The following is a 46,951-nucleotide window of genomic DNA, read 5'->3' on the forward strand; positions in this document are numbered from 1 at the left end:
CCAAAGAAGCGCGCCCATGCCACGGGGTAAATTTCAATTGGCACTGGCTTAACAAGCACCCTGTTGAGTTCTCAAACAACCAACACACACCGCCGAGCTTCACCGTTTCCGGTGCAGCCCGCCCGGGGCGTTTCTTACCGTTCCAGTCTAGCAGGTCCGCTTTGCTGTGTCAAGTCCGTCTTGCGGTACTTTGTCCAGTTCAGCGCACACACAACAGCTCTTCCGGTTACCCGGTCGAGTGTCGTAGGGTGTCGGCAGGACGTCCGCTGCGGCTCACTTCCATGATCCGCGGTGCTCGTCCGTGTCCCTGCCGAGGAGCTACTTTACCCGCTCCGCGTCCGACATCCAAATCGCGGCTGTCGACCGTATTGCGGGCACGATCGTTTGCCGGTCACCCGGTTCGTGATCGCTTTGGCTTTGGCAGGACGACCGCCGCGGCGCGACTGGCGCTCCGCTATCTCGTCCGTTTCCCTGCCGACCTTCTACATTACCCGGCCTTCCGATCTCCACCAAATCGATCATCCTCTTTGGTGTTGACCGGCGCGCCGGGCGCCTGTAGCGAGGTGAGAAGCTACGCGGCGCCCGGCGCGAGAGTCAAATCGAGGGTCACACGGCGACGAGCTCGACCCCGGCGAACGTGCGCTTTCCCTTGCGCAGCACCAGAAGCCCGCCCGCGAGGGCCCGCTCCGCGGCCACGACCTCCTCGGCGTCGGCGACGCGCTCGTTGTTCACGTACGCCCCACCCTCCGACACCGTGCGCCGCGCCTCGTTGCGGCTGGCGGCCAGCCCGGCCGCGATGAACAGGTCGGCGACCGTCGAGCCGGGCGCCGCCTGGACGAGGCCGGCCTCGCTCAGCGCGGCCCTCAGCGTCGAGGCCGAGAGTTCGCCCAGTGAACCGCGGCCGAACAGCGCCTGGCTCGCGGCGATCACCTGCGCGGTCTCCTCGGGCCCGTGCACGATCTTGGACATCTCCTCGGCGAGGCGCCGCTGCCCGAGCCGGGCGGCCGGGCGTTCGGCGGTCTCCTTCTCGATGGCCTCGATCTCCTCGCGCTCCAGGAACGTGAGCTTGCGCAGCAGGCTGCCGACGACGGCGTCCTCGAGGTTCACGAAGTACTGGTACAGCGCGTAGGGGCTGGTCAGCTCCGCATCCATCCAGAGGCTCCCGCCGCCGGTGGACTTGCCGAGCTTCTCCCCCGCCGAGTTCACCAGCAGCGGCGTGGCCAGGAGGTGTACCGAGTCACCCTCCACGCGATGGATCAGGTCGGTGCCCGCCGTGAGGTTGCCCCACTGGTCGCTGCCGCCGGTCTGCAGACGGCAGCCAAACCTGCGGTACAACTCCAGGAAGTCCATCCCCTGAAGGATCTGGTAACTGAACTCGGTGTAGCTGATCCCGGCATCGGAGTTGAGCCGTGCGCTCACCGCGTCCTTGGTGAGCATCTTGTTGACCCGGAAGTGTTTGCCGATCTCCCGGAGGAAGTCGATCGCCGACATGGACGCGGTCCAGTCGTAGTTGTTGACCATCCGGGCCGCGTTGCTGCCGGTGAAGTCCAGGAACGGCTCGATCTGCCCGCGCAGCTTGTCGACCCACTCCCCGACCTGGTCGCGCGAGTGCAGCTGCCGCTCCGAGGACGGGCGCGGGTCGCCGATCAGGCCGGTCGCGCCGCCGACGAGGGCGAGCGGCCGGTGCCCGGCCAGCTGCAGCCGTCGCACCGTGAGGACCTGGAACAGGTGGCCGATGTGCAGGCTCGGCGCCGTCGGGTCGAACCCGCAGTAATACGTGATCGGCCCCTTCGCCATCTCCTTGCGGAGTTCGTCGAGGTCGGTCGAGAGCGCGATCATGCCGCGCCACTGCAGGTCTTCGAGCACATCGGTCATGCGCGCGATTCTCCCACCAGTACTCGGGCCCGTCCCAACGCATTAGGCCCGGCGAGGGTGAAGGAGTTTTGTCGTACCCGGTCGCTAGGGTTGGGGCATGGCAGTCGTGAAGATCAACGCGATCGAGGTCCCCGAGGGCGCCGGCCCCGAGCTGGAGCGCCGCTTCGGCGCACGCCACGGTGCGGTCGAGGGCGCGCCCGGCTTCCTGGGCTTCGAGCTGCTCCGGCCGACGGCGGGCGAGACGCGCTACTTCGTCTACACCAAATGGGAGTCCGAGGAGCACTTCCAGGCCTGGTCCAACGGCCCGGCCCGCGAGGCGCACGCCGGCGAGCGGGCCCGCCCGGTCGCATCCGGCTCGAGCCTGCTGGAGTTCGAGGTCGTCCAGCACGCGGACCCGCAGGCCTGACCATGGCGCGCTTCGTCCTCTTCCCCGGCCGCCATCACCTGCTGACCCGCTTCCAAGCGGCCTATCTACGCGCCTTGGCGAAGAGCGAAGAGCAGAATTCCGGCTTCGGTACGTCACGAGCCTGCACGATCGTCTGGGCCGTCACCAGCGCCAACCACCAGAACACCAAGCGCAACCCCGTCTCGTACGATCGCCGCGAGGCCGCCATCGAGCGCTTCAGCGTCCAGGAGGGCCTGCGCTCCCTGGTCGTGCCGGTCTTCGACACCGCGCAGACCGACCGCTTCGCCGAGGTCACCCTGAAGAGCGTCGAGTCCGTCCTCGGCCGCCGCCCGACCCCCGCCGACACCGTGGTGGCCTGCTCCACGCCGGAGGTCGCCGCCCTGTATTCCGCCCTCGGCTTCACCATCGCCCCCGTCGAGGCCGACGCCGCCTTCCTGGACCCCGCACTCGAGCCCGACCTGGTCCGCGCCGCATCCGGCGACAACGGCCCCGCCGCCGCCATCTCGGCGCCCGGCGTCGAGGCCATCACCACCACGGCGCCCGGCTCTGGTGCCGTCAACGGGGTGGCGTCCAGCGTCGGAGCCCCGCCGGTCTCCGTCACCACCGCGGCGACAGGCCCCGGAGCCGGCACCACCGCGGCGACAGGCCCCGGAGCCGCCACGATCTCGGCACGCGGCGTCGAGTCCGCCACCTCCCACCTCGGCGCTGTCACTTCCGCGCCCGGCCCGGCCGGCACAGCGCCCGAGCGGCCGTGGGACGTGCTCCTCCGCCTCGCGACCGGCGACCCCTCCTGGCGCGAGCTGGCGCACCCGGCGACGGTGGACGTGTACGACCGCTACCGCCTCGACGAGCAGGTCGCCCTCGTGGTCAACGACCCCGTCGTCGGCGAGGAGGGCGGCCTGACCACGACCCGGGACTACCGCACCTACGCCGAGGCGTTCGAGGCGAGCGCCGAGCGCAAGTGGGACCTCGTGAAACGGCACGTACGCCCGGGCCGGATCGTCGACGTCGGCTGCGGCGCCGGCGCGGTGCTGGCCCTCGCCGACCGCGAGCCGGCCCTGCGCGAGAGCGACCTGATCGGCGTCGAGGTCGCCCGCCACCTCTTCGAGGAGTGCGTGCACCGCAAGGCCCAGGGCTGGTTCGCCAACCCCAACGTGTACTTCTACTGCCGCAACGTCCTCGGCGGCGCCGTCTTCCCGCCGCGCTCGATCGACACCACCCTGACGTTCGCCCTGACCCACGAGATCTGGTCCTACGGCGACCGCATGACATCGCTGCGCGCCTTCGCCGAGGCCATCTACGAACACACCGTCCCCGGCGGCGTCTGGATCAACTCCGATGTGTGCGGCCCGGACAACCGCGCCCGGCGCGTACGCCTGTCCCTCCAGGGCTCCCCGTCGACGCCCGCCCCGCTCGCCTCGCTGGACGGTCTCACCCGGGAAGAGATCGCGGCGCACGTCGAGGCCCTGCCGACCCGCGCACGGCTCGATCGCTTCGCGGCCGACTTCCACTTCCCCTTGCCGTACGCGGACCTCGCCGACCCGGCCGACCCCGGCGCCGTCGAGATCGCCCTGTCCGACGCCATGGAGTTCCTCACCCACAAGGACTACCCGGACAACTGGCTCTCGGAGGCTCACGAGCAGTTCTGCGGCCTCGAGTTCGCCGATTGGAAGGCCCTGCTGACGGACGTCGGCTTCGAGGTCGACCCGGCCTCGCACTCCTGGCGCAACGACTGGATCGTCGAGCACCGCATCCACCCCTACGCCCAACTGTCCACACTGGACGGCCGCCCGCTCGGCTGGCCCGACACCCACGTGCTGCTGGTCGCCCGCCGGCCGCTCAACACCTGACCGCCCGAAGCCACACTTCGAGGGAGCACATCGTGAAGGCGTTGCAGTACTCCGAGTACGGGCCGTCGAGCGTTCTGCACATCGTCGAACGGCCCCAGCCCGAGCCGCCCGCGGGACGGATCCGCATCGCGGTGCGCGCGGTGGGCGTGAACCCGTTCGACTGGAAGGTACGCAACGGCGCGTTCGGCGACACCACCCCGAGCCGCCTGCCGGCCATCCCCCACTCCGACGCGTCCGGCGTGGTCGACGCCGTCGGCGAGGGCGTCGAAGACGTCACAGTCGGCGACGAGGTCTTCGGCATCGCCGTGGGCGGAGCCGCCGCCGAGCACGCCATCCTGCGCGAGTGGATCCCGAAGCCCCCGGCCATGACCTTCGCCGAGGCCGCCGGCCTGCCGAACGTGGTGGAAACGGCCGGCCGCGCCCTCGACCTGCTCGGCCTGGACAAGCCCCAGCCGGCCGACGGCCTCACGGTGGTCGTCAACGGGGCGGCCGGCGGAGTCGGCATCGCGGCGGTGCAGATCGCCCGTGCCCGCGGCGCTAAGGTCATCGGCACGGCCAGCGAGCGCAACCACGAGTTCCTGCGCGAGCTCGGCGCCATCCCGGTGACGTACGGCCCGGGCCTCGCCGACCGCATCCGCGCCCTCGCCCCGAACGGCGTCGACCGGGCCCTGGACACCGCCGGCCGCGGCGCCGTCGCCGAGCTCGTCACGCTCACGCCGACCCCGGCCGACGTGGTGAGCATCGCCGACTTCGACGCCCCGCAGCACGGTGCGCGGGTGACCGACGGGTCGGAGGGCCGCGCGTACGGGACCTTGCGCGAGGCCGCCGTCCTCTACGCCCAGGGCCGCTTCACGATGCCCGTCGAGCGCACGTTCCCGCTGGAGGAGGCCGCGGCGGCGCACGACCTGAGCGAGTCCGGCCACGTCCGGGGCAAGATCGTCATCACCCTCTGACCGCACCCGAACGAGCGCCCGCCGCAGTGGCGGGGCGACGCAACGACCGGCGGCGCGGCCGAGACGTCGGCACGGCCGCACGGCGCCGCAACTGTCACGCGCGCCGAGAGCGCGGCAGGTCAAGAGCGCGGCCCGCCGAGAGCGCGGTGCGTCAGAAGAGCGCCCCGGCGCGAGCGCGGCCGGTCGAGCGCGCAGCCCGCCGAAAGCCCGGCCCGTCAAGAGCGCGGCCCGTCAAGAGCGCGGCCCCGCCGAAAGCACAGCCCGCTGAGCGCGCAGGCGCTGAGCGCGCAGCCCGTCGAAGCACGGCCCGCCGAAAGCGGAGCCCGCCGAAAGCGCGGCCCGCCAAACGCGCAGCCCGCCGAAAGCGCGGCCCGCCAAACGCACGGCGCGGCGGGGTCAGGCCTCCAGCTCGACCGGGGTCGGGGTGGCCCGCTTGCACTCGCGGTTGTCGCCCGAGCTGCGGCCCAGCAGGTGGCGGCCCGCCCACGGGAGCATGTGGCGGCGTATCCAGGCCAGCTCGGCCGTGATCGACTGGTGGCGCGGGCGGCGGACCGGGGGCGGGAGGGACTTGTTCCAGGAGTCGTCGAAGCCGGGGAGGCCCAGGGCGTAGGCGAGGGCGTGGCCGATGCGCTCGTGGCCGGCGCTGTTCGCGTGCAGGCGGTCGTCGCTCCAGAGGCGGGGGTCGGACGCCACCGGGTACGCGCCCAGGTCGAGCAGGATCGCGCCGCTGTCCGCCGTTGTCTTGCGGATCGCCTCGTTCAGGGCCAGGACCCGGCCGCGCAGGGGCTTGGCGATCGGCATCACCGGGGCCGGGTCCGGGAGGGTGAAGGTCAGGACCGTCGTGCCGGACGCGACCAGGGCCTCCTGCATGGCTTGGATGTCGGCCGCGACCGCCGCGACGTCGAAGGAGCCCCGCATGATGTCGTTCATCCCGGCCACGACCGTGGCCAGGTCCGGCTCCAGGGCCAGGGCCGGCGCCAGCTGCTCGGCGCGGATCTTCGGGGCGGTGCGGCCCCGGATGGCCAGGTTCGCGTACTCCAGGGAGTGGCCGGGCTGGGCCCGGGCCACGTGCTCGGCGAAGCGGTCGGCCCAGCCGCGGTAGCCGCCGCGGCCGTCCGGGTCGTCCATGCCCTCCGTGGTGCTGTCGCCTACGGCCACGTAGCGGCGGTACACCCTCGTCATGCCGTGCGCCGCGCGTAGTCGGAGCGGGCCGACTCCAGGGCCGGCAGGTGCTCGGCCGCCCAGGTCCGGCAGGCGTCCATCGCCGGGAAGAGGGTCCGGCCCAGGTCGGTGATGATGTACTCGACGCGGGGCGGGATCTCGTCGTAGGCGGTACGGGTGATCAGGCCGTCGCGCTCCAGGGCGCGCAGGGTCTCCGACAGTACCTTCGACGACACCCGGCGCAGGGGCACGCGCAGCTCGTTGAAGCGGCGGGGCTGGCCGTCGCGCAGGCAGGTCAGGAGCATGCCCGCCCACTTGTCGCCGATCTGGAACGGCGTCGCGGACGAGGGGCAGGCCGGGTCGAACAGGTCCGGCGGCAGCGGTGCGCGCATCCGGATACGGTAACGCGCGCCGCGGTTACGTTGCAGTTACCGAGGTCTCCCGTTCTACGGTCCTGGTCATGACCGATGTAGTGGTGTTCGGAGCGGGTGGGCGGGCCGGTCGTGCGGTCCTGGCGGAGGCGCGGCGGCGCGGGCTGAGCGCCACCGCGGTGGTGCGGGACCCGGCGAAGTACCCGGACCTGGAGAACGCGGTGGCCGGGGACGCCACCGACGCGGAGCTCGTGGCGCGCGCGGCGAAGGGGCACGCAACGGCGATCGTGGCGGTGTACAGCGCGGAGCAGAGCGAGTACGCGAAGGCGACCGGGCGGCTCCTCGAAGGGCTGGAGCGGGCGCGGGTCGGGCGGCTGCTGCTCGTCGGGCTGGCCACCACGCTGGGACCGGTCCCGGACGACTTCCCGGCGGCGTGGCGGCCCTTCGTGGAGGGGCGCGGCGAGGAGCTGGCGGTGCTGGGGCGCTACGACGGGCCGGTCGACTGGGTGGTCCTCACGCCGCCGATGGAGCTGGTGGAGGGGCCCGGCACGCGGTACCGAACCCAGACCCTCGGCGATCCGCTGACCTATGCGGCGCTGGCGGCGGCGCTGCTCGACGAGGCCGCCGAAAACCGCCACCACCGCCGCCAGATCGCAATCTCCGGAGAGGGCTAGACCGAGCGCTGGTAGGCCTTGAAGGTCCGCGTGGACAGCCACAGGAGGACCAGGGCCAGGGCCAGCAGCCCGCCGCCGTACGTCAGGGTGCGGGGCCAGTCCACCGAGCCGGCGAGCGCCGACCGGCAGGTCTGCAGGGCCCAGTTCACCGGGTTGCCCCGCGCCACCGCCTGCATCCACGACGGCATCAGCGCCGGCGTCATGAAGGACGAGGACAGGAACGTCAGCGGCAGCAACAGCAGCGTGTTGAGGCCGATGATGGTCTCGCGCTGGCGGACCAGCATGCCCGCGATGTTGGACAGGGAGCTGAACACCACGCCGAGCAGGGCGCTCGCCGCGACGAGCAGCAGGACGCCGCCGAACGGGTACCGCGCGCCGGCGGCCAGGCCGAGCAGCACGATGGCCACGGCCTGGACGGTGACGCTCAGGGTCTGCTCGACGACCACGGCCTCGAGCACGGCGCCGCGGCGGGCGGGGGTGACGAGGAAGCGGTTCATGGTGCCGCGGTCGATCTCCTCCAGCACGCCCATGCCCGACCACATGCTCGCCGAGACCGCGGTCATGACCACGATGCCGGGCACGAGGTACTCGATGTAGCTGCCGCCGCCGAAGCCGGGCAGGTCCACGATCCGGCGGAACAGGTTGCCGAACAGGAACAGCCAGATCACCGGCTGGATGAGCGTGACGACCAGGAACGCCGGCTGCTGGACGAAGACCTTGAGGCGCCGCCCGGTCAGATATACGAGGTTCACGCCGCCACCTCCAGGCGACGGCCGGCGTGCTTGAGGTACACGTCGTCGAGGCTCGGGCGGGCGACGGTCACCGTGGCGACGGCGATCCCGCGGGCGTCGAGGGCCGCGAGCGCCGCCGGGACCGCGGCCGCCCCGTCGTCGGCGCGCGCGGAGAGGCGCTTGCCGTCCACCGTGAGCTCCCGCAGGCCGGGGAGAGCGCTCAGCGCGGCCGTCGGGAAATCCGAAAGCTCGATGTGTACCGCATCGCCGCGCAGCTCGCCCTTGAGCCGGTCCGGGGTCCCCTCGGCGACCACCCGCCCGCCGTCGACGATGACGAGCCGGTCGGCGAGGCGGTCGGCCTCGTCGAGGTAGTGGGTGGTGAGCAGGATCGCCATCCCGCGCAGCCCCTTGATCTCGCTCCACAGGGCGGCGCGGCCCTCCGGGTCCAGTCCGGTCGTCGGCTCGTCGAGAAAGAGCACCTCCGGCCGGTGTACCAGGCCCAGGGCGACGTCAAGCCGGCGCTGCATGCCACCGGACCAGTCGCGGGTGCGCCGGTCCGCCGCTTCCGTGAGGTCGAAACGCTCCAGCAGCTCGCCGACGCGGCGGCGCAGGTCCGGGCCGCGCAGGCCGAACAGGTGGCCCTGCAGGGTGAGGTTGTCGCGCCCGGACGCGGCCGGGTCGAGCCCGGAGCGCTGGGCGACGACGCCGATCGCGGCGCGGACCCGGCGCGGGTCGCGGGCCACGTCGTGCCCCATGACCTCGGCCTGGCCGGAGTCGGCGCGGGCGAGCGTGGTGAGGATCTTGACGGTGGTGGACTTGCCGGCGCCGTTGGGGCCGAGCAGGCCGACGATCTCGCCCGGCTCGACGGTGAGCGACAGGCGGTCGAGGGCGCGCACGCCCTTGGGGTAGGTCTTGACGAGGTCCCGGGCCAGGACGGCAGCGGGCATGACGGTCTCCCGTTCGGTAGGACCGGCCGCGCGGGTTCGCTATCCTGGCGTTGCAGACACCAAAGACCGGATTCGTTCCCGCGAGGTCGGTTGAGGTCGTTTCCCGGGTCGTGGTGTTCCAGCACCACGGCCCGGTCTTCTGTCAGTTCTCCTGGCGTTCCCGCGCCAGGCGTTCGTGCTCCCCGCGCCACATGTCCATGCCGGAGAGGGTGCCGCCTTCGATCTCGGCGACCAGGCCGCGGACCCACTCGGCCTCGGCCCGCAGCAGGACCAGGCCGAACTCGGCCTCGACGGTGAAGATCCGCGGGACGATGCCGTCGGAGGCCCGCAGCGACGCCTCCTCGGCGGCGATCTGGTGGCCGAGGATCTCCGCGCGCTTGCGCAGCAGGTAGGCGGCCTCGTCGGGCGGCAGCACGCCGAGCACGGACAGGGCCGCGCGCAGCTTCGGGTACTCCCGCTCGGGCACGCCGACCAGCTCGCGCATCCAGTTGACGCACTCGTCGCGGCCGGCCTCGGTGATCGAGTACACGGTCCGCTCCGGGCGCCGGCCCTCGCGGCTGGTTCCAGCCGCCGCGATGAAGCCGTGCTTCTCCAGGTTGCCGACCACGGTGTAGAGCGAGCCCCACTGGATCTTGAGGTCCTGCTCCTTGCCGCGGCCGCGCATCTCGGCGGCGATCTCGTACGGGTGCATGGGGCGCTCGTAGAGCGTCGTCAGCACGTGCAGGGCAAGCAGGTTGCCGACCTTGCGCCGCGCGGCCATGGTCCACCCCCGCTCTGCTCGCACACGGATACTCGCCGACGAGTATAGGCGAATACTCGTCGGCGAGTAAAGGGAGCTAGGCGAGCCGAGTGGGCGAATACAGGACAGCTACGACGACGCGGCGAACGCCTCGAACTGCTCGGCCACCCGGCCGAGGTCGTCCTGCTCGCTGGACGAGCCGTCCGTGGTCGAGACCCGCCAGCGCCGCTGGGCCGGCACGAAGGCGACCCGGATCGAGGCGCCGTCCTCCCGCCACAGTTCCGCGGTGGTGTTGTCCTCGTCGAGCCGGCCGATGAAGTCGCGGATGTCGTCGCCGGTGGGGTGATGGGCCAGCGAGCCGTCCTCCGTCGTCAGCCTCGGCACCGGTACGCGCAGCAGCCGCCGCGGCTGCCACAGCGCCGCGGGCTGATGGCGCCCGGGCCGCTGGAAACACAGCAGCTCGCACTCGTCGGCCAGCTTGTGGATGAAGTGCAGGGTCTCGGCGGGCGCGTCGGCGGGCAGCGTCAGCAGCACGTGCGTGCTCGCGCCGACGACCGGCTCCGCCCACTGCGCCGGATCGACGCCCTCGCGCACCTCACGGTCGAAGCGCTCGATGCCGGGATCGACGATCGCCCATTCCGAGTCGCCCCGCCGCAACGCCTCGTACCGGTCGACGCCCTGCTCAACCGTGATCGGTCGGGCTTCATACCAGACACCAGCCTCGATCAACTCCGCCATGGAAGACCAACCTACGGAACCCGTAGAAACCGGCGCAACTCCGCCACGCTGCGTGCCGAATCCATCACCTGTTCATCGTTTTACCCTTGGTGATCGTCACCGTGCGCTATGTGCCGCTCGGCCACCATCTCGACCAGCCCGCCGGCCGCGTGCGTGGTGATGACGAGCGGCCCGCCCGTATCGCCTGGCAGTTCGAGGGTCACCGCGGTGAGCGGGAGCACGGCGACCCGCCCGTGGCTGGTCAGCCGTCCGGCGGGCTCGGCCCGCGCGGCCGCGATGTCGGACCAGAGGACCGTCACGGACGGGTGACGCCGGGGCGAGAGCCGGCGCGGGCGCAGCGTGAGACCGTCGTCACCAGCGGTGACGACGACCGGCATACCGCCACCGAGCAGCAGCGCGAACCCGGTGCCGAGCTCCCAGATGAGGACCGCGCGCTCCAGCGGGATTCGACCCGACCACCATTGCGCGCCCGACGCGTGCGCGGCGCGCTGCCGCTCCCGCGCCCACCACTGGGCGAGGAGCACGGGTCCGATCGCGGCCGCGGCGAGGCCCGCGAAGGCCAACGCGGCGGGCCAGCGCCCGAGGAGGGGCAGCCCCACCGGTACCGCGGCGGCGAGCCCGAGCCACCAGCCGCGTCGCCGCACCGAGTCAACGCTACGCGTGAGTCTGGGCCGATGACCGGGCATGATGGGGCATGCCCTCAGCGCGCCCGCTCCGGCTGCTCCTCGTGGCCGCGATCGCCGCCCTCACCCTCGCCGCCGCCGGCTGCGGCGACAAGGCGGACCCGCCGACCGGGTCGGCACAGTTCGCCGCGGCGTCGGCGGCCGCGTCCGCCGCCCCGCCGCCGTCCAGCGCCCCCGCGGCCGCGCCCACGAGCGCCGGCCCGGTCGCGATCCCGGCCGGCGTCACCGCGGGCATCGTGATCTACGACCGGCAGGCCAAGGCGTACGTGCTGCAGCAGAAGGCGAGCTGGCGGTTCCGCTCGGCCTCGCTGGTCAAGCTGCTCATCGCGCTGGACTACTTCTGGAACAAGGGCCCGTCCTACACGGTGCCGGCCGCCGACCAGCCCCAGCTCCAGGTGATGCTGCGCAGCAGCGACGACGCCGCCGCGACCGGGCTGTGGAAGGCCAACGGCCAGCGGGAGATCGTCGAGCGCATGGTCCAGCGGCTCGGCCTGCAGGACACGGCGCCCCCGCCGGTGAGCCAGCCCGGGTTCTGGGGCTACACGGCGGTCAGCGCGGGCGACCTGGTGCGGGTGTACCAGTACATCCTGGACAAGGCGCCCCAGCCGGTGCGCGAGTTCATCATGGGCAACCTGCACCAGACCACGAAGTGCGGTACCGACCACTACGACCAGTCGTTCGGCATCCCGAGCACCTTCAAGGCGCCCCGCGCGGCCAAGCAGGGCTGGTCGGGCTTCGGCGACGATCCGGCGACCCCGTGCGCGGCCGCCGCCGACTACACGGCCGGCGCCCAGTTCGTACCGGCGGCCGGCGGCACGAACCCGCCCGACATGATGGGCGAGGTGCTGCACACCACGGGCACCGTGGGCGAGAACGACCGGTACATCGTCGCCGTGCTCTCGGTACACCCGGACGGTTCGCAGTTTTCGAAGGCCGCCGCCAACCTCACCAAGATCACGAAGGCGCTGCCCCTGCCCGCGTCAACGAAGCTCTGAGGGCAGGCCGAACTGCTCGAAGAGGCTCGGGTCGAACGTGGTGAACTCGGCGACCCGGCCACCGGCCATGCGGATCACGTCGAGCTTGAACGCGCGGAACGCGGTGCCGCCCGGCTCCCGCAGGTAGCTCGCGGTCGCCGGGAGCCGGTTGGCGCTCGTCGGCAGCAGCCGCCAGTCGCCCATGCTCGGCGGGCCGAACGCCCGGTGCAGCAGCGGGAGGAACTCGGCCAGCCCGTTGTACTCGGCCGGGAGCGGCGGCATCGTGACGCGCACGTCCTCGCGCAGCAGTTCCACCGTCGCGCGCACGTCGGCGGCGTCGTGCGCGGCGATGAGCCGCTCCAGCAGCGCCCGCTCGTCGCCGGTCGGCGCGGCGGGCATCGCGTCGCGCTCGGGCGCCGTCTTGAGCGTCGCCCGGGCGCGCTGGAGGGCGCTGTTCGCCGCCGGTACCGTCAGCTCGAGCGCCTCCGCCGTCTGCGCCGCCGACCACTCGAGCACGTCGCGCAGCAGCAGCACCGCGCGCTGGCGGGCCGGCAGCAGCTGGATCGCGGTCAGGTAGGCCAGCTCGATGGTCTCGCGGGCGACCACGACCGCGTCGGGCTGCTCGTCGGGCGGGGCGATCTGGTCGAGGAGCCGGTCCGGGTACGGCTGCAGCCACGACACCTCCGCCCCGGCCGACGGCGGGCGGCGGTTGCTGCGGCGGATCGCGTCGAGGCACGCGTTCGTGGCGATCTTGTAGAGCCAGGCCCGCGGGTTGGTGCCCGGCTCGAACGCGTCGCGGTGCTTCCACGCCCGCAGAAACGTCTCCTGTACCGCGTCGTCGGCGTCGGTGAACGAGGCGAGCATGCGGTAGCAGTGCACGTGCAGCTCCCGGCGGTGGCGGTCGAACAGGTCCGGGAAGTCCACGCGCCCAACGTACCGGTTCGTGTAGAGACGGACGGGACGGCTCCGACCACCCGGTGACATCCGCCTGAGAGGAAACATTGCGATGAAGTACCTGCTGCTGATCCACATGAACCCCGACGTGTGGTCGACGCTCACCCAGGCCGACATCGACGAGGTGATGGCCGGGCACGAGCAGTTCATCAAGACCATCACCGAGTCCGGGGAGCTGATCCGCACCGATGCGCTCGGCCAGCCGGACGAGAGCGCGGTCGTGCGGGTGCGCTCCGGCGCGCCGGCGGTCACCGACGGGCCCTACGTCGAGGCCAAGGAGTTCCTGGCCGGGTTCTACCTCGTCGAGTGCGAGTCCAAGGAGCGCGCGTGCGAGCTGGCCGCGATGATCCCGGACGCGAAGTGGAACGCGATCGAGGTACGCCCGATCGTGCACACCCAGGAGAAGTAACCCGGCGTGTTCGGGCGGTGGCCGATCCGTCACCGGGCCGATCGGCCGCCGCCGTTCTGTCGGTGGGGTTCCGTAGAATCGCCGCCATGGAGAGCGCACTCGATGTTCTACGCAGGGTGTTCGGTTACGACGCGTTCCGGGGCAGCCAGCAGGAGATCATCGAGCACGTGATCGCGGGCGGTGACGCCCTCGTCCTGATGCCGACCGGCGGCGGCAAGTCGCTGTGCTACCAGATCCCGGCGCTCGTCCGGCCGGGCACGGCGGTGGTGATCTCCCCGCTCATCGCGCTCATGCAGAACCAGGTCGACACCCTGCGGGAGCTCGGCGTACGGGCCGGGTTCGTCAACTCCACCCTCGACTTCGACACCCGCCGCACCGTCGAGGCCGAGTTCGCCGGCGGGGAGCTCGACCTGCTGTATCTCGCGCCCGAGGCCCTCGCCTCCGCCGGCACCATGCGGCTGCTGGAGCGCGGCCGGATCGGGCTGTTCGCGATCGACGAGGCGCACTGCGTGTCGCAGTGGGGCCACGACTTCCGCCCCGACTACCTCAACCTGTCGATGCTGCACGAGCGCTGGCCCGACGTGCCGCGCATCGCGCTGACCGCGACCGCGACGAGCGCCACCCACAAGGAGATCGCGACCCGGCTCGGGCTCGACGGGGCCCGGCACTTCGTGTCGAGCTTCGACCGGCCCAACATCCAGTACCGCATCGTCGCCAAGCAGGACCCGCGGCGGCAGCTGCTGGAGTTCCTGCGCGGGGAGCACCGCGGCGAGGCCGGCATCGTCTACTGCCTGTCCCGCAACTCGGTCGAGAAGATCGCCGACTTCCTCAAGGACAACGGCATCGCGGCGCTGCCCTACCACGCCGGACTCGACGCCCGGACCCGCGCCACCAACCAGGACCGGTTCCTGCGCGAGGACGGCCTGGTCATGGTCGCGACCATCGCGTTCGGGATGGGCATCGACAAGCCTGACGTCCGCTTCGTGGCCCACTTCGACCTGCCGAAGTCCATCGAGGGCTACTACCAGGAGACCGGCCGCGCCGGCCGCGACGGGGAGCCGTCGGTGGCCTGGCTCGCCTACGGCCTGCAGGACGTCGTGCAGCAGCGCAAGATGATCGACACCTCGGAGGGCGACGCGGCCCACCGGCGCAACCTCGGCCAGCACCTCGACGCGATGCTCGCGCTGTGCGAGACGGTCGAGTGCCGGCGCGGGCAGCTGCTGGCGTACTTCGGGCAGGAGCTCGGCAAGCCCTGCGACAACTGCGACACCTGCCTGGCCCCGCCCGAGTCGTGGGACGGCACGATCGCGGCGCAGAAGCTGCTCTCGACCGTGTACCGGCTGGATCGGGAGCGCGGCCAGAAGTTCGGCGCGGGCCAGTGCATCGACATCCTCACGGGCAAGAAGACCGACAAGGTCGTGCAGTGGCACCACGACGAGCTGAGCGTCTTCGGCGTCGGCACCGACCTGCGCGACAACGAGTGGCGCGCGGTGATCCGCCAGCTGCTCGCCCAGCGCCTGCTGTCGGTCGAGGGCGACTACGGCACCCTGGTGCTGACCGAGAACAGCGCCGAGGTGCTGGGCCGCCGCCGCACGGTGATGATGCGCCGCGAGCCGGAGCGCGCCGTCTCGGCCGCGAAGACCGCGAAGGCCTCGCGCCAGAACGCCGCGGCGGCGCTGCCCAAGGAGTCGGTCGGGGTCTTCGAGCACCTGCGGGCCTGGCGCGCGGCGACGGCCAAGGAACAGTCGGTCCCGGCCTACGTGATCTTCCACGACGCGACGCTGCGGCAGATCGCCACGGATCGGCCGAGGACGCTGTCGGAGTTGTCGGGCGTCAGCGGGGTCGGGGAGAACAAGCTGGCCAAGTTCGGGCAGCAGATCCTGGATGCGCTCGCCGAGCTGGACTGAGATCCACCTTCTTGCTTTCTTTTTCCGGGGGGGCCGGGGGGAAGGTGTCTCTGAAAAGCGCCGCGGCCTTGAGTAGTGGTTGCGGTTCGACGGGCCGTTGCACGAGGGACCGCTCCGACCACGAAGACCCGGGGCCGCGGCTCAGATTGTGCGGCGCAGGGCGGCCTCCACGGCGTCGACCAGCTGGTCGCCCTCCGTCCGTGGGTGCCGGGCGAGGCCGAGCTCGGCGTCCGGCAGCGTGGGCAGGGCGTCCACGTCGTGGCCGGCCAGGGCCGGCTCCAGGTTCGCGGGCATGAGCGCCGCCACGCCGAGACCGGCCCGCACCGCGGCGAGCACGCCGAGGAGGCTGTTGCTCTCGAACGCCACCCGCCAGCGCCGGCCGGCGCGTTCGAGGGTCTCCAGCACCGCCGTCCGCCAGAAGCACGGGTCGGAGAACAGCACCACCGGCAGCGGGTCGGCCGCCACGTCCACCCCGGGGCCGATCGCCCAGACGAGCGGGCGGCGGACCGTCCAGCGGGGCGGCGCGGGAAGGTACGGCACCTCGTCGAGCACGAGCTGGACCCGGCCCGCGTCGTAGGCCTGGCGCATCGCGGCGCTGGTGAAGGTGAGCACCTCCAGCGTCGCGCCCGGGTGCAGGCCGGCCAGGTCGGCCAGGGCCTGGGCGAGCTGGGTCGCGGCCAGGTCCTCGAGCAGCCCGACGCCGCAGCGGCCGGTCAGCGCGCGGCCGGCCTCGGTGAGGGCCTGGGCCGAGAGCGACAGGATGCGTTCGGCGTAGGGCAGGAGCTCCTCCCCCGCCCGGGTCGGCCGGACGCCGGAGGAGGACCGGTGGAGCAGGGGGCGGCCGACGATGCCCTCGAGCTTGCGCAGCTGCTGGCTCAGCGCGGGCTGGGTGTGGCCGAGCGCGGTCGCGGCCCGGCTGATGCTGCCCGCGCGCACGGCGGTGACGAACGACCGCAGGAGCGCCATGTCGAGATCCCTGGGCATAAGTAGTCATTATGCCCGGTCCAAGAAGCTGGCCAGTTCCTATGGCGGGCGGGTTGATCTAGCGTCGGGCCGGTGAGCCGATACCGCGAGGTACTCGCCGTGCCCGGGATGGCCGTCCTGCTCGCCGTCTCGCTGCTCGCCCGGGTCGCGATCACGGCCGTCGTGATGGCGCTGACGCTGCACGTCGTGCTCCGGCTGGGTCTGAGCTACGCGGCCGCGGGCGGTGTCGCGGCCGCGCTGACCGCCGGCCTGGCGCTGGGCGGGCCGCTGCTCGGCCGCCTGCTCGACCGGCGCGGCGTGCGCGCCGTGCTGCTGGTCACCGTGGTCGCGCAGGTGGTGTTCTGGCTGAGCGTGCCGGTGCTGCCGTACGCGGTCCTGCTGGGCGCCGCCGCCGTCGCGGGCCTGCTGATGGTGCCGGCGCAGTCGGTGACCAGGCAGGCGATCGCCGCGATGACGACCGTCACGCAGCGCCGGCCCGCGTTCGCGCTGGAGTCCGTGCAGGGCGAGCTGTCGTACATGGCCGGCCCGGCGATCGTGGTCCTGTGCGCGGCGCAGACGTCGCCCGGCGCGGTCGCGTGGGGGGTCGGCGCCGCGATCGTGGCCGGCGCGGCCGGGATCGCCTGGCTCGACCCGCCGCTGCGGACGCCGGACGAGGCGGCGGCCGGCGGGGACGGTCCCCCGCGCCGGCAGTGGCTGGGCGCCGGCATGGTCGCCGTGCTCACGATGGCCTTCGGCGCCACGGCGCTGCTCAGCGGACTCGACATCGCCATCGTCGCCACCCTCCGGGCGGCCGGTCAGGTGCCGTGGGCCGCCGTGGTGATGGCCGTGTCGGGCCTGGCCTCTATCTGTGGCGGGCTGCTGTACGGCGCCTGGTCCCGGCCCCTGCCCACGTGGCTGCTGCTCGGGCTGCTGGGGCTGCTGACGCTCCCGGCCGGGCTGGCCCGCGACTGGCGCTGGCTGTGCGTGGCCGTGGTCGGCGCCGGGCTCCTGACCGCGCCGACCCTCACCACGATGGTCGACGCGATGAGCCGGCTCGCCCCCGTCGGCGTGCGGGGCGAGGCGACCGGGCTGCTGTCGACGGCGCTGAGCGCCGGCTTCGCGCTCGGATCCCCGCTCGCCGGGCTGGCGATCGACCATGCGGAGCCGGGCGCCGGCTTCGCGGCGTCCGGGCTGGCCGCCCTCGCCGCCGCACTGGCCGGTTTCCTGCTGTCCCGCCGCCAGGCGCCGCGGAAAGTGGACGGCCCGCGCGAAAGCAGACGGCCCGCGCTCAAATAGACGGCACGGTCCGCGGGGCGGTGCGCGCCGGCATCACGCCGTCCACGAAGATGCTGTGCCACAGGCAGAAGCTCAGCACGATCCAGAGCTTGCGCGCGTGGTCGGCCTGCCCGCGTTCGTGCTCCTTCAGCAGGTCGTGGGCGTAGTCCAGGTCGAGGAGGGTCTTCGCGCCCGACGTGGACAGCACATGGTGCGCCCACTCGTTCAGGTCGGTGCGCAGCCAGGCCTTCGCGGGCGTCGGGAACCCTAGCTTCGGGCGGTCCCGCACGAACGAGGGGACGATGCCGTCGACCGCCTGGCGCAGCGCGTACTTCGTGGTGCGGCCCTTGCGCGGCAGCTTGAGGTGCGGCGGCAGCGTCGAGAGGACGTCGAAGACGCGGCGGTCCAGATACGGGACGCGCAGCTCCAGCGAGTGCGCCATCGACATGCGGTCGGCCTTGGTCAGGATGTCGCCGGGCAGCCAGGTGTTCAGGTCGATGTGCTGCATGGTCGTCAGCGGGTCCAGGTCCGGCACCTCGGCGTACAGCGGGGCGGTCACGTGCTGGTGGCCGACCGCGGGCGCGCCGCGCAGAAGCCGGGACCGTTCGGCGTCGGAGAGGACGCGGGCATTGCCGAAGTACCGCTGCCGCATCGGGGTTGTCGCCCGCTCCAGGTAGCTCTTGCCGCGCATCCCCTCCGGCATGGCCCGGGCCACCCGGCGCAGGGCTCGGCGGATCGCCGGACCGCGGTCGGAGACGGCCGCGAGGGACTGCGGCTCGCGGTAGATCGTGTAGCCGCCGGCCAGCTCATCGGCGCCCTCGCCGGAGAGGACCACGGTGACGTGCTGGGCGGCGGTGCGGCAGAGGAAGTACAGCGGCACGATCGACGGGTCGGCGACCGGGTCACCCAGGTGCCAGACGATGCGGGGCAGCGCCTCAATGACGTCGGCGGGGCGCACGACCGACGGGATGAGCTCCACGCCGAGCTCCTGGGCCGAGCGCTCGGCGATCTCCAGCTCGTCGTGGCCCGACTCGAACGCGGCGGTGAACGCCTGCAGGTGCGGGTGGTGCTCGGCGGCCAGGGCGACGATCGCGGTCGAGTCGACGCCGCTGGACAGGAACGTGCCCACCGGGACGTCGGCGCGCATGTGCGCCTTGACGCTGTCGCGCAGGGCCGCGCGGAGGTCGGCGACGACGGCGGCCTCCTCGGCGGCCGGGTCGGGGCGGAAGGCGGGGCGGGCGTAGCGGCGGACCGTCGGGGCGCGGCCGAGCTCCTTGGTGAGCAGGGCGCCGGGGGGCAGGCGCGCGATGTCGCGGTGCAGGGTGTACGGCTCGGGGACGTACTGCATCGTGAGGTACAGCGACAACGCCGTGGGATCGAGGTCCTCGGCCGCGCAGTCCAGCAGCGGCGCCTTCTCGCTCGACAGCCACACGCCGTCGCGGGTCACGAGGTAGTACAGCGGCTTGATCCCGAACGGATCGCGCGCCGCGTAGATCGTGTCGTTCTCCGCGTCCCAGAGCGCGAAGGCGAACATCCCGCGCAGCCGGTCCAGCGCCGCCTCGCCCCAGTAGTGGAACGCGGCCGCGACCACCTCGGCGTCGCCGTCGGTCGCGAACGTCGCCCCGTGCTCGTTGATGAGCTCCGCGCGCAGCGACTCGAAGTTGTAGATCTCGCCGTTGAAGACCAGCGTCCAGCGATCGGCGTAGCGCAGCGGCTGCCGGCTGCCCTGCCGGTCGATGACGGCGAGCCGGCGGAACCCGGCGGCGGTGCCGGGGCCGACCCGCGCGAGGGCCATGTCATCGGGGCCCCGGTGCTCGAGGAGGCCGAGCCGGCGCTCCATCGCGCCGAGGGTCTCCGCGGTGATGATGTCGTTGCCGGTGTACATCAGGAAGCCGCACATGCCACTCAGCCGAACACCGCCCGGGCACCGCGACAGGTGGATGCCTGGCCGCCCATCCGAATCTTGCTACCACGGGTGAGGTACGTCCTTCGCGGCGCCGGGTAGCCGCGCGCCATGCACCGACTGCTCAAGGTTTTGCGACTGCTCCTGTGCGGCGTGCTCGGCGGTGCGGTGCTCGCGGCCGCGGCTCTCCCCCTCGCGATCACCGCCGGCGGCGCGGCCAAGGCCGGCGGCGACACGTGGGAGTCGCTGCCGACGGACGTGGCCATGCCCCGGCCCGCGCAGACGTCGTACGTGTTCGCCAGCGACGGCAAGACGCTCATCACCGCGTTCTACGACGAGAACCGGCGCGACGTCCCGCTGGACGAGGTGGCGCCGGCGCTGCGCGAAGCGGTCGTCGCGGCCGAGGACACGCGCTTCTACCAGCACCACGGTGTCGACATCCGCGGCGTGGCGCGCGCATTCGTGTCCAACAGCCGCGGCGGCGCGCAGCAGGGGGCGTCGACGCTGACCATGCAGTACGTGCGCAACGTGCTCAAGAACGACCCCGGCCTCACCCCGCAGCAGCACCTCGACGCCCTGTCCGACACGCCGACGCGCAAGCTGCGCGAGATGCGGTACGCACAGGGCCTGGAGAAGAAGCTCTCCAAGAACGAGATCCTGGAGCGGTACCTCAACATCGCGTACTTCGGCGCGGGCGCCTACGGCATCGCGGCGGCGGCGCAGACGTACTTCGGCAAGGCCCCGGCCGACCTGGCCCTGCCGGAGGCCGCGCTGCTGGCCGGCCTGCTGCAGTCGCCGGACGCGGACAACCCGATCAGCGGCGACCGCACCGCGGCGCTGAACCGGCGCGCGTACACCCTCGACGCGATGGTGAAGATGCACAGCACCACGGCCGCGGCGGCCGCCGAGGCGACGGCGGCGGAGCTGCGCCTGACCGAGCTGCGCCCGCCCAACGACTGCGCCTCGGTCGCCCCGGAGCACAACGACTGGGGCTTCTTCTGCGACTACTTCCGCCAGTGGTGGAACTCCCGGCCCGAGTTCGGCACGACGCCGACCGAGCGCGACGAGCGGCTGCGCACGGGCGGCTACAACATCGTCACCTCGCTCGATCCCGGCGTGCAGGCGGCGGCGCTCGGCCAGTCGCTCGGCGTGTACGGGTACGGCAGCGCGCGCTCGCTCCCCCTGGCCGTGGTGACCCCGGGCACCGGCCGGGTGCTGGCGCTGGCGGTGAACCGGCACTTCAGCCTGGCGCCGGGCCGCTCGAACACGGTCAACCAGCTCATCGCGGGCGGCACGGGCGTGTCCGGGTACCAGGCCGGCTCGACGTTCAAGATGTTCACGATGCTGGCGGCACTGGACGCGGGGATGCCGCTGAGCACCCGCTTCAAGGCCCCGAGCCGCCTGGCGAGCATCTGGCCGGACGCCGGGCCGGGCAGCTGCGGCGGCCGCTGGTGCCCCGGCAACGACAGCCCCTCGTGGATGGACGGCGACCGCACGATGTGGAACGCGTTCGGCCGCTCGGTGAACACGTACTTCGTGTGGCTCGAACAGCAGGTCGGCGCCCGCCGCGTGGTGGAGATGGCCCAGCGCCTCGGCATCACGTTCCGCGGCCCGCAGGACCAGACGATGGCCGGCAAGGCCGACCAGTGGGGCTCGTTCACCCTGGGCGTGGCGTCGACGACCCCGCTGGACCTGGCCAACGCGTACGCGGCGGTGGCCGCGGGCGGCGTGTACTGCGAGCCGCTGCCGGTCCTGTCCATCACCGACCCGGACGGCCAGGTGCTGGACGCCGGCTCCCCGCGGTGCCGCCAGGTCGTCGAGCCGGACGTGGCCGCGGCGGCCGCGGACGCCGCGCGGTGCCCGGTGGGCAAGGGCTCGGCCTACGGCAAGTGCGACGGCGGTACCGCGGAGAACGTCTCCTCGATGCTGGCCGGCCACCCGGTGGCCGGCAAGACGGGCAGCTCGGAGTACAACGCGACGGAGACCTTCGCGGGCTTCACCCCGCAGGTCGCGGCGGCCGGGATCGCGGTCAACGCCGACAGCCCGAACGACCGCGTCGGCTCGGGCGTGTCGAGCGCCGTGAACCAGGCCGTGGCCCAGACGATGGCGGCCGCGCTGCGGGGCAAGCCGGCCCTGCCCTTCCCGGCGCCGTCGCGGGCCCGGGCCCTCGGTTCGTGATCAGGCCGCGTAGCCGCGCAGGGCGATCCAGTCCGCCATCTTCTTGACGCTCAGCGTGTAGGAGCCCACGCCCAGCGCGTCCGCCGGGTCGGCGATCTTCACCGTGTCGCCGCCGTTGTGGTACCCGACGATCGTCAGGTAGTGCCCGCCCGGGTACGCGTGGGCGTGGCCGCCGTCGTCCACTGTGGACCCCGCGATGTTCGCGACCACCGCGTAGCCGTGGCCGACCGCGTTCACGACCGACCGCTTCAGCTCCTCGACGTCCTCGGCCGACGCCGACTGGCCGGGGATGAAGTGCGCGGAGTAGAAGCCGCCGCCGGTGTACGCGTTCAGGGCCCGCACCGTGTCCTGCGACGAGTTGGTGCCGTTCACGGTCGTGCCCAGGGACTGGGCGACCTGTGACTGCGACGGGAACAGGTTGCGCGCGGTGAGCGCGATCCGGGTGGCCGCGGGGCCGCAGTAGTAGAAGTTCTCCTGCCAGGCGAACTGGTACGGCAGCTCGAGGTCGGCCGCGGCCACGACCGCCGGCGCCGCGCTGCTCGGGGCGGGGCTGCTCGGGGTCCGACCGGGTTCGGGGCGTTTGCCGCGGCTGGCCGCCGCGTCGGTCTGCCGCGGGGCGGCGGACGGCTCGGCCGCGGCCGCCGGAGTCGCGATCGTGTCCGACGGGGCGACGGTCACGACACCGAGGCCGGCCGCGAGCGCGAGGACCGCCGACGCCGCCGCGACCGGCAGCCGCGGCCGGCCGAGGTCGGTTCGGCTGTGGCGGGGCCGGTAGAGGTACGACACGAATCGGACGCTAAACGCGCACTTCAGCGGCCATTTCACCCCCCGGGTGATTCGGCCACCGGGACGGTCGCCGGGGTCAGGGCGGCCTCGGCGCAGCTGGCCCGGGCGCCGATTTTCATGCCCGGAACCACCCCCGTCTCACCCCGGTCCTAGTCTCGCCGCATGTTCGCCGGCGACGACGAAAACCAGCAGCTCACGAGCGGTCCCCGCCATCTGCGGGGCCGACGCTTCCGCCATGCAACACCGTTCGGTCTTCCCGCCGTGAAGCCGAAAGTGCCACAGCCGTCGGCCGTGACACTCAAGCCGTTCTGGGAACGGAACATCCTGCCGCAGAAGGCGCTCGTCGCGGTCGCGGCCCTCGCGCTCGCGCTGGCCTTCGCCCCCACCGACCGGCCCGCCGCGACCCCGGGCCGCAACGCCGCCCAGGTCGAGGCGGCCGCCGGCCCCGAGCGCTCCGAGCCGGGCGTGGCCTCCCGCAGCAAGCAGCGCACCGAGACCAAGACCGAGACCGCGTCCGCGACGCCGGCCGCGCCCACCCCGGCCAAGACCGGCCCGACGATCGCGGAGCCGGTCGGCGGGCTCAGCCGCGCCGAGATGGACAACGCCATCGCGATCGTCGACGTGGCCAAGCGCGAGAACCTGCCCAAGCGCGCGGCAATCGTGGCGCTCGCGACCGCGCTGCAGGAGAGCCACCTGCGCAACCTGGCCAACGGCAACCTGCCGCAGTCGCTGAACCACCCCAACCAGGGCGTCGGCTACGACTACGACTCCGTCGGGCTCTTCCAGCAGCGCCCGAACTGGGGCGCCATCGACCAGCTCATGGACCCGCACGAGTCCGCGCGGCGCTTCTACGCGGCGCTCACCCGCATCCCGGGCTGGGGCGACTACCGGGTAACGGTCGCGGCCCAGATGGTGCAGGGCTCGGCCTTCCCGGACGCGTACGCCAAGTGGGAGGGCCTGGCCACCCAGATCGCCGACGCCACGATGTAAACCCCGAAAATCACACCGAACCTCCGGCGGGCTCGCCCGGGCGGATCGCAGTATGCCCGCATGCACACACGAACCACCGTCGCGGCCCTGGTCCTCGTGGCCACCGGGCTGACGGCCTGCCACGGGGATCCGCCCAAGCGGGCCGCGAAGTATGTGCCGCCGCTGAAACCCGCCGCCCTGAGCATCACGCCGGCGGCGGGCGATGCGGCGGTACCCGTCAGTGCCGAGATCGGCACCAGCGTCACCGACGGCCGGATCACTGCAGTCGAGCTCGCCGACGCCGCGGGCCGGCCGGTCCCGGGGGCGGCCCGGGCCGACGGGTCGTCGTGGGTTCCGGCGGCGGCGCTGCAGTACGACACCTCCTACACCGCGAAGGTGACCGCCGTCGGCGAAGGCGACAAGACGGTCACCCGCGAGACGACCTTCCACACCGCCGCGAAACCGGCGGGCGCGGTCGTCACCTCCGACCTGATGCTCACCAACGGCGGCACCTACGGCGTCGGCATGCCGATCGTGGTGGAGTTCGGCACCGACGTGCCGGAGCAGTCCCGCGCGGCCGTCGAGCGCCGCCTGTTCGTCACGAGCGACCCGCCGCAGCCCGGCGTCTGGCACTGGTTCGGCGGCCGGCAGGTGATGTTCCGGCCCGAGCACTACTGGCAGCCCGGCACGAAGATCACCGCGCGCAAGGCCCTCAACGGGGTGCCCATCGGCAACGGGCACGCCGACGAGGACTTCACCGCGAGCATCACGATCGGCCGCAAGCTCACCATCGACATCGACAACAGCACCAAGACGATGCAGGTGTACCGCGACGACGCCGTCGTGCGCACGGTGCCGGTGAGCCTCGGCAAGGCGTCGACGCCGACGTCGAGCGGCACGACGGTCATCATGTCCCGCGAGCCGTCGGCGGTGTTCCGCACGCCGGAGTACACCGCCACGGTCCAGTACGCGATGCGCCTCACCTGGGGCGGCCAGTACATCCACGCCGCCCCCTGGTCCGTCGGCGACCAGGGCCGGCGCAACGTCTCGCACGGCTGCACCAACGTGTCCACCGACAACGCCCGGTGGCTCTACGAGCAGGTCCTCGTCGGCGACCCGGTCACCACCCGCAACACCGAGGTCAAGCTCGACCCGGGCGACGGCTGGACCGCCTGGGACCTGTCGTGGGCCGACTACACCAAAGCCTGAGAGGAGCCCGATCATGGAGGTCATCCGCGCCCCCAGCACGAGCCGCCCGGCGCCGCAGCAGCGGTACTCCGGCGTCGCCTGGATCGGCCGTGACGTCACCGCGCTGGAGCCGTCGCGCCTGGCGACGTTCCACGCCCAGTTCAACCCGGGCGCGCGCACGGCGTGGCACCGCTGCCCGTTCGGCCGCGTCCTGCACGTGCTGCACGGCATCGGCCGCGTACAGCGCCGCGGCGGCCCGGTGCACGAGGTGCGAGCCGGCGACACGATCGTGGTGGCCGCGGGCGAGTGGCACTGGCACGGCGCCGCGCCCAGCACGTTCGTGGCGATGGTCTCGACCCAGGAACGGGACCCGGACGGCCCGGGCACCGAGTGGGGCGAGCAGGTGACGGACGGCGAGTACGCGCGCCCGCCGCAGGCCACGGCGATCCGCCTGCCGGACGAGGACCGCGTGGCGTCGCGCGAGCCCGGCTGGTGAGCTGAGCCGCCTCACCCGGAATGACTGCCGAAAGGCCCGGATCCGCCGCGGATCCGGGCCTTTCGACGGCGTTCCCGACCCTGGTCGACGCCCTGCGCGAGTGCGTGGCCGCGGCCCGCTCGACGAGCGAGGACCCGTTCGCCGACGCGCCGGCGATGTGCGCCTCGGCGCGGACGGCAACCCGTGTGCCCCCCCAAAAAAAAGATCGTTACGCACCGATTCCTGGGACCGGCGAGCAACCACCGCGCCGGACGATAGGCACCTGGCTCGGCGAACTGACCGCGGTCAAGGTTGTCGCCTTGATCGTCAGTGCCGTCGGTTTCATTGCCAGTATCGAGCAGCTCTTCGGCCAGATCTCCGCCTACCTCGGCATCGTGATCACCGTAGGGGCGGTTATCGTGATCGTGCTGGGTGTTGTCCTCTACGTCAAGGAATGGAATCAGGAACTTCGCTGGCCCGCGACGTTCGCAGTGTTCGTGATCGTGCTCGGAGCAATGATTCTCGCCTCCGCCCTGACCGTTCAGGCGCCAGGAATCCGGAATCGGGACCAGAACGCCGGCGGCCGCGGCAGCGGACCCTTGTTCATCGAGAACAACAACTCGCTCGATCTTGACCCGGGCAACGAGTCCAGCCAGCCGGACATCACCCTCAGCGGGTACGAACAGGCGTTCACGGTGCCCCGAAACAGCCAGGCCCACATAGCCACGGTGCCGCAGGGAAAGCTGTCCGCCTGTGACAGCGCCACCTGGAATGACGCCACGCCCGGTGTTCGCAACGGCTCCTACTCTGTGTCCGCACCGATCGAAAGCGGATCTTCCTGCTGAAGGTCGTCTCACTCACCTCGACCGCCACACTGACCGTCGAGGCGAGCCGGCCGCCCCGGTAGCGCCGGCGGCGAGGGTATCGCGGCGGAAGCCCTGACCAGGGCCCTCGAACTCCTATCGGGCTGATGGACTTAATTCAGCTCCGCCGAATGTTGACAGGCCGGTCGCCGGACGGCGACGATCGATGCATGACCGGACCCGGGCGACTCTTCTCGCCCCGACACATCGCCTTCACGAGGCGGCGCGTCATCGACAACATGTTGTCGGTGTCCATGCAGTGTCGCTGATCGACGCTGCCTCTTCCCCGCGGTGATTTCCGGTCTCACCGCGCCATTCCCGTAATCGTGCGGCCCCGGGTCGCAACGATGCCGTTCGCATGCCCGAAACGCATTTGCGAGGAGAAATCGCGATGACAACCAGCCTCACCGCACTCGACGTCCGCAAGGTCACCGCCCGCATCGGGGCCGAGGTCCGCGGCGTGAACATCGGCGCGGAGCTCGACGCCGAGACCGTGGACGCGATCCGTGCCGCACTCAACGAGCACAAGGCGCTCGTGTTCAAGGACGTCGATCTCGACGACGCCGGCCAGGAGCGCTTCGCGCGCTACTTCGGCGAGCTCACCACCGCCCACCCGACGGTGCCGGCCGAGCCGGGCGCGCCGAACGTGCTGCCGGTCGACAGCGAGCGGGGGCGGGCCAACCACTGGCACACCGACGTGACCTTCGTGGTCAGCCCTCCGCAGGTCAGCACCCTGCGCAGCATCGTGCTGCCGCCCTACGGCGGCGAGACGCTGATCGCCAACGCGGCCGCGGCCTACCGGGACCTCCCGGCGCCGCTGCGCGCGTTCGCCGAGACGCTGTGGGCGGTGCACACCAACGACTACGACTACGCCGTACCGCCGGAGTCGCTCGACGAGGGCGCGCAGGAGCGCCGGGCGCAGTTCACCTCCATCGGCTACGAAACGGTGCACCCGGTCGTGCGCGTGCACCCGCTCACCGGCGAGCGGGGGCTGTTCATCGGCGGATTCGCGAGCCGGATCGCCGGGCTTTCCAGCACCGAGTCGCGCGACATTCTGCGGCTGCTGCAGGCGTACGTCACGCGGCCCGAGAACGTGCTGCGGTGGCGGTGGTCGCCGAACGAGCTCGTCATCTTCGACAATCGCATCACCCAGCACTACGCGATCGACAACTACGACGACCGGCCGCGCCGCCTGAACCGCGTCACGGTCGCCGGGGAGATCCCGGTCGGCGTGGACGGCAAGGCGAGCTACTCCATTTCCGGCGACGCGTCCCACTACACGCCGGCCGTTTCCGTCGCGGTCGCCGCGTGATGGCCCGGGTTCGAACCGGGGCCGGGGCGCTGGCGGTCCTCGCCGTCGCGGCGGTGGCGCTGTCGGCGTGCGGCTCGGCCGAGGCCAGTGACAGCGCGCCCGACGCCTCGGGCGTCACCACCCTGCGGTACCAGGGCTGGGCCAACCAGGTCACGCTGCCGGAGGTGGCCGAGCACCTCGGCTACTTCGACGGCAAGGTCAAGCTCAAGTGGGTCGGCAACACCATCAGCGGGCCCCAGGACATCCAGTCCGCGGCCACCGGCGAGGCCGACTTCGGGGGCGCCTTCGGCGGCGCCGTGGAGAAGCTCGTCAGCTCCGGCGCCGGGATCAAGGCGGTCATCAACTACTACGGCAGCGACAACAAGGAGTTCACCGGGTACTACGTGCTGGACGGCAGCCCGCTCAGGACCGCCCGGGACCTGATCGGCAAGAAGGTCGGCGTGAACACGCTCGGCGGGCAGAACGAGGCGGACATCTTCAACGTGCTGCACAAGGCCGGGCTGTCCGCGGCCGACGCCAAGAAGGTCGAGCTGGTGACGCTCCCGCCGCCCAACGCCGAGGACGCGCTGCGCAAGGGCCAGATCGACGCCGTCGCGCTCTCCGGGCAGTTCCGGCAGCGGGCCGAGGCGGCCGGCGGGCTGCGGGCGCTGTTCACACAGGTGGACCTCTACGGGCCGTTCAACGGCGGGCAGTACGTGTTCCGCAACGACTTCATCAAGAAGAACCCCGCCGCGGTACGCGCCTTCGTCGACGGCGTCGGCAAGGCGATCGAGTGGGAGCGGACCACACCGCGCGACGAGGTCATCGCCACGTTCACGAAGATCGTCGAGGGGCGGGCCCGGACCAACGAGACGACGACGACGCTGAAGTACTGGCAGAGCGTCGGCGTGCCGTCCAACCACGGCTACATCGTCGACGGCGACTTCACGCTGTGGCAGGACTGGCTGCTCACCACGGGGTCGGTGAAGCAGGTCCCGAAGTCCTCGGACCTGTACACCAACGAGTTCAACCCGAACGCGACCTCGCCCGCACTACCGGCGAAGGGGTGATCGCACGATGGCCGGCAACACCGAGATCAGGATCAGGAACATCACCAAGACGTTCCCCGCCCGCAACTCCGCCGCGCTGACGGCCCTGGACAACATCAGCCTCGAAATCGCCGCCGGGGAGTTCCTCGCGCTGGTCGGCCCGAGCGGGTGCGGCAAGTCCACGCTGCTGGACCTGATCGCCGGGCTGACCAGCCCGACCTCCGGCGAGCTGACCATCGGCGGGCGGACCGTCACCGGCCCCGGCCTGGACCGCGGCGTGGTCTTCCAGCAGTACGCCCTGTTCCCGTGGCGGACCGCGCAGGCCAACGTCGAGTTCGGCCTCGAGGTCAAGGGGACGCCGCGCCGGCGCCGCGCCGAGCGGGCCCGGGAGATGCTGGCGCTCGTCGGGCTGACGGCCTTCGCGGACCGGTACCCGCACGAGCTCTCCGGCGGCATGCGCCAGCGGGTGGCCATCGCCCGCAGCCTGGCCTACGAGCCCGAGGTGCTGCTGATGGACGAGCCCTACGCGGCGCTGGACGCCCAGACGCGGGAGGCGCTGCAGGAGGACCTGCTGTCGATCTGGCGGCGTACGGGTACCACCGTGCTGTTCATCACCCACAGCATCGAAGAGGCGGTGTATCTGGGTCAGCGGGTCGCGGTGATGACCGCGCGGCCGGGCCGGATCAAGCGCGTCGTGGACATCGAGCTGGGGGCGACCGGCGGGGACGTCCGCTCGGCGCCGGAGTTCGTCCGCTACCGGCACGAGATCTGGGAGCTGCTGCACGACGAGGTGCGGCGCGCCTTCGAACTGCAGGAGGTGGGGGCCGGTGTCTGAGACCACGATCGCGGTCATCGAGAAGCCGGCGGCTTCCGCGCCCGCCCTCCCGGCGCCGCGGCGGGGGACGGCGGGGCGGGCGGCGCGCCTGCTCGGCACCGGCGTGCGCCGGGTCGTCGCCATCGCCGCCTTCCTCGCGCTGTGGCAGCTCGCGCCGACGGTCGGCTGGGTCGACCCGGCGTTCCTGTCGCCGCTGAGCGAGGTGCTGCACACCTGGTGGGGGCTCGCGGTCGACGGCGACCTGTGGACGAACATCTGGGCCAGCCTGCACCGCTCGCTGAGCGGCTTCGCGATCGCCATCTCGGTCGCGGTGCCGCTGGGGCTGCTCGTCGCCTGGTACCGCGCGGTGGCCGGGGTCCTCTCGCCGCTGCTGGCCGTCTTCCTCAACACGGCGGCGGTGGCCCTGCTGCCCGTCTTCACCCTGATCCTCGGCATCGGCGACACCTCGAAGATCGCGATCATCGCGTACGCCTGCTTCTGGCCGGTGCTGTACAACACGATCAGCGGGGCCCGCGACGTCGACCCGCTGCTGATCAAGTCGGCCCGCTCGCTCGGGCTGCCGCACCTGAAGCTCTTCGCCAAGGTGATCGTCCCGGCGGCGCTGCCGACGATCTTCACCGGCATCCGGCTCGCCGGCGCGGCCTCCATGCTCGTGCTGATCACCACCGAGTACGTGGGGGCCAAGGCCGGCCTCGGCTACATGATCATCTCCGCGCAGTTCAACTTCCAGATCCCCGAGATGTACGCCGGCATCCTCACCGTGTCGATCATCGGCGTTGCATTCAACTACCTGCTGCTGTTCATCGAGTCGAAGGTCCTGAGGTGGCGAGCATGACCGCGCGGCAACTGCATCTGAACGCGTTCCTGATGAGCTCGGGCCACCACGAGGCGGCGTGGCGGCTGCCCGAGAGCGACCCGTACGCCGACGTCGACGTGCGGCACTGGATCCGCCTGGCCCAGATCGCCGAGCGGGGCAAGCTCGACTCGCTGTTCCTGGCCGACGGCCCCGCGCTGTGGCAGGGCATCGAGTTCCGCCCGGCCGGCCAGCTCGAGCCCACGATCCTGCTGACGATCCTCGCGGCCGCGACGAGCCGGATCGGGCTGATCGCGACCGCCTCGACGACGTACAACGAGCCCTACAACCTGGCCCGCCGCTTCGCCTCCCTCGACCACGTCAGCGGCGGCCGGGCGGGCTGGAACATCGTCACCACCGCCGGACAGGCGGCCGCGCGCAACTTCGGCCTCGACGACCGGCCGGACCACCTCGACCGGTACCGCCGGGCGACCGAGTTCGTGGAGGTCTCCCGCAAGCTGTGGGACTCCTGGGACGACGACGCCCGGCTCGCCGACAAGGCCCGCGGCCGCTACATCGACCCGGCCAAGGTGCACCCCGTCGGCCACCGCGGCGAGTACTACAGCGTCGCGGGCGCGCTGAACGTGCCGCGCCCGCCGCAGGGCCACCCGCTGCTCGTGCAGGCCGGCTCCTCGCACGACGGCAAGGACTTCGCCGCGCGCTACGCCGACGCCGTCTTCACCGCGCAGCAGACGATCGCCGACGCCCAGCACTTCTACGCGGACCTCAAGGCGCGGGCGGCCGCCCTGGGCCGCGACCCGGCCGCGGTCAAGATCCTGCCGGGCATCGTGCCGATCCTCGGCTCGACCGAGGCCGAGGCGCAGCGCAAGGCCCAGGAGCTCGAGGACCTGATCGTGCCCGAGTTCGGGCTCGGGCAGCTCTCCGAGACCCTCGAGGTGCCCGTCGACCGGCTGGCCCTGGACGAGCAGCTGCCGGACGACATCCCGGACAGCGCCTCGATCGAGGGCGCGCAGAGCCGGTCGAGCCTGATCGTGAACCTGGCGCGGCGCGAGCGGCTGACCGTCCGCCAGCTCATCGGGCGGCTGGGCGGCGGCCGGGGTCACTGGACCTTCATCGGTACCCCGGAACAGACCGCCGACGTACTGCAGGAGTGGTTCGACAACGGCGCGGCCGACGGCTTCAACGTCATGGGCGCGGCCCTGCCGTCGGGGCTGGAGGACTTCGTCGACCAGGTCGTGCCGATCCTGCGCGAGCGCGGCCTCTTCCGCACCGAGTACGAGGGCGCGACGCTGCGCGAGCACTACGGGCTGGCCCGGCCCGGTCAGGACGCTGCCGCGAACGCCAGCACGGTGAACGGATCGGTGTAGAGGGCGTCGAGCATGACCGCGCCGCCGGCCATGGCCAGCGGCGCGGTCATGAAGCTCGACATCAGCACGCTGCGCTCGGGGTCGGTGACCGTCGCGCTGTGCCGGGCGAGCTCCGTACGCAGGGTCGCCAGGCAGTCGGGCAGCCGGGCGAGGCCGGGGTCGACAAGCAGTACCAACTCCGGGTTGAGCAGGTCCGCGATCGGCGCGATGGCCCGTCCGACCACCTCGGCCCGCCGGCGGAAGAGCTCGCGGGCGTCCGGGTCGCCCGCGGCCGCGACGTCGACCAGCTCGAAGATCGACGGCTCGGCGACCAGGCCGGCCCGGTAGGCCGCCTCCACCAGGCGGCGCTCCGACACCGTCGCCTGCAGGCAGCCGGTGCGGCCGCACGAGCACGGCTCGGCGCTGCCGGCGACGGGCAGGTGAGCGATGCTGCCGGCCTGGAAGCGGGGCCCGTGCTGGATCTGCCCGCCGAGCGCGAAGGCGGCGTCGACCACGTTGCCGACGAAGACGGCGAGGACGCTCTCCCGCGAGCGGGGGTGGCCGAACAGCTGCTCGGCGCGCACCAGCGCCCGCGAGTGCGAGTCGACAAGCGCGGGCACCCCGAACCGGCGGGCGAAGATGGCGCCGGCCGGGACCTGGCGCCAGCCGAGCATCGGGTGCTCGACGATGGTGCCGTGGTCGCGGTCGACCCAGCCGCCGGTCGCGATCCCGATGCCCAGCAGCCGGTCGCCGCACGGGTGCTCGTACAGCAGCCGCGCGAGCGTGTCGGCGCTGCGCTCGATGATGCGGTCCGAGCCGGCGTCGCCGTGCGGGATCCGGCGCTCGGCCAGCACGCGCCCGCGGATGTCGAGCAGCGCGACGGTGGCGTGCGGGATGGCGTAGTGGATGCCGGCGACGATGCCCACCGAGGTGTCCAGGTCGACCGGGAGGAACGGCCGCCCCATCCCGTTCGCGGCCGTGGCCTCGGGCAGCTCGGTGAGCAGGCCGAGCGACAGCAGTTCGGCGGTGTGCCCGGTCACCGACGCCGGCGACAGGCCGGTGAGCCGTGCCATCGTGCTGCGCGGCAGCGGGCCGTGCTCCAGGACGACGCGCAGGAGCGATCCGACGCTCACCGCACGGCGCCGCTGCGGTCGTGACGAGGCTCGCGACAGTACCAACATGGAGCATATCCTACTTGCCGGGTAGGGTAAGTAGGTTAAATCCCGGCCACCGGGATTGCGTAAGCTCGACCTTACGCGTAACGTCTGCCTTACCGATGAACCTGGACCAAGTCTTCGTCGCCCTGTCCGACCCGTCCCGCCGCGCACTGCTACAGCGGCTCGCCTACGGCCCGGCGACCACCGGCCAGCTGGCCGAACTGCTGCCGGTCAGCCGCCCGGCGGTCTCCCAGCACCTCAAGGTCCTGCAGGACGCGGGCCTGATCGAGACCGAGCAGCGCGGCCGCCACCGCTGGCACCGGGTCGTCGCCGCCCCGCTGACCGCCGTCGCCACCTGGGCGACCGACCTGACCTCACGGAGTTCGTCATGACCCAGCCGGTGAGTTACGTGGAGATCAACAGCCCGGACCTGGACGCGACGCGCCGCTTCGTCGCGTCGGTCTTCGGCTGGGAGCCGGCCCCGTTCTCGGCCCCTGACTACCTCGTCGCCCCGCACGGCGACGCCCCCGGCGTGGACACCGGGCTGCTCCCGTCCCGCGACGGGCAGCCGCGCACCGTCCCGGTCATCCGCGTGGACGGCCTGGAGGCCGCGACGGCGCTGGTCCGCGAGCACGGCGGCCGGGTCGTGGTCGAGCCCTTCACCCTGCCGGGCGTGGGCAGCGGCTGCTACGTCACCGACCCGGCGGGCGTGCTGATCGGCCTGCACGCCTACGACCCGGCCGCCTAGTCAGCGCAGCTTCGGGACGTGGCGGCGGTACTCGCTCACCGTCGGGTCCCCCGCGATCCAGAAGCGCCACGGCACGTCGTGGGCGCCCGTCACGCCGACGCGGGGGCCGGTTGTGATCTCGCCCGCCGGGCCGTCCGGTGCGGTCAGGTGGCCGTCCAGCAGGTAGGTGCCGTAGAACTCGCGGCCGATCGCCAATGCGCTGCACAGCCGGGCCGGGCCGCGCGCCAGATCGCGGTCGGTGCGGGCGGCCGGGCGGCGCTCGCGGGCCACCGCCAGCCCGTCCACGACCTCGCCCGCGCGCAGCAGGACGGCCGACGCGATGCCCTCGGTGCCGGTCACGACGTTCATGCAGCAGTACATATGCGAATGTATGGTTCAGCCATGGACGCTGAACTGGTCAAACGGGCTCACTGAGGCGACTTCTCAGGCATGAACTTCGCAGGTCTCGTCCGCCTCTCGTTCGAGCTTCCAGACAGCAGGGTGCCGGCTGGGGGCGGCTCGGCCGCGCCCCTCACCGGACGCGACATCCGGGGCCGCGATGAGCAGGCCAAGGATTGCCGAAGCTACGTGGGGCACCGTCACGGCAGCTACATCTACACCTATGAGGAGCCGGACACGAGCGCGTTCAAGCGGAAGGCGGTGCGGCTGCCGGATGGGCGGCGGGTGTATCGGGTTGTCCGGCCGGTGTTCGAAGGTGCGTTGGAGGATCTCAAGCGGGGTAAAGCCCCGAATGGTGAGCGGCTCGACGGTCTCGTCGTCTACGACATCGATCGGCTGACACGGGATAACCGGCATCTGGAGGATGCGATCGAGGTCGTCGAGCACTTCCGGCGCCCGATCGTGGACATCACGGGCACGCTTGATTTGCTGACGGACAACGGCCGCACTGTCGCGCGGATCGTGGTGGCGGCGAACAACAAGCAGTCGGCCGACACGGCCCGACGGGTGGCACGTAAGCATCGGGCTCTGCAGCAGGCGGGTATCCCGGCCGGAGGTTGGCGTCCTTTTGGTTGGAAGGCGGGCAAACGGGAGCTCGAGCCGGCCGAGGCGGAGGCGATCCGGGCCGCGGCGCGGCGGGTCATCGGGGGTGCGCCGTTGAATGCTGTGGTTGCGGAGTGGAATCGGCTCGGGCGCCGTTTACCTATGGATGTCCGCCGTCGTCGCAGGGCGGTTGTGGCGGCGTCAATGTTCATGGTCCGAGGACGGATGCCGCGGTGTCGGAGTTGGTGCTGCGGAAGTACGAGCTGGAGGCTGCACGGCGAGATGCTACGGCCGAGCCTGTGTCGTGGCCTGATGAGGATGCGTTGGCTGGGGTGCGGGTGCAGATCGCGGAGTCGACTGCTGCGTGGCGCGGGCGGTTGCTGTCGGGTGCTCGGTATTTCGCGTTGTTGGCTGAGTTGGAGCTGGAGGAGCAGCGTTTGTTGGGTGAGCGGCGGCGGTGGCTGGCTCGGGAGCATGGTGCGGCTGCGCGTCCGGTTGATATTCGGGCTCGGTGGGGGTCGGCGGAGATGACGCGGGTGGAGCAGCGCGCGTTCGTTGACGATCAGCTGGTCGCAGTGCTGGTGCGTCCGAGGGCGCCTGGGCGGGGCAAGTGGAATCCGGATCGTTTGGAGCCGTTGTGGCGTGCGTGATATGGCCATCGGCTTCTGATTGGTTTGGCTGGCGGCTGGCTCTCGAGTGGGTGGTGTACGGATGACGAGGCATGTGGATTGCCGGCTGGGCCGTGGGGGCGCGTATGTCGATCAGGTGTTGTGTCCGGGCGGCGCTGGTCATGCGGTGCGTTCCGTTGCGGTGCTGTACGGATCAGGTGTCAACGACGGTTGAAAGCTGAGCAGGTTGCGACGGGGCGACTACAGCCCAGTTTTCACGCGGCGCCGACATCAGGCGTCACGCCTGTTGCATTCTCGATGCGGTGGAGGGTTGGCGGGACCCGCGGACTGTTGTGGGGTCGTGGTGGTGGTTCGTCGTGGTTGGCTGACGCGCTCGCGCCGCCGGCTGTGTTGGCGTCGTGGCGGCGTCCGATGCTGGCGGCGGTTGCGTCGGGGGTGGTCGGCATCCTGCTGGCGTTCGGGATGCTCGATGACATGTCGGAGCAGTCGGTTGCTGCGGAGATGCTGTGCTCGGCTGGTGCAGGTTTTGTCCTCGTTCTCAACGGTGTTGTGGCGGTGCTGCGCTGGCGCAGGGTGCAACGTGTCGGCGATGTCTACGCACTGGCGTTGGACGCGTGGCATCGTGCGGTGTTCTGCCTGCAGTGTGGTCATTCGTGGATACCGGGCGTCGCCGGGGTTGTTCCTGCGGATCGTCGGCTTGGGGTGGTGCTTGTGCAGCGTGCCGCAGCTGTCTTTGGGGCTGAGCCGTCACGTTGACGTACCGTTCACGGTCCGGTGCCGCGCTTTTGCGAGGTGATCGCCGGTTGTGGCTGAGCCGGGAGCGTCGTCGGTCGCGGGGTGCCGGTCTGGTCCGCCATGTCATGGCGTAACCGGCTCACGTTGGCCAACTGCCGAGGTGGTTGTCGTTATGTCAGCGTCGGTGGATGCTGGCCTCGTCGACAGATTCCTTGGAGCCAGGCGGTGATCTTCCTCGGTCGGCCTGCGGCGTGGATGGCGAGGCCGATGGGGCGATCATGGCGTGGGCCGAGTTGCATGCGCGGCGTGCGCCGGCTTGGACGGAGGAACGTTGGCGGCGCGCGTGCGAGGTGCTCCGGGTGCGGGTCACGCCCAGAGCCAGCGGGAGTAGTGGATGCGAGCCGTTGACGCCCGTTGACGAGGTCCGGCCCGAATAGGTTTGGTGGGTGGGGATGCGCGGCACGCGTCCTGGTGTGCGGCCGCCCGATCTTCGAGCTGTGTATGTAGGTACGGTCAGCGCTGAGATGTTGTACAGCTGGGGGCACTCTTAGCGGCTCGGCTGCCGTCTGCGTCGTGGGGTGTGGCGGCGATATGTGCTGACGGTGGGGTCGCCGGCGATCCAGAATCGCCATGGCACGTCATGGGCGCTGGCGACGCCAACACGGGGGCCCGATTCGATGGCCTCGGCAGGTACCGGGTCGGCCGGTGGCGTCAGCGTCAGCGGGCCCTTCCCGTCAATCATCGAGGTTCCGTTTGCTTCACGGCCGACTCCGAGTGCGGTGACCAGCAGTGCGGGCCCCCGCGCCAGTTCTTGCGTAGGCACGTTGCCGCGTCGGTCTCGCGCGATGTCGATGCCGTCGACGATCTCGCCGGCGCGCAGGAGCACGGCGGCCGCCTCTCCTTCATGGCCGCAGACGATGTTCAGGCACCAGTGAACTCCGAATACGAAGTAGGTGTACGCATAGCCGGGGGGCCCGAACATCACCCGGGTCCGTGGGGTTGGACCCCGGTGGGCATGTGACGCTGGGTCCACACCGGTTCCGGCATATGCCTCGACTTCAGTCAGCCGGATCGTGACGCCATGCGCGGACAGACGCCAGCCGAGCAGCGACCTGGCGGTGTTCGGGATGTCGGCCGCCGACGCGTTGAGCCACGGAAACGTCACCGGATCAGGAAACGCCAAAAGTCGCAATCCCGCCACTGAATGCTCCGGGTTGCGGATCGGGACCGCAGCGCTGGAGTGGATGCGGTCGGGCGCCGTTCGGCGAACCGGGCACGGGGCGGGCGTGAGCCGTTACCCGGCTCGCCGGTTCATCCAGTGGCTGAATGACAGCGATATCGTGGCGGTGTGAACGAGAACCGAGGGGAAACGAGCGAGGCCACCCGGCGGTTGCTTGCCGCCCTCGCGGCTCACGCCGCACGCTTCGAGCACGACATGGCTGAGGAGCGTCGCAGACACTACCGCAAGCGCGTGTAAACGCGCCGGAGGACGAGCCACACCCGGACGATCTCGTCGAAGACGAGAATCAAATGATCATTCTGTTAGGACTTGTAAACCTCAGCGCCGGACAACGTCGCAGCGTCACACTGCACGCCCAGCGCACAGAACAGGCCAGCGTTTGCATCGGCCGATCGGCAGGTGATCGACACAGGATCCTCATGTGAGGCTGGCAGTTGCGTGCCGGGCGTCGGACCGCTGGACCAGCTGCGGGGCATGGTTCTTCGATGCTGGTCATCGTGTTGGATCGCGCCTGTCCTGCCAGACGTCACTCGGTTCGCCATGTGGTCGTGGGAGATGCGAGGAACAGAGGTGTCACTCGTCCTCGGTGAGGTGCCTGCATAGCTCGGCGTACAACGATCGCGACAGAGGGTACGTTCTGCCCTTCGTGAGGGTTGCAGGCTTCGTCCGACGCCGTCCGACGCGGCGCCGAAGCCTGGAACCGCTGCGGGAAGCTCTGGCACGACGGCAGTGGGTAGCGCTCCTGCCGTCGCGCCAGGCGTTGGCTGCAGCACCTGATCGCCCGGTTAGCCTGTCCGGCCGATGTGACGGGCCGGTACGGTCGGTGCCGCGCCTGCTCGAGGTCGCAACACCTCGGGCTCCACCACGGCGGGGAGGCGTTGTTGCGCCAAGCCTGATCCAACGGCTCATCGTCGAGCGCGGACGGCGGCCGACGTCAGGGACGGGATCGGACCCCCGCGGCGTCACCGGCGTGATCCGGCTGTCGCGTGCCTCCTACCGCAAGATGACCCAGAACCTGGCGTGGGCCGCCGGATACAACGTCATCGAAATTCCCATCGCCGCCAGCGTGCTCGCCTGTGCCGGTATCACGCTCAGCCCGGCCATCGGCGCGGTCCTGATGTCCGCGCCGACCATCATGGTGGCCCTCAACGCCCAGCTACTGCGCCGGGTCCGGCTGACCCCCGACCCGGCGTGACGGCAGGCCCGCGGTGGTCCGAGCGACCGCCGCGGGTCCGCCGGTGGGCGGCGCCAGCGGCTCCTGTTGCCAGGATGTCCTGGCACGCCTGCAGCAGCGTGCGGCTGATGTTGGCCTCGTACCCGGTGTGCCGTGACAGCACCGTCGCCCTGGTCGCGCATCAGACAGGCGTCGGCACAGGCAGCGGGGGTCCGTGGCCGGTTCAGCGGCGATCGCCGGGTGCAGTGATGCTGAGGGGCAGTGCTTGGAATCCGCGCAGGACGAGCCGGTCACGGCGGAGAGGAGGGCGGCCTGGTGGGGCCGACAACTGCGGGAATCGGGTCAGCAGCTTGGAGAAGGCAACGCTTGCTTCGAGCCGGGCGAGGTTGTTGCCGATGCAGATGTGTGGGCCGGCGCCGAAGCTGAGCGGCCGGATGTCGGTACGGGTGTGATCGAAGCGGGCGGGGTCGCGGTAGCGGGCGGGGTCGCGGTTGGCGGCGCCGATGAGCAGGATCGCGTTGCGGCCCTTGGGGATCGGGATGCCTTCGACGGTCAGCCCGTCGGTGCGGGCCTGGCGGGTGGCGACCTGGACGGGGGCGTCGTAACGCAGGACCTCCTCGATGAATCCGGCGACCGGGATCTGTCCGACGCGCAGCTCGCCGGCCAGGTCGGGGCGGTCCAGCAGGATGGTGAGGCCGTTGCCGAGCAGGTCGGTGGTGGTCTCGAAGCCGGCGACGAGCAGCAGGATGAGGTTGGCCAGCAGTTCCTGGTCGGATAGCCGGCCGTCTTCGGCGTCGCGGGCCGCGACCAGGGCGCTGACCAGGTCGTCACCGGGCGCCGTGCGGCGTTCGCTGATCAGGTGGGTGAAGTATCCGGCCAGCTCGCGGGCGGCGGCGTCGGCGGACGCGGACGTGCCGCCGGAGAGTTCCAGCGCCTCGGTCAGGTCGGCGGCCAGCGGCCGGAACCGGCGGCGGTCGCCGGGGGGCACGCCGAGCAGCTCGCCGATCACGGTGACCGGCAGCGGGAAGGCAACGAGGTCCATGAAGTCGACCGGCCCATCGGCGGCGGCCTCACCGAGCCGGTCGAGCACGTCGTCGACGGCCGCCTCGATCGGCGGCTGCAGGTCGGCGACCCGGCGTGGCGTGAACACCTTGGAGATCAGTGAGCGCATACGGCCGTGGTCGGGCGGGTTGGCGCGCAGGATGGACTGCTGCATCAGCTGCAACGCGTCGTTGCCGGCGTCGGGTGCGACCGGTTCGGGCACTCCGAACCCCGGTTCTCGCAATACCTGGTTGACCGCTGCGTAGCCGCAGACCAGCAACGAGCCGTCGGGGAGGACGGACACAGGTCCCAGCTCGTGCGCCGCGGCGTAGAGCGGGAAGGGATCGGCGCGCCCGGCCGGGGTCATCATCTGCTGGACGAGCGCCGCGGCGTCGCGCTCGCCCTGGCCAGACTGGACGGGGCCCGGCTGGGCGGGGCCCGGCTCCCAGGTGAGGCTCAGTTGTTCGCGGTGGCCGATGGTTTGCAGGCGTGCGGTGATGGCGTCGCGTATGAGTCGCAGGTCCTGTTCGTCGTCGGCTTCGGCGAACAGGACGAGTTCGTCTGCGGAGGCGTGCAGGGTGCAGCGTGCGCGGTCGAACTCGATGAGCCCGCTGGTGTCGGCACACTCCGTGCGGCGTGGCCTCAGCATCGCGGAGCTCTCGCGGTGCCGGTGGCCGTGGTTGTGCTCAGGATCGGGGTCGAGGTCGCTGATTTGGGTGAGGTGCGTGCACAGCTGGGTGAGGTAGCGGCTTGCGCGATCGGTACGGATGCGGGCTTCCGCGGAAGGCATGAGGGGTTTGCTCCTAGCGCCTGGTGCAGGCGGCCAGCCAGGCGGCGACGCCGCCGGCATGCACGGTCGAAGAACTGGTGGTGGCCTGGACACGGTCCACGGTCCATCCGTCGGTGAAGCAGGATTCCAGTTCGCCTCGGGACATGGTGTGGGGCGGGATCGGTTTTGTGGTGTGCTGGTCGCTGTAGCAGAGCACGAACAGCCGACCTCCCGGTCGCAGGACGGCGCGCAGGCCGTCGAGATAGCGGGACCGGTCCGTGGGGGTCAACGCGTGCAGGAGCAGGCAGTCCAGCGCCGTGTCGAACACCTCACCCAACTCCGCCAGCGCGAGCGCGTCGTGCTGGATAAACCGTGCGGTCAGGCCGCGGTCGCGTGCCTTGCGCTCGGCGGACGCGAGGGAGTCGGCGGCGCGGTCGATCCCGGTGGCGTCCAGTCCCGCGGCGGCGGCCATGAGGGTGTGCTCCCCGGTGCCGCAGCCGATGTCCAGGACCCGGCCGCGTAGCGCGCCGCTGTCGGCTAGCGCGAGTAGTGCCGGCTGCGGGGTGCCGGTCTCCCACGGCGGGCACCCGCCGTGGCGGCTCACCGATCCTTGCACCGGGCCGGTCACGCGTCCCGCCGGTTGATCATGAGGAACCCGGCCAGCAGGGCCGCGGCCGCGTACAGGCTGAACACGCCGAAGCCGGTCCACGGGGCGAGGCTGGCCGCCTCGCGATGGGCGGCGACGAAGATCTGGCTTCCCGACTGCATCGGGATGTAGGGCCCCACGGTGGTCTTCCACGACCCGGGCAGCAGGTCCAGCAGCAGCGGCGGGACGAACAGCACGCCGAGCAGGGTCGCGATCGCCGCGGCCGAGGAGCGCAGCAGGGCGCCGAGCCCGAATCCGAGCAGCCCGTACACGGTGAGGTACAGGCCGCCGCCCAGCATGGCCCGGGTGACGCCGGGGTCGCTGAGCGCGGTCCCTGTCAGGGTGTGGGCGGGTAGCGCCGCCAGGAACGCGAGGTAGGCGGCGACCGTGGAAACGGTCGAGGTGACCAGCGCCGTCCCGGCGAAAGCCAGGCCCTTGGCGGCCAGGACGGTCCGGCGCCGCGGCAGGGCGGCGAAGGTCGTGCGGATCATCCCGCTGCCGTATTCACCCGTGATGGCCAAGGCGCCGAGCACCCCGAAGGCGACCTGCGACAGGTGCAGCCCCGCCAACGCGAGCTGGACGACGTCCACATGGGCCAGGTCGGCGGGCTTCAGCCGCGGGGCCAGCAGGGCGGCGGCGAGTACGGCGAAGCCGATGTTGCCGGCGAAGGCGACCAGCAACGCCCAGTACGTCGACTGGATGCTCGCCAGTTTGGCCAGCTCCGCGCGCAGCACGTTGGTGAAGTCCCCGCCGCGGCGCCCGGTGGCCCGCGACGCCGGCGATGCTGTGGTAGCCGGCGATGTTGTGGTAGGGGTCATGACGGAGGCCCTTCAGCGCGCGGCCGGCGTCGGCACCGGCATCGGTTGGGTGGCGTGGTAGTCGGTGGTGTCGCGGGTCAGCTCCATGTAGCGCTGCTCCAGCGACATCTGCTGCGGCGACAGCTCCAGCAGGCCGAGCCCGCGGACCCGGGCCGCCTCGCCGATCTCGTCGGCCGTCGCACCGATGACCCGCAACGCACCGTCCGCATCGCGGCCGACGGTCGCGCCCCGCTCGGCGAGCAGCGCGGCCAGGGCATCGGCCTCGGTGCAGCGGACCCGGATGTAGTTCTCGCCCCCGGCGGCCAGAAACTCGGCGACGCCGGTCTCGGCGATCAGCCGGCCACGGCCGATGATGACCAGCCGATCGGCCGTCACCGCCATCTCGCTCATCAGATGGCTGGACAGGAACACGGTGCGGCCCTGCCCGGCCAGCGACTTCAGCAGGCTGCGGATCCACGCCACGCCGTCGGGGTCGAGCCCGTTCACCGGCTCGTCGAACATCAGCACCGGCGGATCACCCAGCAGCGCCGCGGCGATGCCGAGCCGCTGCGCCATGCCGAGGGAGAACCTGCCGACCTGCTTGCGGGCGGCCGAGGCCAGCCCGACCTGGCCCAGCACCGCCTCGACGCGGGAGCGCGGGATGCCGTTGCTGAGCGCCAGCCACCGCAGATGCTGGTACGCCGAGCGCCCGGGGGCTACCGCCTTGGCGTCCAGCAGCGCCCCGACCTCGTACAGCGGGCGGCGGTACCCGGCGTACGGCCGGCCGTTCACCGTGACCGTCCCCGTGTCCGGCGCGTCGAGTCCCAGGATCATCCGCATCGTCGTGGACTTGCCCGACCCGTTCGGCCCGAGGAACCCCGTCACCGACCCGGCCGGCACCGTGAACGACAGCCGATCGACCGCCGCCACGTTGCCGTACCGCTTGACCAGCCCGACCGCCTCGATCATCAGTGACTCTCCCCGCCGAGCACACCGGTCAGATGCAGTACCGCAGCGAGCACCATCAGTGCGACCACGGCGACGGCGACGAGCACCTTGCGGCGCCGGGACGTCCCGCCGATCTCGGCGTCCGGCACCGCGGGGCCAGTGTCCTGATGGGAGGGCAACTCGGGCATGGCGAAACTCCTTCGATCCGCTCGGCGCCCCGATCCGGTCGGGTCGAGGCGGGATTCAGTTTTTCAATACATATTGTCGCTGTCAAGTCATGTGTATCGTAGCTGGTCGTCGCGTACGATGGGCGACATGCCGAAGATCTGGAGCCAGACGATCGAGGCGCACCGCGACGCCGTGCGGGAGGCCACCATCAATGCCACCGCGGCACTGGTCGCCGAACACGGGCTGACCGGCGTGACCATGTCGCAGATCGCCAAGGAGACCGGTATCGGCCGCGCGACGCTCTACAAGTACTTTCCCGACGTCGAGTCGATCCTGCGCGCCTGGCACGACCGCCAGATCGACCAGCACCTGCAGGAACTGCTCCGGGTCCGCGACCGGACCGCTGGCGCCGCCGAACGCCTGGAGTCGGTGCTGACCGCCTACACGATGGCGATCTCACACCGGCGCGCGCACAACACCGAGACCGCGGACATGCTCCACCACGGCGAGCACATCGCCGCCGCTCACAAGCACCTGCGTGAGTTCGTCCAGGACCTCATCACCGACGCCGCCGCGGCCGGCGCCATACGCCAAGACGTCCCAGCCGGCGAGCTCACGCTCTACTGCCTGCATGCCCTGGCCGCGGCCACCAGCCTGCACGACCCGGCGGCGATCCACCGGCTCGTCCGGACCACCCTCACCGGCCTGCGGACACACGGGTAGCACCCCAGCGGCGCGCCGGTGGGGTCGGTGACGGGCGTGCAGCCACCGCAGGTCTCGGCGGCGTGCCGTATGACGGTGATGTGGCCACCGAGAACCCAAAACCAGCGGTAACGAGTGGACGCCCACACAGGCCCAGACCGGCGTCATGCGCCCCTGGTTCGTGCAGTGGCATCTAGGCTCGACCGGGCCCGGCTCGGCCACGGCTTGGATGAAAAACCCGCGACCGTCAAGGGGCGCGACACCGGATTCGCACCCCAGCGGCGTGGTGGTGACCGTCAACGCCGAAGGGCTCATGCCCGGCATGGCTAGCGGCGCCGAGCTCGACCGGCTCCGCCACGCCACGAGCCTGCAGCTGGACCTGCTGTACTACGAGCTGATGACCTGCCACCACCTGGGCGGCATCGCAATGATCGGGGAGTGCTGGCCCGCACCGACCGGCGGGAGGTCCGCGAGGTGGCCGAGCCGATGCGCGCCGGCCACCGCTTGGACATCGCCGCGTTCGCCGACGTACCCAAACGCATCGAGCTGGGGCGGCTGACCCGGTTCAGCGATGGTGGGCGACCGGGTCGTGGATGTTCGCGGAGTCCGGGTCGGTGTGGATCGTCGCCGCGGTCAGCCGGGGCACGGCGTGCAGTAGCCGGTGCTCGGCCTCGACCGCGATCGCGTGCGCGTCGACAACTGTGAGGGTGTCGGCAACCAGGATGTCGGTCTCGGCGTGCAACTGATGACCGACCCAGCGCATCCGCAGCCCCGCGACGCCGAGCACGCCGGGCGTGCCGCGCAACGCGTCCTCGGCCGTGCCGACGAGGCGTGGGTCGACGGCGTCCATCAGCCTGCGGTACACCTCCCGGGCCGCGTCCTTGAGCACGAACAGAATCGCGACGGTGATGAGCAGGCCGACGACTGGGTCCGCCCACCGCCAGCCGACCGCCACGCCGCCGGCGCCGATGAGCACGGCGAGGGAGGTGAACCCGTCGGTGCGGGCGTGCAGGCCGTCGGCGACCAGCGCGGCGGAGCCGATGCGCCGGCCGACGGAGATGCGGTACTGGGCGACGACCTCGTTGCCGACGAAGCCGACCAGGCCGGCTGCCGCGACCCAGCCCAGATGGCTGACGTCGGCGGGGTGGATCAGCCGGTCGACGGCCGCGTAGGCGGCCAGCACCGCGGACGCGGCGATAGTCGCCACGATGAAGATCCCGGCGAGGTCCTCGGCGCGGCCGAAGCCGTAGGTGTACCGCCGGGTCGCCGCCCGCCTGCCAAGCAGGAACGCTACCCCGAGCGGCAGCGCTGTCAGCGCGTCGGCGAAGTTGTGCAACGTGTCGCCCAGCAGCGCCACCGAACCCGACACCAGGACGATGACCACCTGCAGCGTCGCGGTCGCGCCGAGCACAACAAGCGAAATCCACAACGCGCGCATGCCCTCGCGGGACGACTCCATCGCCGAGTCGACCTTGTCCGCCGCGTCGTGCGAGTGCGGCGTCAGCAGATGCCCGAGGCGATGGCGGAACGCCGCCCAGCCGGCCGTCGACCCGCCATGGCCACTACCATCATCGCCGTGATCATGGTCATGGCCATGATCACCGCGGTCGTCGAGCGGGGCATCGTGGTGGTGGTCCATTGGCCTCTCCCGGCGGTGGCGGTTCACAGCGTCGCGATGGCAAGATATGTGCTCATGTACGCACGCGACAACGCTGCAACTGCCGACGTTGGGCAACAACCACCCTCGGGCGAGCAGATCGACGCGGCGGTCACCGCGCTACGGATGCTCGCCGACCCGACTCGGCTGCGGCTGCTGTGGGAGTTGCGCGAGGGTGAGCACGACGTCACCACTCTCACCGCCGCCGCCGTCGGCGCCGCCCGCCCAGCCGTGTCCCAGCACCTGGGCAAGCTGCTGCTGGCCGGGCTGGTCAACACCCGCCGCGACGGCCGGAGAGTGCTGTACCGGGTGCGCGGCGGCCACGTGCGGCGACTCGTGCTCGAGGCGCTGTATGCGGCCGACCACCACCTCACCGGAGCACCGGAACACGACTGAGCGGAACTTGCGGCGCGGCCGGGAGCCGTCATGAGCAACCCCGACCCACCGAACCCTGCCCGCTGCCAGCGTCGCCCTTCCGGGCCGCCAAGGCGCACCTCTAGCTCGAAGGTCACGCCGTCCGTACGCACGAACACGTCGCGGCGGTTCAAACGCCACCACGCGGTTCCACCTATGCCGCAGGTCTCGCTGTGCACCCGAGCAGGATAATCGAACGCAGGTTCGAATGGATGTGGGGTCCCGGGCGGTTCCCCTGCCGACGCTGCCCGACAACCGCAATGCGCTCACGTCGACTTGCCGGTGCGCCGCCGCCACGCGAAGGCGGCGAACGATCCACCGCGGCTGGGAGCCACGGCGGGCCGTTCGTCGGGCCGTGTTCGAGCGTTCGATCTGACGGCGGGTGGTTGCCTGGCTGCGCGGGCAGCGCTGCTGGCGCTCGCGACACCGGTGCTTGTCAGGCGGTCGGTCTGGGTGAGTGCCTGGCCGGTGATGTTGCGCTCGGCATATCGCCACCCGGTTTGGGAAGCATGCGGGCCGGATGCCCGGGAGTGCGGTACAGCGCCGTACCGGCCGTGGACCGGGTTGCAGCTCGTAGGTCGCGCCGTCTGAGCGATGACGCCCGCGTTCGGCGTGACCGCATCACAGGGACGGCCGCTGGGGCAGCGCAGTTCACCACACCGAGACGAAGGAGTCTGCGCCCCATGAAGTACCACACCCTGGGTCGCGCGGTGCTATTCGGCGCCGCCCTCACCGCGACCGTCACACTCACCGCCTGCAGTGACACCGCCAGCAGCGGCGGCACTCCTACGGCACCGAGCAACGGCAGCGTCAACCCCACGTTCACCAACGTCGACGCAATGTTCGTCCGGATGATGATCCCGCACCACGAGCAGGCCGTGGAGATGGCCACCCTCGCCCAGATGAAGGCGACCGATCCGGACGTCAAACAACTCGCCGCCAAGATCAGTACTGAGCAGAAGGCGGAGATCGCGACGATGAAGGGCTGGCTGGCCGCTTGGGGCCAGCCGACCACGATGCCGAGCTGTCCCGGCATGCATTGCATGCCGAGCGACATGATGCCGAATGGCACGATGCCGGGCGGCATGATGCCCAGTGGGATGCCGACGACGTCGGGCATGATGTCCAGTGCAGACATGGCAAAGCTGAAGGCGGCGACCGGCGCCGAGTTCGACAAGCTGTTTCTCCAGATGATGATCACTCACCACGAGGGAGCGATCATGATGGCCCAGGCCGAGCTGGCCCACGGCACTAACCCAAACGCCAAGGCACTCGCCGCCAGCATCGTGAAGACGCAGCAGGCCGAGATCGCTGCGATGCAGCAGATGGCCGGCCGTCCGCATTCATGAACAGTTGAGGCCCGTCGGACAGGAATCCTGCCGGTACCCCGGCGCCTTGGGCATGGCGGCCCGCGGTCGGCATCGCGATCACCCGGGCCGGGCGTTCGCCATTTTGTGCTGCAGAGCTCATGGTCGGCGGGCGGAGGCGACGAACAGGGGGATGGCGAGGAACATCTGTCCGGTCCGGGCGCGATCCCGCTGCTCGGCGGTCCACGCTTCGGCCTGCTCGCTGGTGATGGCGCCGGTGGCCTGTGCGGCCTGGCTGAGCCCGAGCAGGATCGGCAGCATGGCGGGGTCGGTGAGCACCGCCGTGTGCACCTCGATAGCGGGGCCGTGGAATCCGGCGGCCTGCAGCAGGTTGCGATAGCGTCGCGCGGCCCACGGGCTGGGGATGGCATCCGCGGGCGCCGTTGCGTCGCGGGATCGGCGGACGCGTTGAACCCGGCCGGGTCCCGCGGTCAGATCGCTTGGGCAAGTCCGGTGAACGCAGCGGCAACC

The 46,951-nt window shown here is 71.4% G+C and carries 45 protein-coding genes and 5 pseudogenes; 27 read left to right on the plus strand and 23 right to left on the minus strand.

Annotated elements, in window-relative coordinates; all coding sequences use genetic code 11:
• Positions 1–606: 606 nt before the first annotated feature.
• Positions 607–1,875, minus strand: a complete 1,269-nt coding sequence (tyrS, locus tag AB0B76_RS53135; protein ID WP_360392205.1) for a tyrosine--tRNA ligase — start codon at positions 1,873–1,875, stop codon at positions 607–609.
• A 97-nt stretch (positions 1,876–1,972) separates the two neighbouring features.
• On the opposite strand from tyrS, the gene AB0B76_RS53140 reads away from it, so the two are divergent.
• The 3 genes from AB0B76_RS53140 to AB0B76_RS53150 are packed head-to-tail and all read left to right on the plus strand — an operon-like array spanning position 1,973 to position 5,084.
• Positions 1,973–2,281, plus strand: a complete 309-nt coding sequence (locus AB0B76_RS53140) for an antibiotic biosynthesis monooxygenase (RefSeq protein WP_360392208.1) — start codon at positions 1,973–1,975, stop codon at positions 2,279–2,281.
• A gap of 2 nt (positions 2,282–2,283) precedes the next feature.
• Positions 2,284–4,131, plus strand: a complete 1,848-nt coding sequence (locus AB0B76_RS53145; RefSeq protein ID WP_360392211.1) for a class I SAM-dependent methyltransferase — start codon at positions 2,284–2,286, stop codon at positions 4,129–4,131.
• A gap of 32 nt (positions 4,132–4,163) precedes the next feature.
• Positions 4,164–5,084, plus strand: a complete 921-nt coding sequence (locus AB0B76_RS53150) for an NADP-dependent oxidoreductase (RefSeq protein ID WP_360392214.1) — start codon at positions 4,164–4,166, stop codon at positions 5,082–5,084.
• Between the two features lie 396 nt (positions 5,085–5,480).
• On the opposite strand, the gene AB0B76_RS53155 is transcribed toward AB0B76_RS53150, so the two are convergent.
• Positions 5,481–6,266, minus strand: coding sequence for an SGNH/GDSL hydrolase family protein (locus AB0B76_RS53155; RefSeq protein WP_360392216.1), 786 nt, complete (start codon positions 6,264–6,266; stop codon positions 5,481–5,483).
• Complete coding sequence (locus AB0B76_RS53160; RefSeq protein WP_360392219.1) at positions 6,263–6,637, minus strand: helix-turn-helix domain-containing protein; 375 nt, start codon at positions 6,635–6,637, stop codon at positions 6,263–6,265. Before AB0B76_RS53160 ends, AB0B76_RS53155 begins: the two co-directional genes overlap by 4 nt.
• 68 nt (positions 6,638–6,705) lie before the next feature.
• Between AB0B76_RS53160 and AB0B76_RS53165 the strand changes: the two genes are divergently transcribed.
• Entirely contained in the window at positions 6,706–7,290 is a 585-nt protein-coding gene (locus AB0B76_RS53165; RefSeq protein ID WP_360392222.1) for an NAD(P)H-binding protein, read from the plus strand.
• Here the strand turns inward: AB0B76_RS53165 and AB0B76_RS53170 are convergent.
• From AB0B76_RS53170 to AB0B76_RS53190, 5 genes are all read right to left on the minus strand, one after another.
• The gene (locus AB0B76_RS53170) at positions 7,287–8,042 is read right to left on the minus strand and encodes an ABC transporter permease (protein WP_360392225.1); all 756 of its coding nucleotides are present in this window, start codon (positions 8,040–8,042) and stop codon (positions 7,287–7,289) included. The two genes, AB0B76_RS53165 and AB0B76_RS53170, sit on opposite strands and share 4 nt — an antisense overlap.
• Positions 8,039–8,968, minus strand: coding sequence for an ATP-binding cassette domain-containing protein (locus AB0B76_RS53175; protein WP_360392228.1), 930 nt, complete (start codon positions 8,966–8,968; stop codon positions 8,039–8,041). Before AB0B76_RS53175 ends, AB0B76_RS53170 begins: the two co-directional genes overlap by 4 nt.
• Before the next feature lie 142 nt (positions 8,969–9,110).
• Entirely contained in the window at positions 9,111–9,728 is a 618-nt protein-coding gene (locus AB0B76_RS53180; RefSeq protein WP_360392231.1) for a PadR family transcriptional regulator, read from the minus strand.
• A gap of 108 nt (positions 9,729–9,836) precedes the next feature.
• On the minus strand, positions 9,837–10,445 hold the full coding sequence (locus AB0B76_RS53185) for a hypothetical protein (protein ID WP_360392234.1): 609 nt from the start codon (positions 10,443–10,445) through the stop codon (positions 9,837–9,839).
• A gap of 80 nt (positions 10,446–10,525) precedes the next feature.
• The gene (locus tag AB0B76_RS53190) at positions 10,526–11,089 is read right to left on the minus strand and encodes a hypothetical protein (protein ID WP_360392237.1); all 564 of its coding nucleotides are present in this window, start codon (positions 11,087–11,089) and stop codon (positions 10,526–10,528) included.
• 50 nt (positions 11,090–11,139) lie between these two features.
• Here AB0B76_RS53190 and AB0B76_RS53195 point away from each other — a divergent pair, with 50 nt between their 5' ends.
• The gene (locus AB0B76_RS53195) at positions 11,140–12,123 is read left to right on the plus strand and encodes a hypothetical protein (protein ID WP_360392240.1); all 984 of its coding nucleotides are present in this window, start codon (positions 11,140–11,142) and stop codon (positions 12,121–12,123) included.
• On the opposite strand, the gene AB0B76_RS53200 is transcribed toward AB0B76_RS53195, so the two are convergent.
• Positions 12,109–13,026 carry an RNA polymerase subunit sigma-70 gene (locus AB0B76_RS53200; RefSeq protein WP_360392243.1) on the minus strand — a complete coding sequence of 306 codons (918 nt, stop codon included), beginning with the start codon at positions 13,024–13,026 and terminating at the stop codon, positions 12,109–12,111. The two genes, AB0B76_RS53195 and AB0B76_RS53200, sit on opposite strands and share 15 nt — an antisense overlap.
• 82 nt (positions 13,027–13,108) lie before the next feature.
• Between AB0B76_RS53200 and AB0B76_RS53205 the strand changes: the two genes are divergently transcribed.
• The gene (locus AB0B76_RS53205) at positions 13,109–13,465 is read left to right on the plus strand and encodes a YciI family protein (RefSeq protein ID WP_360392246.1); all 357 of its coding nucleotides are present in this window, start codon (positions 13,109–13,111) and stop codon (positions 13,463–13,465) included.
• Between the two features lie 86 nt (positions 13,466–13,551).
• Entirely contained in the window at positions 13,552–15,372 is a 1,821-nt protein-coding gene (gene recQ, locus AB0B76_RS53210) for a DNA helicase RecQ (RefSeq protein ID WP_360392249.1), read from the plus strand.
• 141 nt (positions 15,373–15,513) lie between these two features.
• Here the strand turns inward: recQ and AB0B76_RS53215 are convergent, their stop codons facing one another.
• Positions 15,514–16,338 carry a LysR family transcriptional regulator gene (locus tag AB0B76_RS53215; RefSeq protein ID WP_360392252.1) on the minus strand — a complete coding sequence of 275 codons (825 nt, stop codon included), beginning with the start codon at positions 16,336–16,338 and terminating at the stop codon, positions 15,514–15,516.
• 90 nt (positions 16,339–16,428) lie between these two features.
• On the opposite strand from AB0B76_RS53215, the gene AB0B76_RS53220 reads away from it, so the two are divergent.
• Positions 16,429–17,631 (plus strand): MFS transporter, encoded by a 1,203-nt coding sequence (locus AB0B76_RS53220; RefSeq protein ID WP_360392255.1) that lies wholly within the window; start codon positions 16,429–16,431, stop codon positions 17,629–17,631.
• Here the strand turns inward: AB0B76_RS53220 and asnB are convergent.
• Positions 17,624–19,510, minus strand: a complete 1,887-nt coding sequence (gene asnB / locus AB0B76_RS53225) for an asparagine synthase (glutamine-hydrolyzing) (RefSeq protein WP_360392258.1) — start codon at positions 19,508–19,510, stop codon at positions 17,624–17,626. The genes AB0B76_RS53220 and asnB overlap by 8 nt on opposite strands.
• A gap of 114 nt (positions 19,511–19,624) precedes the next feature.
• On the opposite strand from asnB, the gene AB0B76_RS53230 reads away from it, so the two are divergent.
• A complete protein-coding gene (locus AB0B76_RS53230; RefSeq protein WP_360392261.1) occupies positions 19,625–21,691 on the plus strand; it encodes a transglycosylase domain-containing protein in 2,067 nt (688 codons plus the stop codon).
• On the opposite strand, the gene AB0B76_RS53235 is transcribed toward AB0B76_RS53230, so the two are convergent.
• Complete coding sequence (locus AB0B76_RS53235; RefSeq protein ID WP_360392264.1) at positions 21,692–22,477, minus strand: C39 family peptidase; 786 nt, start codon at positions 22,475–22,477, stop codon at positions 21,692–21,694.
• 291 nt (positions 22,478–22,768) lie between these two features.
• On the opposite strand from AB0B76_RS53235, the gene AB0B76_RS53240 reads away from it, so the two are divergent.
• The 9 genes from AB0B76_RS53240 to AB0B76_RS53280 all read left to right on the plus strand — a co-directional run bounded on the left by AB0B76_RS53240 (position 22,769) and on the right by AB0B76_RS53280 (position 31,328).
• Entirely contained in the window at positions 22,769–23,467 is a 699-nt protein-coding gene (locus tag AB0B76_RS53240; RefSeq protein WP_360392267.1) for a hypothetical protein, read from the plus strand.
• Positions 23,468–23,527: 60 nt separating this feature from the next.
• Positions 23,528–24,655, plus strand: coding sequence for an Ig-like domain-containing protein (locus AB0B76_RS53245; RefSeq protein WP_360392270.1), 1,128 nt, complete (start codon positions 23,528–23,530; stop codon positions 24,653–24,655).
• A gap of 13 nt (positions 24,656–24,668) precedes the next feature.
• The gene (locus AB0B76_RS53250) at positions 24,669–25,130 is read left to right on the plus strand and encodes a cupin domain-containing protein (RefSeq protein ID WP_360392273.1); all 462 of its coding nucleotides are present in this window, start codon (positions 24,669–24,671) and stop codon (positions 25,128–25,130) included.
• Positions 25,131–25,150: 20 nt separating this feature from the next.
• Positions 25,151–25,954, plus strand: a complete 804-nt coding sequence (locus AB0B76_RS53255; RefSeq protein ID WP_360392275.1) for a hypothetical protein — start codon at positions 25,151–25,153, stop codon at positions 25,952–25,954.
• Between the two features lie 409 nt (positions 25,955–26,363).
• Complete coding sequence (locus AB0B76_RS53260) at positions 26,364–27,284, plus strand: TauD/TfdA family dioxygenase (RefSeq protein WP_360392278.1); 921 nt, start codon at positions 26,364–26,366, stop codon at positions 27,282–27,284.
• Positions 27,284–28,333: an ABC transporter substrate-binding protein gene (locus AB0B76_RS53265; protein WP_360392281.1), complete on the plus strand. Its 1,050-nt coding sequence runs from the start codon at positions 27,284–27,286 to the stop codon at positions 28,331–28,333. The genes AB0B76_RS53260 and AB0B76_RS53265 overlap by 1 nt, the downstream gene beginning before the upstream one ends.
• 7 nt (positions 28,334–28,340) lie before the next feature.
• Complete coding sequence (locus tag AB0B76_RS53270; protein WP_360392284.1) at positions 28,341–29,147, plus strand: ABC transporter ATP-binding protein; 807 nt, start codon at positions 28,341–28,343, stop codon at positions 29,145–29,147.
• Entirely contained in the window at positions 29,140–29,982 is an 843-nt protein-coding gene (locus AB0B76_RS53275) for an ABC transporter permease (RefSeq protein ID WP_360392287.1), read from the plus strand. Before AB0B76_RS53270 ends, AB0B76_RS53275 begins: the two co-directional genes overlap by 8 nt.
• On the plus strand, positions 29,979–31,328 hold the full coding sequence (locus AB0B76_RS53280) for an LLM class flavin-dependent oxidoreductase (protein ID WP_360392289.1): 1,350 nt from the start codon (positions 29,979–29,981) through the stop codon (positions 31,326–31,328). The genes AB0B76_RS53275 and AB0B76_RS53280 overlap by 4 nt, the downstream gene beginning before the upstream one ends.
• Here the strand turns inward: AB0B76_RS53280 and AB0B76_RS53285 are convergent.
• On the minus strand, positions 31,283–32,488 hold the full coding sequence (locus tag AB0B76_RS53285) for an ROK family protein (protein ID WP_360392291.1): 1,206 nt from the start codon (positions 32,486–32,488) through the stop codon (positions 31,283–31,285). The genes AB0B76_RS53280 and AB0B76_RS53285 overlap by 46 nt on opposite strands.
• Before the next feature lie 95 nt (positions 32,489–32,583).
• Between AB0B76_RS53285 and AB0B76_RS53290 the strand changes: the two genes are divergently transcribed.
• Positions 32,584–32,856, plus strand: a complete 273-nt coding sequence (locus AB0B76_RS53290) for a metalloregulator ArsR/SmtB family transcription factor (RefSeq protein ID WP_360392294.1) — start codon at positions 32,584–32,586, stop codon at positions 32,854–32,856.
• Positions 32,853–33,212: a VOC family protein gene (locus AB0B76_RS53295; protein ID WP_360392297.1), complete on the plus strand. Its 360-nt coding sequence runs from the start codon at positions 32,853–32,855 to the stop codon at positions 33,210–33,212. Before AB0B76_RS53290 ends, AB0B76_RS53295 begins: the two co-directional genes overlap by 4 nt.
• On the opposite strand, the pseudogene AB0B76_RS53300 reads toward AB0B76_RS53295, so the two are convergent.
• Positions 33,213–33,578: pseudogene (locus AB0B76_RS53300) on the minus strand (DNA-3-methyladenine glycosylase); the annotation flags it as partial.
• A gap of 63 nt (positions 33,579–33,641) precedes the next feature.
• Here AB0B76_RS53300 and AB0B76_RS53305 point away from each other — a divergent pair.
• Positions 33,642–34,724: a recombinase family protein gene (locus tag AB0B76_RS53305; RefSeq protein ID WP_360392299.1), complete on the plus strand. Its 1,083-nt coding sequence runs from the start codon at positions 33,642–33,644 to the stop codon at positions 34,722–34,724.
• A gap of 458 nt (positions 34,725–35,182) precedes the next feature.
• Positions 35,183–35,578 (plus strand): hypothetical protein, encoded by a 396-nt coding sequence (locus AB0B76_RS53310; protein ID WP_360392302.1) that lies wholly within the window; start codon positions 35,183–35,185, stop codon positions 35,576–35,578.
• A 526-nt stretch (positions 35,579–36,104) separates the two neighbouring features.
• Here AB0B76_RS53310 and AB0B76_RS53315 read toward each other — a convergent pair.
• Positions 36,105–36,722: a DNA-3-methyladenine glycosylase gene (locus AB0B76_RS53315; RefSeq protein ID WP_360392304.1), complete on the minus strand. Its 618-nt coding sequence runs from the start codon at positions 36,720–36,722 to the stop codon at positions 36,105–36,107.
• A gap of 1,021 nt (positions 36,723–37,743) precedes the next feature.
• On the opposite strand from AB0B76_RS53315, the pseudogene AB0B76_RS53320 reads away from it, so the two are divergent.
• A pseudogene (locus tag AB0B76_RS53320) lies at positions 37,744–37,992 on the plus strand (heavy metal translocating P-type ATPase); the annotation flags it as partial.
• 202 nt (positions 37,993–38,194) lie between these two features.
• Here AB0B76_RS53320 and AB0B76_RS53325 read toward each other — a convergent pair.
• The 6 genes and pseudogenes from AB0B76_RS53325 to AB0B76_RS53350 all read right to left on the minus strand — a co-directional run bounded on the left by AB0B76_RS53325 (position 38,195) and on the right by AB0B76_RS53350 (position 42,360).
• Positions 38,195–39,382 carry a cytochrome P450 gene (locus tag AB0B76_RS53325; protein WP_360392330.1) on the minus strand — a complete coding sequence of 396 codons (1,188 nt, stop codon included), beginning with the start codon at positions 39,380–39,382 and terminating at the stop codon, positions 38,195–38,197.
• An 84-nt stretch (positions 39,383–39,466) separates the two neighbouring features.
• Positions 39,467–39,862, minus strand: a pseudogene (locus AB0B76_RS53330) (DUF2218 domain-containing protein); the annotation flags it as partial.
• On the minus strand, positions 39,816–40,385 hold the full coding sequence (locus AB0B76_RS53335) for a class I SAM-dependent methyltransferase (RefSeq protein ID WP_360392306.1): 570 nt from the start codon (positions 40,383–40,385) through the stop codon (positions 39,816–39,818). The pseudogene AB0B76_RS53330 and the gene AB0B76_RS53335, both read right to left, overlap by 47 nt.
• Positions 40,386–40,405: 20 nt before the next feature.
• The gene (locus tag AB0B76_RS53340) at positions 40,406–41,245 is read right to left on the minus strand and encodes an ABC transporter permease (RefSeq protein WP_360392309.1); all 840 of its coding nucleotides are present in this window, start codon (positions 41,243–41,245) and stop codon (positions 40,406–40,408) included.
• A 12-nt stretch (positions 41,246–41,257) separates the two neighbouring features.
• Positions 41,258–42,193, minus strand: a complete 936-nt coding sequence (locus tag AB0B76_RS53345; RefSeq protein ID WP_360392312.1) for an ATP-binding cassette domain-containing protein — start codon at positions 42,191–42,193, stop codon at positions 41,258–41,260.
• On the minus strand, positions 42,193–42,360 hold the full coding sequence (locus tag AB0B76_RS53350; protein WP_360392315.1) for a hypothetical protein: 168 nt from the start codon (positions 42,358–42,360) through the stop codon (positions 42,193–42,195). Before AB0B76_RS53350 ends, AB0B76_RS53345 begins: the two co-directional genes overlap by 1 nt.
• Before the next feature lie 127 nt (positions 42,361–42,487).
• On the opposite strand from AB0B76_RS53350, the gene AB0B76_RS53355 reads away from it, so the two are divergent.
• Positions 42,488–43,063, plus strand: coding sequence for a TetR/AcrR family transcriptional regulator (locus AB0B76_RS53355; RefSeq protein ID WP_360392318.1), 576 nt, complete (start codon positions 42,488–42,490; stop codon positions 43,061–43,063).
• A gap of 139 nt (positions 43,064–43,202) precedes the next feature.
• A pseudogene (locus AB0B76_RS53360) lies at positions 43,203–43,601 on the plus strand (DUF305 domain-containing protein); the annotation flags it as partial.
• Positions 43,602–43,607: 6 nt separating this feature from the next.
• Here the strand turns inward: AB0B76_RS53360 and AB0B76_RS53365 are convergent.
• Positions 43,608–44,501, minus strand: coding sequence for a cation diffusion facilitator family transporter (locus AB0B76_RS53365; RefSeq protein WP_360392322.1), 894 nt, complete (start codon positions 44,499–44,501; stop codon positions 43,608–43,610).
• A gap of 96 nt (positions 44,502–44,597) precedes the next feature.
• On the opposite strand from AB0B76_RS53365, the gene AB0B76_RS53370 reads away from it, so the two are divergent.
• Together AB0B76_RS53370 and AB0B76_RS53375 are read left to right on the plus strand one after the other, a co-directional pair.
• Entirely contained in the window at positions 44,598–45,095 is a 498-nt protein-coding gene (locus AB0B76_RS53370; protein WP_360392324.1) for a metalloregulator ArsR/SmtB family transcription factor, read from the plus strand.
• Positions 45,096–45,796: 701 nt separating this feature from the next.
• Complete coding sequence (locus AB0B76_RS53375; RefSeq protein WP_360392327.1) at positions 45,797–46,462, plus strand: DUF305 domain-containing protein; 666 nt, start codon at positions 45,797–45,799, stop codon at positions 46,460–46,462.
• Between the two features lie 117 nt (positions 46,463–46,579).
• On the opposite strand, the pseudogene AB0B76_RS53380 reads toward AB0B76_RS53375, so the two are convergent.
• Positions 46,580–46,951, minus strand: a pseudogene (locus tag AB0B76_RS53380) (hypothetical protein); the annotation flags it as partial.

It is taken from the genome of Dactylosporangium sp. NPDC049140 (assembly GCF_040648435.1).

What these genes read in the sequence shown, in the direction of transcription:
- tyrS (WP_360392205.1), bottom strand. Translation starts at nt 1,875, where the DNA reads ATGACCGATGTGCTCGAAGACCTGCAGTGGCGCGGCATGATCGCGCTC.
- AB0B76_RS53140 (WP_360392208.1), top strand. Translation starts at nt 1,973, where the DNA reads ATGGCAGTCGTGAAGATCAACGCGATCGAGGTCCCCGAGGGCGCCGGC.
- AB0B76_RS53145 (WP_360392211.1), top strand. Translation starts at nt 2,284, where the DNA reads ATGGCGCGCTTCGTCCTCTTCCCCGGCCGCCATCACCTGCTGACCCGC.
- AB0B76_RS53155 (WP_360392216.1), bottom strand. Translation starts at nt 6,266, where the DNA reads ATGACGAGGGTGTACCGCCGCTACGTGGCCGTAGGCGACAGCACCACG.
- AB0B76_RS53160 (WP_360392219.1), bottom strand. Translation starts at nt 6,637, where the DNA reads ATGCGCGCACCGCTGCCGCCGGACCTGTTCGACCCGGCCTGCCCCTCG.
- AB0B76_RS53165 (WP_360392222.1), top strand. Translation starts at nt 6,706, where the DNA reads ATGACCGATGTAGTGGTGTTCGGAGCGGGTGGGCGGGCCGGTCGTGCG.
- AB0B76_RS53175 (WP_360392228.1), bottom strand. Translation starts at nt 8,968, where the DNA reads ATGCCCGCTGCCGTCCTGGCCCGGGACCTCGTCAAGACCTACCCCAAG.
- AB0B76_RS53180 (WP_360392231.1), bottom strand. Translation starts at nt 9,728, where the DNA reads ATGGCCGCGCGGCGCAAGGTCGGCAACCTGCTTGCCCTGCACGTGCTG.
- AB0B76_RS53185 (WP_360392234.1), bottom strand. Translation starts at nt 10,445, where the DNA reads ATGGCGGAGTTGATCGAGGCTGGTGTCTGGTATGAAGCCCGACCGATC.
- AB0B76_RS53195 (WP_360392240.1), top strand. Translation starts at nt 11,140, where the DNA reads ATGCCCTCAGCGCGCCCGCTCCGGCTGCTCCTCGTGGCCGCGATCGCC.
- AB0B76_RS53205 (WP_360392246.1), top strand. Translation starts at nt 13,109, where the DNA reads ATGAAGTACCTGCTGCTGATCCACATGAACCCCGACGTGTGGTCGACG.
- recQ (WP_360392249.1), top strand. Translation starts at nt 13,552, where the DNA reads ATGGAGAGCGCACTCGATGTTCTACGCAGGGTGTTCGGTTACGACGCG.
- AB0B76_RS53215 (WP_360392252.1), bottom strand. Translation starts at nt 16,338, where the DNA reads ATGGCGCTCCTGCGGTCGTTCGTCACCGCCGTGCGCGCGGGCAGCATC.
- asnB (WP_360392258.1), bottom strand. Translation starts at nt 19,510, where the DNA reads ATGTGCGGCTTCCTGATGTACACCGGCAACGACATCATCACCGCGGAG.
- AB0B76_RS53230 (WP_360392261.1), top strand. Translation starts at nt 19,625, where the DNA reads ATGCACCGACTGCTCAAGGTTTTGCGACTGCTCCTGTGCGGCGTGCTC.
- AB0B76_RS53245 (WP_360392270.1), top strand. Translation starts at nt 23,528, where the DNA reads ATGCACACACGAACCACCGTCGCGGCCCTGGTCCTCGTGGCCACCGGG.
- AB0B76_RS53250 (WP_360392273.1), top strand. Translation starts at nt 24,669, where the DNA reads ATGGAGGTCATCCGCGCCCCCAGCACGAGCCGCCCGGCGCCGCAGCAG.
- AB0B76_RS53255 (WP_360392275.1), top strand. Translation starts at nt 25,151, where the DNA reads ATGACTGCCGAAAGGCCCGGATCCGCCGCGGATCCGGGCCTTTCGACG.
- AB0B76_RS53260 (WP_360392278.1), top strand. Translation starts at nt 26,364, where the DNA reads ATGACAACCAGCCTCACCGCACTCGACGTCCGCAAGGTCACCGCCCGC.
- AB0B76_RS53265 (WP_360392281.1), top strand. Translation starts at nt 27,284, where the DNA reads ATGGCCCGGGTTCGAACCGGGGCCGGGGCGCTGGCGGTCCTCGCCGTC.
- AB0B76_RS53270 (WP_360392284.1), top strand. Translation starts at nt 28,341, where the DNA reads ATGGCCGGCAACACCGAGATCAGGATCAGGAACATCACCAAGACGTTC.
- AB0B76_RS53280 (WP_360392289.1), top strand. Translation starts at nt 29,979, where the DNA reads ATGACCGCGCGGCAACTGCATCTGAACGCGTTCCTGATGAGCTCGGGC.
- AB0B76_RS53285 (WP_360392291.1), bottom strand. Translation starts at nt 32,488, where the DNA reads ATGTTGGTACTGTCGCGAGCCTCGTCACGACCGCAGCGGCGCCGTGCG.
- AB0B76_RS53290 (WP_360392294.1), top strand. Translation starts at nt 32,584, where the DNA reads ATGAACCTGGACCAAGTCTTCGTCGCCCTGTCCGACCCGTCCCGCCGC.
- AB0B76_RS53295 (WP_360392297.1), top strand. Translation starts at nt 32,853, where the DNA reads ATGACCCAGCCGGTGAGTTACGTGGAGATCAACAGCCCGGACCTGGAC.
- AB0B76_RS53305 (WP_360392299.1), top strand. Translation starts at nt 33,642, where the DNA reads ATGAACTTCGCAGGTCTCGTCCGCCTCTCGTTCGAGCTTCCAGACAGC.
- AB0B76_RS53325 (WP_360392330.1), bottom strand. Translation starts at nt 39,382, where the DNA reads ATGATGACCCCGGCCGGGCGCGCCGATCCCTTCCCGCTCTACGCCGCG.
- AB0B76_RS53340 (WP_360392309.1), bottom strand. Translation starts at nt 41,245, where the DNA reads ATGACCCCTACCACAACATCGCCGGCTACCACAGCATCGCCGGCGTCG.
- AB0B76_RS53345 (WP_360392312.1), bottom strand. Translation starts at nt 42,193, where the DNA reads ATGATCGAGGCGGTCGGGCTGGTCAAGCGGTACGGCAACGTGGCGGCG.
- AB0B76_RS53350 (WP_360392315.1), bottom strand. Translation starts at nt 42,360, where the DNA reads ATGCCCGAGTTGCCCTCCCATCAGGACACTGGCCCCGCGGTGCCGGAC.
- AB0B76_RS53355 (WP_360392318.1), top strand. Translation starts at nt 42,488, where the DNA reads ATGCCGAAGATCTGGAGCCAGACGATCGAGGCGCACCGCGACGCCGTG.
- AB0B76_RS53365 (WP_360392322.1), bottom strand. Translation starts at nt 44,501, where the DNA reads ATGGAGTCGTCCCGCGAGGGCATGCGCGCGTTGTGGATTTCGCTTGTT.
- AB0B76_RS53370 (WP_360392324.1), top strand. Translation starts at nt 44,598, where the DNA reads ATGGCCACTACCATCATCGCCGTGATCATGGTCATGGCCATGATCACC.
- AB0B76_RS53375 (WP_360392327.1), top strand. Translation starts at nt 45,797, where the DNA reads ATGAAGTACCACACCCTGGGTCGCGCGGTGCTATTCGGCGCCGCCCTC.